Genomic DNA, 57671 nt, shown 5'->3' on the forward strand with positions numbered 1-57671 from the left:
GGCGTGGTTCGACCGGCTGGGTCTGCCTCGACTCTGCTGACCTCAACTTCTCGAACCGCCCGGTGCGGACCCGCATGCCGGGTGGTGTGGCAGGGGCGCGGCCAGATGGCCGCCTCCTATGCCGATTTTTTTCAAACGCCAAAAAAAAGTAAGCAAAAAAAGGCTCGCCCCAAGCGTCCGACCCCTCGCCTGGGCTCGGCGTTCCTTCGCTTCGGTATCCATCCGGGGACACTGCCCTCCGGTCAGGAGTGAGCCTGCTCGCGATGGCGGACTGACAGCCGACCTGCCTCTAGCAGGAATACACCAATTCCCTGTGGGAGCTGGCTTGTCGGGTCGCCGCATCGCTGCGATGGCGGACTGTCAGGCAGCCAAGATCTAAACCTTGGCACTCACCTCACTACGATTAACCAACGCCTCCAGCGCCCCACTCAAACTTGGCGCCTTGTCACCAATCAGCAGGTGCCAAACACCCCCTTCAAGCTGACTGACTCCCTGGCAACCCAGCGCCTTCAGATCAACCTCCGACAAGGCCTTGCCATCCGCCAGTTGCAGTCGAATCCGGGTCATGGCCACGCAATCCATCTGCAATACATTGTCCCCGCCGCCCAACGCCTTCAGCCATTGCTGTGCTTCTGAATTCGCCACAGCGGCAGGTTTCGGTGCATCGATAACAGCAGGAGGGGAGGAGACCAGCGCACGTCCCAACGCCGGCATCGCCAATCGAATCTCATCAGCAATACTGTCCGCCATCGGCCCGACCACCACCTGCAAACTCCCGCCCTTGCCCGGACGCACGACCGCCATCGCACCCAGGGCTTTCAACTCTGCGTCGTTTGCCTTGTTGCGATCCACCATGTCCAGGCGCAAGCGTGTGGTGCACGCCCCGACGGTGATCAAATTCTGCGCACCACCCAGTGCCTTGATGTAGGCCCCGGCACGCTCATTCTCGGCGACCACAACCTTGTCGCCCGTCGGCACCTCTTCACGCCCCGGCGTCTTGAGGTTGAAGCGGCGAATGCAGAAATCAAACACCACGTAATAGATCACCGCGTACGCCAACCCCACCGGCACCACCCGCCAGCCGTTGGTGGATTCGCCCCAGCCAAGCACCATGTCGATGAAGCCGCCGGAGAAGGTGAAACCAAGGTGGATGTTCAACGCATTGGTGATCGCCATCGACAGCCCCGTCAGCAGCGCATGGAGCAGAAAGAGAAACGGCGCGAGGAACATGAATGCAAATTCGATGGGCTCGGTGACGCCAGTCAGGAATGAGGTCAGCGCCATGGACAGGAAGATCCCGCCCATGACTTTGCGGCGTTCCGGCAGGGCGTTGCGGTACATCGCCAGGCAGGCGGCGGGCAGGCCGAAGATCATCACCGGGAACATGCCAGTCATGAACTGGCCGCCCTTCGGGTCTCCGGCGAAGTAGCGCGACAGGTCGCCGGTGACCATGGCGCCCGTGGTCGGATCGGTGAAGTTGCCGAAGACGAACCACGCCATGTTGTTAAGGATGTGGTGCAATCCGGTGACGATCAGCAGGCGGTTGAACACGCCGAAGACGAAGGCGCCGATGCTGCCGCTCTCCATCATCAATGTGCCGAAGCCGTTGATGCCATGCTGGATCGGCGGCCAGATCAAACCGAAGATCACGCCCAGGCCGACGGCAGCGAACCCGGTGACGATCGGCACGAAGCGCCTCCCGCCGAAGAACGCCAGGTACTCCGGCAGCTTGATGTCCTTGAAACGGTTGTACAGCGCGCCGGCCATCAAGCCGCTGACGATCCCGGCGAGCATGCCCATGTTGATGCTCGCATCGAGCACCTTGAGCGTGGAAATCATCACCAGGTAACCAATGACCCCGGCGAGGCCGGCGGTGCCGTTGTTGTCCTTGGCGAAACCGACCGCGATGCCGATGGCGAAGATCATTGCCAGGTTGGCGAAGATCACTTGGCCGGCGTCATGGATGATCGCGATGTTCAGCAGATCGGTGTCGCCCAGTCGCAGCAGCAACCCCGCAATCGGCAGGATTGCGATCGGCAGCATCAGCGCGCGGCCTAAGCGCTGCAGTCCCTCGATGAAATATTGGTACATGGCAGATCTCCCTGGATTCTTTTAGTTGTTGTTCAGCTCAGAGGCCATTGCTGGTGACAGGCGTGACGCACCGCACTGGCGCTGCTCAACTTGAGCAGGTCGTGGCTGATGCGTCGGCATTCGGTCGCGTCGAGGTGGCGCACGCGATCCTTGATTTCACCGATTTGCACCGGGCTGACTGACAGCTCGCTAATGCCCAGGCCGATCAGTACCGGCGTGGCCAGCGGGTCGGAAGCGAGTGCGCCGCAGACGCCAACCCAACGGTTATGCACCGCCGCCCCGGCGCAGGTCTGGGCGATCAATCGCAGCAATGCCGGGTGCAGGGCGTCGACCCGCGAGGCGAGGCCGGCGTGGTCGCGGTCCATGGCCAGGGTGTACTGGGACAAGTCGTTGGTGCCGATGGAGAGGAAGTCCGCATGTTCGGCCAGTTGCTCGGCCAGTAATGCGGCGGCGGGGACTTCGATCATCACGCCCAGCTCCGGGCGCTCATTCACACCGAGTTCAGTGCACAACGCGTCGAGGCGCTGGCGGATGTGCAGCAGCTCATCGACTTCGGTGACCATCGGCAACAGGATCCGACACCGGGAGAGCGGGCTGACGTGCAGCAGCGCGCGCAGTTGCTGATCGAGCAGTTCCGGACGCACCTGAGCCAGACGAATGCCACGCAAGCCCAGCACCGGATTGGCCTCAACCGGCAGCGGCAGGTAGTCGAGTTGCTTGTCGCCGCCGACGTCGATGGTGCGGATGATCACCGACTTGTCGCCGATGGCGTCGAGCACGGCCTGGTAGGCGAGGCGCTGTTCCTGTTCGTCCGGCGCGGTGTTGCGGTCGATGAAGAGGAACTCGGTGCGCAGCAGGCCGACGCCGTCGGCGCCATTGGCCAGGGCATCTGCCGCTTCAGCGCTGGAGGCCACGTTGGCGGCAACTTCAATCTGCAAACCGTCGAGCGTCAACGCCGGCGTGTGAGCCTGAGCCTGTTGCTCGGCGCGGCGCTGTTGATGATCGAGTCGCGCCTGATGCACTTCGGCCAACCGTTCGGCACTTGGTATCAGTTCGAGACGACCGCCATCGGCATCCAGTACAACCGCTTGGCCTTGCGGCTGATCCAGCAGCGTCGAACCCAGTGCAACCATGCACGGCAAGCCTTTGCCTCGCGCGAGAATGGCGACATGAGAAGTTGCGCCGCCCTCGGCCATGCACAACCCGGCGACACCTAGCTGGCTCAATTGCAGCAAGTCGGACGGCGTCAGTTCATGCGCGGCGACGATCGCGCCGGCCGGTACGTCGTAGTGCCAGGTTTCGCCGAGCAGGGCGCGCAGCACGCGTTGTTTGAGGTCGCGAAGATCGTTGGCGCGTTCGGCCAACAACGGGCTGCTGAGTTGCTGGAGAACCTCGCACTGCACGTCGATCGATTGACTCCAGGCGTGGGTCGCGGCCATGCCTTGGTCGATGGAAGTGTTGGCGGCGTCCAGCAGCGCCGGGTCTTCGAGCAAGGCGAGGTGCGCGGCGAAGATCGTCTCTTCGTCGGTGTTTTTATGTTTCCTGGCTTGGGCCAGCGTGTGGTCGATTTCGCTGCGCACGGCGGTCAGTGCGGTATCGAGGGCATGCAATTGCTGCTGGGGATCATGATCGCCGGCGTCCACCGGCAGGCAGATCAAGTTCAAGCGGAACAACGGCCCACCGACCAGACCGGGCGCCGCGCAGACACCGTGCAGCACGCCAGCTTCGGCAGCACGACCGCGCTGGGCTATCGGCGCGGGCGCGATGGCATGGCTGTTTTCCGCCAGGGCTGTGGATAACGCGATCAACAACGCTTGCAAAGCGGCTTCGGCGTCCGGGCCCTGGCAGCTGACTTGAACCTCGTCCTGTTCGCCGACGGCCAAACCCATCAGCCCGATCAAGCTGTCACAGGTCGCCGATTTGCCGGCGAAATGCAGCTGCGATTTGCTCTTGAACCCTTGCGCAGTCTGACGAATCAGCGCCGCCGGCCGGGCGTGCAGACCGCCACGATGGGCGATGCGAATGTGGCCGTAAATCTCTTCTCCCGACAACTGCATTTCAGCCAGCGCATCGGGTGCGTGCCGACGAATGATGTGCAGCAATGGCTCGCCGACCTTCACTGATTTCAGCGTAATAGGCCGCGCCTGAAAGTCCTGGCTGTTGGTCAGGATCATCAGGCTGACCAGGCTTTTGCACTGCTGCGCGACCTTGTCCAGGTCGTAGCGCAACAGCGGCTGGCCGTTGCTGACGCGCGCGCCTTCTTTGACCAGCATCGAGAAGCCTTCGCCCTGCAACTCGACGGTGTCGAGGCCCAGGTGCAGGAGCAATTCGGCACCGTTATCGGCACGCAAGGTGACGGCGTGACCGCTGCGGGCGACGTGCACCACCACGCCCGCACACGGCGCGTGCAGGGTGTCGTTCAGTGGGTCGATGGCGATCCCGTCACCCATGGCACCGCTGGCGAACACCGGGTCCGGGACTTTGGCGAGCGTGAGCACCGGGCCGCTGAGCGGGGCGCTGAGGGTCAGCTCTTTATTGTTGTTATGCATGGCTCGGTCTCATTAAAAATACAGTTCGGATCAACGCGGTCTCTGTAGGAGCGAGGCTTGCCCGCGAAGAACGATAACGCGGTCATTCAGATAGACCGCGGTGACTTCTTCGCGGGCAAGCCTCGCTCCTACATGAGGGATCGGGTTGCCATTCGACTAGTGCGTGCGTGTGACTTTGCTGAGGTGCCGCGGCTGATCCGGGTCCATGCCACGGGCCACGGCCAAACCGGCGGCCATGACATAGAAACTCTGGATCGCCAGAATCGGATCAAGGACGGGGTGCTCGGCGCGAGTCAGGGTGAGCTCGCGTTCGGCAACGTCATCCGGCGCTGCCAGCAGAACGCGAGCGCCACGCTGGCGCATGTCTGCTGCAAGGCTCAGCAGACCGGCCTGCTCGGCACCGCGTGGGGCGAAGATCAGCAGCGGATAATTTTCATCGATCAACGCCATCGGGCCGTGACGCACTTCGGCGCTGCTGAAGGCTTCGGCCTGAATCGCCGAGGTTTCCTTGAACTTGAGGGCCGCTTCCTGAGCGATGGCAAAACCGGCGCCACGACCGATCACCATCAAACGTTGGCAATCGCGCAGGGCGTCGATGGCCAGGCTCCAATCCTGTTTTGCCGCTTCGCGCAGACCTTGCGGCAGGGCGCTGCCGGCTTCCAGCAATTCCACGTCTTCTTTCCAATGGGCGATCAGACGGGCGCTGGCGCTGAGGGTAGCGATAAAACTCTTGGTCGCCGCGACGCTGCTTTCAGTGCCTGCGCACAGCGGCAGGCTGAATTCGCACGCCGCTTCCAGCGGCGAACTTTCGGCGTTGACCATGGAAATGCTCAAGGCGCCGCGTTTGCGCAACAGACGCAGGCTGTTCACCAGGTCCGGACTTTGCCCCGACTGCGAGAACGCAAACGCCACTTGGCCGCTGACCTTCAACGGCGCTTGCTGCATGGTCACCACCGACATCGGCAATGACGCCACCGGGATCCCCAGTTGCTGCATGGTCAGGTAGGCGAAGTAACTGGCGGCATGGTCGGAGCTGCCGCGAGCGACGGTCATCGCCACTTGCGGCGGCTGACGGCGCAGGCGCCCGGCGATCTCGATCATCTGCGGGTCGAGTTGCTGCAATTGCGTTTGCACGGCCTCGAACGAGGACAGCGCCTCTTCAAGCATTTTTGAAGTCAATGTCTTCTCCTTCGACCATGACGGCGGTGAGTGTGAGTGAGCGATCCAGCCGCACGCAGTCGGCCCAGCTGCCAGGTTGTAGGCGGCCGCGTTCTTGAAGGCCGAGGTAATCGGCAGGGAATTGCGAAAGACGTTGCGAAGCCTCGGCGATCGGCAAACCGATCTTCACCAGATTGCGCAGTGCCTGATCCATGGTCAGGGTGCTGCCGGCCAGGGTGCCGTCGGGCAAACGCACGCCGCCCAGGCACTTGGTCACGGTGTGGCTGCCGAGCTTGTATTCACCGTCGGGCATCCCGGCGGCGGCAGTGGAATCGGTGACGCAATACAGGCACGGGATAGCGCGCAGGGCCACCCGCATGGCGCCGGGATGCACGTGCAGCAAATCCGGAATCAATTCGGCATATTTGGCGTGGGCCAGCGCCGCACCGACGATGCCCGGTTCGCGATGATGCAGCGGGCTCATGGCGTTGTAGAGGTGAGTGAAACTGCTGGCACCGGCCGCCAGCGCGGCGACGCCTTCCTCGTAACTGCCAAGGGTGTGGCCGATTTGCATGCGGATGCCGCGAGCGCTGAGCGTGCGGATCAAGGCATCGTGGCCGGCGATTTCCGGGGCGATGGTGATCACCCGGATCGGTGCCAGCGCCAGGTATTCCTCGACTTCGGCCATCAACGCGGTGTGGGCGAAATTCGGCTGAGCGCCCAGTTTTCCAGGGTTGATGTACGGGCCTTCGAGGTGCACGCCGAGTACTCGGGCGCTGCCTGTTGGCCGCTGCTCGCAGAACTCGCCGACGGCTTTGAGCACGCTGGAAATCTCTGCCGGCGGCGCGGTCATGGTGGTCGCCAGCAATGACGTGGTGCCAAAACGCACGTGGGTCTTGGTGATGGTTTCGAAGGCAGGCGCGCCTTCCATGATGTCTTTGCCGCCGCCGCCGTGAACGTGCAGGTCGATGAAGCCGGGCAGCAGATAGGGCAAGTCGTTGTCGGCCGGATCGCACGGCACGCCTTCGATGGACACGACCTTGCCGTGTTGGTGAATCAGCCGGCCGCGAACCCAGCCGTGGGCGGTGAGGATGTTGTCTTCGGACATGATCGGTTCTCGGTTTTAGCAGCGAAGCTCTTTATCTACGCAGCTCTGCGACAAAATCGTAGTAGTCGTTGCGGCAGTAGGTGTCGGTGACTTCGATCGGTGTGTTGTCTTCCAGGTAGCCGACCCGAGTCATCAGCAGCATGGCGGTGCCGGGGGCGATGCCGACGAGGGCGGCGAATTCGTCCGAGGCGTTGATCGCCTGGATGTGCTGCAGCGCGCGGACAATCGGCTTGCCGATGCCGTCGAGGTATTCGTAGAGGGAGTCGCCCACCGCTTGCGGCTTGGGAATGATCGAGGCGGGCAGGGTGCTCATCTCGATCGCCATCACCGTGTCGTCGGCTTTGCGCAGGCGCTTGAGCCGCGCGACCTTGTCGTTGGGCGAGAGGCCGAGGCGGATCAGTTCTTCGTGGGTCGGCGGCGTGATCTCACGTTCCAGCCATTGCGAGCCGGGGACGAAGCCCTTGAGGCGCAACATTTCGCTGAAACCCGAGAGGCGCGACAGCGGTTGTTCGAGGCGCGGCGTGATGAATGTGCCGGAACCCTGGTTGCGGCGGATCAGGCCTTGCTCGAACAAGACTTCCAGCGCCTTGCGTGCCGTGACGCGTGAGATGCCCAGCAGCTCGCTGAGGTTGCGCTCCGAGGGCATCGCCTGCTCGGCTTTCCACTGGCCGGCATGAATCGCCGCTTCCAGATTGCGCGCCAGTTGCAGGTACAACGGCGTGGGCTGGGTGTCGTCAGGGCGTAGGGCCTGGAGGTCGTTCATGTAGGTTTGGTCCGATGCGGATATAGGATTGTTGTCGCTCGGTGGTGGGCGAAAATTAATACCACTTGAATACCATGTCAATGCCACCACTTTGCACTTGGCACGAGAAAGCCTGCCCTGTAGAGCGTAGTGAATGGGGTTTGGTTTTAAGTGGTATTAGAGGTGGGGATTTTGAGCGCAAAGATCGCCGCGTGCGGTAACGCATGTCGGGAGGATTGGTATCTTCACGTCAGGCGTTACCGCAGGCTGTGTTCTTTTGAAATTATTTTTGGAGGAGCGACCGAAGGTAGCGCTCAAAAGAAGAAGTTGCGGCTGGCGCGGTTCATTGTGGCGAGGGGCTTTAGCAAAGCGTCGCACCGCCCCGTTCGGCTGCGAAGCAGTCGTGAAACCAGCCGACGCGGTGAATCAGGGATAATGCAATGGGGGGGTTTAGCACTGCTGCGCAGCGCAACGGGGATAAATCCCCTCGCCACAAAAGCCCATCGCCAGTCTGGAAAGTCTTTCACCCGTCCGGGAAGCTTCAGGTTACGGGCGGATTTCGATCATCGTGCCATCCGGCACCAGGCCCCAAACCTCACGCATGTCCATGTTGCGCATGGCAATGCAGCCGTCGGTCCAGTCCAGGGTGTGGAACAGGTCTTCCGGGGTCTCTTCGGTGTCCGGTGTGCCGTGGATCATGATCATGCTGCCAGGCGGGACGCCTTCGCGCCGCGCGCGGGCAGAGTCGCTGACGTTCGGGTAGGAGATGTGCATCGCCAGGTTGAATTTATCGCTGACCTTGCGCCAGTCCAGCCAATAGAAACCTTCAGGCGTGCGCTTGTCGCCTTCCATCAGCTTTGGACCCTTCGGCCGTTTGCCCAGGGAAATGCGATAGGTCTTGAGCGGCTTGCCGTCATTGATCAATTGCAATTGGTGGGCGGATTTGAGCACCAGAACTTTTTCGATGACTTTGCCGTTCAGGGTTTCCGCAACGGAAGCCTGTGACATGGCGACGAACGACAAGCAAAACACGGCAAGCAACCAGCGCATTGAAACGATATCCCTGAAAGGTGTCGCGACTATTTAGTTAGTTATAGGTGATTTTGAAGCCAGGAGCTTTATGTGATGGCAGGCTGAGCAAGCGGCGGGATCGATTCGGACCGCACGGGGTAGACCTCGGTCCGCCGGTCAGCGAAGAAGTATTCTAAGGTACGGCCCACCGTGCGGAAAGCCAACTCGGACCACGGGATGTCGGCTTCGTCGAAAAGCTGCACTTCCAGGCTCTCGGGGCCGGCAGAAAAATCCAGGTCCACCAGCTCCGCGCGAAAGAACACATGCACCTGACTGATGTGCGGTACGTCGATCAACGTATAGATGCTCAGGTTGCGCACCCGTGCGCAGGCTTCCTCGGCCGTCTCGCGTATAGCCGCCTGTTCGATGGTTTCACCGTTTTCCATGAAGCCGGCGGGCAGGGTCCAGTAACCGCGCCGAGGCTCGATGGCGCGTCGGCACAGCAGCACTTTCGAGCCCCAGGTCGCCACGCAACCGGCGACGATATTGGGGTTCTGATAGTGAATCGCCTGACAGCTGTCACAGACAAAACGCAGGCGCGAATCACCTTCGGGAATGCGCTGGGTGACCGGGTTGCCGCACTGGCTGCAAAATTTCATGCTTGGGTTCCTGAATGCTGCGCCTATCTTGGCGTGCGACGGTGTCTGTCGGCAAGTTGTCGTTTAGCGACATGCAGTGGTTATGGGGTTGGGCGGCCGGTGTGATTGGTGCATGATGCAAAGTAGAGAATAAATCGAGAAGACTCATGCTGGACGAGCTACTTCACCGGGTAAGCAGCCACACGCCGCGTACCCTGGAAACCGATCGACGTTTCCCCGAGGCCGCGGTACTGGTGCCCATCACCCGCAGTGACGAACCGGAGCTGGTTCTGACCCTGCGCGCCAGTGGGCTCTCGACCCATGGCGGTGAAGTCGCCTTCCCCGGTGGGCGGCGTGACCCCGAAGACCCGGACCTGATTTTTACCGCGCTACGCGAAGCCGAAGAAGAAATCGGCTTGCCGCCGGGGCTGGTCGAAGTGATCGGCCCGCTGAGCCCGCTGATCTCCCTGCACGGCATCAAGGTCACCCCCTATGTCGGTGTGATTCCGGACTTTGTTGAGTACCGGGCCAACGACGCCGAGATCGCCGCAGTCTTCAGCGTACCGCTGGAGTTCTTCCGCGAGGATCCTCGGGAACATACCCATCGCATCGATTATCAGGGCCGTAGTTGGTACGTGCCGAGTTATCGTTATGGCGAGTACAAGATCTGGGGCCTGACGGCGATCATGATCGTCGAGTTGATCAACCTGCTCTATGACGCCGACATCAGCCTGCACCACCCACCCAAAAGCTTTATCAATATTTGAAGCCATCGTTCGTATGGCGTGAAACGCGGCTGCCTGAGCCTTGAGGACAAAAAGAAGATGAAATATCGCTTGGGCGACGCCCGCGTCGAAACCCATCCGCAGAGCTGGGTCGCACCCAATGCCGTGCTGGTGGGCAAGGTCAAGTTGGAAGAGGGCGCCAACGTCTGGTTCAACGCCGTGTTGCGTGGCGACAACGAACTGATCCTGATTGGCAAGAACAGCAACGTCCAGGACGGCACGGTGATGCACACCGACATGGGCTACCCGCTGACCATCGGCACCGGCGTGACCATCGGCCACAACGCCATGCTTCATGGCTGCACCGTGGGCGATTACAGCCTGATCGGCATTAATGCCGTGATTCTCAACGGTGCGAAAATCGGCAAGAACTGCATCATCGGCGCCAACTCGCTGATCGGTGAGGGCAAGGAGATTCCCGACGGCTCACTGGTCATGGGCTCGCCCGGTAAAGTGGTGCGCGAGTTGACTGAACAGCAGAAGAAAATGCTCGAAGCCAGCGCCGCCCACTATGTGCATAACTCCCAGCGTTACGCCCGTGACCTGGTTGAGCAGGAAGAATGAACACGCCCGAACGCCCGGTGCGATCGCCCTGTGTAAATATCTGTGCGCTGGACGAGGATGATGTTTGCACCGGGTGTCAGCGTACGGTGGAAGAGATCACTCGCTGGAGCCGGATGGACAACGAAGAGCGCCGCAAGGTGTTGGGGTTGTGTCATGAACGGGCCAAATCCAGTGGTTTGCTCTGGATGTTGCCTTCCAAATCCGACTCCTGAGGTGCGGCCTTCGCGGGCAAGCCTCGCTCCTACAGGTCTGGGGCGATTTGCATGATGCGTTCAAACTGTAGGAGCGAGGCTTGCCCGCGAAGGCGTCCCCACTGACGCTAACACCTCCATTGGCCGGACCCCACTACCTGAAGTACCCTGTGCGCCTTGAATTCTCAGGCCTTCCACACCCCCATGTTTTTCCTGATCGCCTACATCAGCAGCGTCGTACTGATCAACTACGCCTTCTCCACAGCCCCGCACCTGGACATCATCTGGTCCGCCTGGGGCGGGTTGGTGTTTGTCTTGCGTGACATGGTGCAAACGCGCTTTGGCCATGGCGCCATCGCGGCGATGCTCGCGGCGCTGGTCCTGTCCTATGTCACTTCTGATCCGTCCATCGCTATGGCCAGCGCCACAGCCTTCGCGGTGTCCGAATGCATCGATTGGCTGGTGTTCAGTATTACCAAGCGCCCGCTGCACGATCGCCTGTGGATAAGTTCGGCCCTGAGCATTCCCCTCGATACCTTCATCTTCTTCGGCATGATCGACGCCTTCACCCCGGCCGTGATCCTCACCGCCATGGGTTCGAAGTTCGCTGGCGTGACGGTCGTGTGGCTGATCATGGCCTGGCGCTTGCGCAAACAGGCCATCGCCAGCTGAAGCCAAACCCTTCGGTTCATGTAAAATGCCGCGCTTTCTCCCCATGGGAAGCGTGCCAGGCACCGCGACCCTCGATGATCCGCTTCTTGAGGACCTGAGATGACCCGTATCGGAACTCCATTGTCGCCAACCGCGACCCGCGTATTGCTGTGTGGCTGTGGCGAGTTGGGCAAGGAAGTGGTGATCGAGCTGCAACGCCTGGGCGTTGAAGTGATTGCCGTCGACCGGTACGCCAACGCGCCGGCCATGCAAGTTGCGCATCGCAGCCACGTGATCAACATGCTCGACGGCGCTGCCCTGCGCGCCGTGATCGAAGCCGAGAAGCCGCACTTCATCGTGCCGGAAATCGAAGCCATCGCCACCGCGACCCTGGTCGAACTGGAAGCCGAAGGCTTCACCGTGATCCCGACCGCGCGCGCTGCGCAGCTGACCATGAACCGCGAAGGCATCCGTCGCCTGGCCGCTGAAGAGCTGGACCTGCCGACCTCGCCGTACCACTTCGCCGACACCTTCGAGGACTACAGCAAGGCCGTCCAGGACCTGGGCTTCCCGTGCGTGGTCAAGCCAGTGATGAGTTCGTCAGGCAAAGGCCAGAGCCTGCTGCGCAGCGCCGATGATGTGAAAAGCGCGTGGGATTACGCTCAAGATGGCGGTCGCGCCGGTAAAGGTCGCGTGATCGTCGAAGGTTTCATCGACTTCGACTACGAAATCACTTTGCTGACCGTACGCCACGTGGGCGGCACGACCTTCTGCGCGCCAGTCGGTCACCGTCAGGAGAAGGGCGACTATCAGGAATCCTGGCAGCCACAAGCCATGAGCCCGATCGCCCTGGCGGAATCCGAGCGCGTTGCCAAAGCTGTTACCGAAGCCTTGGGTGGCCGTGGTCTGTTTGGTGTCGAGCTGTTCATCAAAGGTGATCAGGTATGGTTCAGTGAGGTCTCGCCGCGCCCGCATGACACCGGTCTGGTGACCCTGATTTCCCAGGACCTGTCGCAGTTCGCGCTGCACGCACGCGCGATTCTGGGCCTGCCGATTCCGTTGATCCGTCAGTTCGGGCCTTCGGCTTCGGCGGTGATTCTGGTGGAAGGGCAGTCGACCCAGACCGCTTTCGCCAATCTGGGGGCTGCGCTGAGCGAGCCGGACACGGCGTTGCGCCTGTTCGGTAAGCCAGAGGTGAATGGCCAGCGTCGGATGGGCGTGGCGTTGGCGCGGGATGAGTCGATTGAAGCGGCTCGTGCAAAAGCCACCCGCGCATCCCAAGCTGTCGTAGTCCAGCTGTAATCGAGGCGCGCCATTCGCGAGTTAGCCCGCTCCCACAGGATCACGCGGTCCCTGTAGGAGCGAGGCTTGCCCGCGAAGCTTTTTCTGTCAGGCCACCCGATTCAGATCGTTATGCCGCGTCTCTTTCAGGCACAGCACCGCAATCAAGCTCAGCACCGCCGCCCCCGACACATACCCGCCGACATAACTCAAACCACCCATCGCCACCAGCTTCTGTGCGAAGAACGGCGCCGCCGAGGCCCCGACAATGCCGCCCAGATTGTAGGCCGCCGACGCACCGGTATAACGCACGTGAGTTGGGAACAGCTCCGGCAGCAGCGCGCCCATCGGCGCAAACGTCACGCCCATCAGAAACAGCTCGATGCACAGGAACAGCGCCACGCCCCAGGTCGAGCCTTGGGTCAGCAGCGGTTCCATCAGAAATCCGGACAAAATCGCCAGCACGCCACCGATGATCAGCACCGGTTTGCGCCCGTAACGGTCGCTGGCCCAGGCCGACAACGGTGTTGCCGCCGCCATGAACAATACGGCGAAGCACAGCAGCCCGAGGAAGGTTTCGCGGCTGTAGCCAAGTGTCGCCACGCCATAACTCAACGAAAATACGGTCGAGATGTAGAACAGTGCGTAACACACCACCATCGACCCGGCACCCAGCAGCATCGGCACCCAGTACTGACTGAACAGCTCGACCAGGGGGATCTTCACTCGCTCCTGACGGGCCATGGCGTTGGCGAACACCGGAGTTTCGTGGAGTTTAAGTCGCACGTAGAGGCCCACCATCACCAGCGCGGCACTGAGCAGGAACGGAATCCGCCAGCCCCACGAGCGGAATTGCTCGTCATTCAGGGTCATGGCCAACGTCAGAAACAGGCCGTTAGCTGCCAGAAAACCAATCGAAGGGCCGAGCTGCGGGAACATGCCGAACCAGGCGCGCCTGCCCTTGGGCGCATTCTCCGTCGCCAGCAGTGCCGCACCACCCCATTCGCCGCCCAACCCAAGGCCTTGGCCGAAACGCAGCACGCAGAGCAGGATCGGCGCCCAGGCCCCGATGCTGTCGTAACCCGGCAATACGCCGATCAGCGTGGTGCATACACCCATCAATAGCAGCGAAGCGACCAGTGTCGATTTGCGCCCGATGCGGTCACCGAAGTGGCCAAACAGCGCCGAGCCCAAGGGTCTTGCAAGGAAAGCGATGCCGAAGGTGAGGAACGCCGACAGCATCTGGGCGGTGCCGGAGGTCTGCGGAAAGAACACCGGACCGATCACCAGCGCAGCGGCGGTGGCATAGACGTAGAAGTCGTAAAACTCGATGGCAGTGCCGATAAAACTCGCCGTGGCCACGCGGGTGGCGGAGTTCGTCGGTTGGGTAGGCGCGTCGATATAAGTCGTGCTGGTCGTCATGCGGTTATCCCTGACAGTCATGTGCCCCAGTGGAGCGAATTATTATGGTCGAACACTCAGGGATGTGGGAGTGAGGCGCGGCCGCTGTTCAAGGTAGGAACATTCGTCGGTGTAGTGCGGATATTGCCGATGGACTGGCCGGAACCTGCTGCGTGCGGGGTAAGCACGTGGTCCGGCGGGGCTTGGGTAAGCGGATTTGATTATAGGAAGGTGGCTAACGATCAAACAAGTGGCCAATCGCTGGCGACGACAACCAGCGACCAGTGACTAAGATTGGGAATCAAATTGTGGCGAGGGGATTTATCCCCGTTGGGCTGCGAAGCAGCCCCGAGAGGTTTGCCTGATTGCAGAGATTTTGGCGCTGCTTCGCAACGCAACGGGGATAAATCCCCACACCACAGATAAATCCCCCAATACAGAGGAGGTGTCACGGTTTAGACGACTGCCGGAACCGAGCTGGTATGCCAGATCAGCACGCGCGTGACGCGATTGTCTTCCGTCTCCAGAATCTCCAGGCGATAACGCCCGATCTTCAGGCAAACCGCACTGTCCGGAATCGTCTCCAGCGCCTCGGTCACCAACCCGTTAAGGGTTTTCGGGCCATCGCTGGGCAGGTGCCAACCCAGGCTCTTGTTCAATTCGCGAATCGACGCCGCACCCTCGATCACCAGACGCCCATCGGCCTGCGGATGGATATGCGGGTTGTCCAGGCTGTGCTGGCTTTCGAATTCGCCGACGATTTCTTCGAGAATGTCTTCCAGGGTCACGATGCCGAGCACTTCGCCGTATTCGTCGACCACCATGCCCAGGCGCCGCTGCTGCTTGTGGAAATTCAGAAGTTGCAGTTGCAGCGGAGTGCTTTCCGGCACGAAGTACGGTTCGTGACTGGCGGCCAGCAGCGCTTCGAGGGTCAGGCTTGAATCGGTCAGCAAGTGGCGGATCTGCCGGGTATTGAGCACCGCTTCGACCTGATTGATGTCGCTGTGGAACACCGGCAGGCGGGTGCGCTTGTTGTTGCGCAGTTGCTCGATGATCTCTGCGAGGGAGTCGTCGAGGTTGATCCCGTCGACGTCACTGCGCGGCACCAGAATGTCGTTGACCGTGATGTTGTCGAGCGCGTGGATGCCCGCCAGCGGGTGTGGGCGGCAGACGGCTTGATCGTAATCGTCATTCCGGTCGTTCGGGCTTTCGTCTTCGCTCTGTTGCACCACTTTGACTTTGCGGGCAAACGGTCGCATCAGCAGCTGGGTGAAGCCATTGAGCAGCCAGGCGGCCGGGTAGATGATTTTCAGTGGCGCGCCGAGCAACGTGTTGCCCAGGGCCAGGACCGCGTCGGGATAGCGCACGGCGAGGGTGCGGGGCAGGTAGTCGGCAAACACCAGAAGCGCGGCGCCTGCACCCAAGCAGGCAATCCACGGACCGTTTTCTGCCCAGATAAAGATCGCCAGCAGGGTGCTGATAACCACGGCCAGTGCGCGGCACAAGGTATTGCAGAAGATCAGGCTATTGAGCGGGAAGCTCAGCTTCGCTACCGGTTTGTCGCTGGAACGCGATGCGGTTCGCTGGGCCAACAAATATTGTTGCGCGGTTTCGATGGCGGTAAACAGCCCCGACCATAAAATCAGCAGAACCAGTACCGCGAGCATCGGCCCTATGGGCAAGTCGTCCATTAATGCCGCCCGTCAGATATGCAGGATGTATTCACGGACCAGCTTGCTGCCGAAGTACGCCAGCATCAGCAGGCAGAAACCGGCGAGGGTCCAGCGAATAGCCTTGTGTCCGCGCCAGCCGAGGCGGTTACGGCCCCAAAGCAGCACGCTAAAGACGATCCAGGCCAGGCAAGCCAGTAGAGTTTTGTGCACCAGGTGCTGGGCGAACAGGTTGTCGACGAACAACCAGCCGGACAGCAGCGACAGCGAAAGCAGGGTCCAGCCGGCCCAGAGGAAGCCGAACAACAGGCTTTCCATGGTTTGCAGCGGCGGGAAGTTCTTGATCAACCCCGACGGGTGTTTGTGCTTGAGCTGATGGTCCTGGACCAGCAGCAACAAGGCCTGAAACATCGCGATGGTGAACATGCCGTAAGCGAGGATCGACAGCAGGATGTGGGCGAGAATGCCCGGCTCTTCGTCGATGATCTGCACCGTGCCGGCGGGGGCGAACTGCGCCAGCAGCACCGTGGCGGCACCGAGCGGGAACAGCAATATAAGCAGGTTTTCCACCGGGATCCGCGAACAGGCCAGCAGGGTCAGGGCGATGACCGCCGCGGCAATCAGGCTGGCGGCACTGAAAAAGTCCAGGCCGAGGCCGATCGGTGTCAGCAGGTGGGTAAACAGGCTGGCGCTGTGAGCCAGCACGGCAAGTACGCCGAGCGTGACCAGCAGGCGTTTGTTCGCCTTGGCTCCGGTGGCCAGACGAGTGCCTTGATAGAGGGTCGCAGCGGCATATAAGCAGGCGGCGGCGAGGGTAGTCAGCAAACTGGGTGACAAGGGGAGCATAAATCCTGTTAGGCAAGCCCGAAAGGCGCTGAGTTTGGCATAGAACCCCCGCAGCACGAAAGACCATGCAACCTGACGATGAGGTGTCCGCCAGACGCAGTCTTCGCTATAATCCGCGACCTGCCCACGCCGCAGGCTCGCCGAGCACATGTTTATTCCGGTCTGGGCCGCCATTATCCCGGTCTACACAGGGCCTGAAAGGATCGCGCAATGTTTGAAAACTTAACCGACCGTCTCTCGCAAACGCTGCGCCATGTCACCGGCAAGGCCAAGCTGACCGAGGACAACATCAAAGACACCCTGCGCGAAGTGCGCATGGCGTTGCTCGAAGCCGACGTCGCCTTGCCGGTGGTGAAAGACTTCGTCAATTCGGTCAAGGAGCGCGCCGTCGGCACCGAGGTGTCGCGCAGCCTGACGCCGGGCCAGGCCTTCGTGAAGATCGTCCAGGCCGAACTCGAAAGCCTGATGGGCGCCGCCAACGAAGATTTGAACCTGAGCGCCGTTCCGCCTGCCGTGGTGTTGATGGCCGGTTTGCAGGGTGCGGGTAAAACCACCACCGCCGGCAAACTCGCGCGCTTCCTTAAAGAGCGCAAGAAGAAGTCGGTCATGGTCGTGTCTGCGGACGTTTACCGTCCGGCGGCGATCAAGCAGCTGGAAATGCTCGCCGGTGAAGTCGGCGTAACCTTCTTCCCGTCCGATCTGAGCCAGAAGCCGGTCGACATCGCGCAAGCGGCTATAAAAGAAGCAAAGCTTAAGTTTATTGATGTGGTCATCGTCGATACCGCCGGTCGTCTGCACATCGACGAAGAGATGATGGGCGAGATCAAGGCGCTGCACGCCGCGATCAACCCGGTCGAAACCTTGTTCGTGGTCGACGCCATGACCGGCCAGGACGCCGCCAACACGGCCAAGGCCTTCGGCGACGCATTGCCGCTGACCGGTGTGATCCTGACCAAGGTCGACGGTGACGCTCGTGGCGGTGCCGCACTTTCTGTCCGTGCCATCACTGGCAAGCCGATCAAATTCATCGGTATGGGCGAGAAGAGCGAAGCGCTCGAGCCGTTCCACCCCGAGCGTATTGCTTCGCGCATCCTCGGCATGGGCGACGTGCTCAGCCTGATCGAACAGGCCGAAGCGACCCTCGACAAGGACAAGGCCGACAAACTGGCCAAGAAGCTGAAGAAGGGCAAGGGCTTCGACCTCGAAGACTTCCGCGATCAGCTGCAACAGATGAAGAACATGGGCGGTCTCGGCGGCCTCATGGACAAACTGCCGAACATCGGCGGCGTGAACCTGGCGCAGATGGGCAATGCCCAGGGCGCGGCAGAGAAACAATTCAAGCAGATGGAAGCCATCATCAATTCCATGACCCCGGCCGAGCGCCGCGACCCTGACCTGATCAGCGGTTCGCGCAAACGTCGGATTTCGTTGGGTTCCGGCACTCAGGTGCAGGACATCGGTCGCTTGATCAAGCAGCACAAGCAGATGCAGAAGATGATGAAGAAATTCTCCGCAAAAGGCGGAATGGCCAAAATGATGCGCGGCATGGGCGGTATGTTGCCCGGCGGCGGCATGCCGAAAATGTAAAGAATTCGCGCAAGGGCTTGCTCTTGCGCAGCCCACACGGAAGTGGGATCTCCAGCAAACCCGCACTTGGCGGGAGCTGACTGGCCGTTTTCAACGACGGCTCTATAGCAAATCTGGATGGCGTCCGATAGGCCGCCGGAAAAAGACATTTGCAAAAGTCCGGATATTCCTTAGAATATGCGGCCTTTCGGGCACCTATGCCCGCTGTGCCTTTAGATTTGCAGCACCGACTACAGGAACGATGTTCACATGCTAACAATCCGTCTTGCCCTTGGCGGCTCCAAAAAGCGCCCGTTTTACCACTTGACCGTAACCGACAGCCGCAACCCGCGCGACGGTTCGCACAAGGAACAGGTTGGTTTCTTCAACCCTGTTGCTCGTGGTCAAGAAGTCCGTCTGTCCGTGAACCAAGAGCGCGTAGCCTACTGGCTGAGCGTTGGTGCACAACCTTCTGAGCGTGTTGCTCAGTTGTTGAAGGACGCTGCTAAGGCTGCGGCCTGAGCAATATGAGCGCGACGCCTGCTGTTGCTGATGATTTGATCGTTATCGGCAAGATTTATTCTGTTCATGGCGTTCGCGGCGAAGTGAAGGTGTATTCCTTTACTGATCCGACTGAAAACCTGTTGCAGTACAAAACCTGGACGCTCAAGCGCGAAGGCAATGTGAAACAGGTCGAGCTGGTCAGCGGACGTGGGAACGACAAGTTCCTGGTCGCAAAGCTCAAGGGTCTTGATGATCGTGAAGAAGCTCGTCTTCTTGCGGGTTATGAGATCTGCGTGCCGCGCAACCTGTTCCCTGAATTGACCGACGGCGAGTACTACTGGTACCAGCTGGAAGGTCTGAAGGTCATTGATCAACTTGGGCAATTGCTCGGGAAAATCGATCATCTTCTGGAAACCGGCGCCAATGATGTAATGGTGGTCAAGCCTTGCGCTGGCAGCCTGGATGATCGCGAACGCCTGTTGCCCTATACGGAGCAATGCGTGTTGGCCGTCGACCTCGCCGCGGGCGAGATGAAGGTGGAATGGGATGCGGACTTCTAAGCGTGGCTAACTTGCGCGTAGAAGTGATCAGTTTGTTTCCCGAGATGTTCTCCGCCATCAGCGAGTACGGCATCACCAGTCGTGCGGTGAAACAGGGGCTGTTGCAGCTCACCTGTTGGAATCCGCGAGACTACACGACGGATCGACATCACACTGTAGACGATCGCCCATTTGGCGGTGGTCCGGGCATGGTGATGAAGATCAAACCCCTGGAAGATGCACTGGTTCAGGCCAAGGCAGCAGCCGGGGAGGCGGCGAAGGTAATTTACCTGTCCCCCCAAGGCCGTCAACTGACTCAGTCGGCGGTACGCGAGTTGGCGAATCTGGATGCATTGATCCTGATTGCCGGCCGCTATGAAGGCATTGACGAGCGTTTTATAGAGGCTCATGTCGATGAAGAGTGGTCGATTGGCGACTATGTACTGTCTGGCGGCGAGCTGCCGGCGATGGTCCTGATCGATGCGGTTACACGACTGCTGCCTGGAGCTTTAGGGCATGCGGACTCCGCCGAGGAAGATTCCTTTACGGATGGTTTGCTGGATTGCCCGCACTACACCCGACCTGAGGTGTATGCGGATCAGCGTGTTCCCGACGTGTTGCTAAGTGGCAATCACGCGCATATCCGGCGTTGGCGTTTACAGCAGTCCCTTGGTAGGACCTTTGAACGACGCGCCGATCTTCTGGAAAGCCGCTCGCTTTCTGGAGAAGAGAAGAAGCTGCTCGAGGAATACATCCGCGAGCGGGACGATAGTTAACAACGTATCGATGGTAAGTCCGTTGATTTACCTTAGGAGCACAGCATGACTAACAAAATCATCCTTGCACTCGAAGCAGAGCAGATGACCAAAGAGATCCCTACCTTTGCCCCGGGCGACACCATTGTCGTTCAGGTGAAAGTGAAGGAAGGCGACCGTTCGCGTCTGCAAGCGTTCGAAGGTGTTGTTATCGCCAAGCGTAACCGCGGCGTAAACAGTGCTTTCACCGTTCGTAAAATCTCCAACGGTGTTGGCGTAGAGCGTACTTTCCAGACCTACAGCCCGCAAATCGACAGCATGGCCGTTAAACGTCGCGGTGACGTACGTAAAGCCAAGCTGTACTACCTGCGTGACCTGTCCGGTAAAGCAGCTCGCATCAAGGAAAAACTGGCTTAAGTCCAGCTTCCGATGCAGAAAAAAGCAGCCTACGGGCTGCTTTTTTGTTGCCTGCGATTTATCGGTGCTGCCGGGGTATGCGTGCCTGGTCCGGGACCGAGTTGCGGCGTTCGCGGGCAAGCCTCGCTCCTACAGGATTGAATCGTTTTTCAATCCTGTAGGAGCGAGGCTTGCCCGCGAATCGATCTACCAACACCGCGTTTACATCAGGCTCTATAAAGCCTCAGCAGGCTATGAAAGACTTGCCGTCAGTTTTCCAGTGACCTGAGCCTCTATGCCTGCCATCGATCATCCCCTGATAGACCAATTCCTCGACGCTCTCTGGCTGGAGAAAGGCCTCTCCGACAACACCCGCGATGCCTACCGCAGTGACCTGGCCTTGTTCAACGGCTGGCTGCAGGACACGGGCCTGGAACTGATCAACGCCGGCCGCGAGTTGATCCTCGATCACCTGGCCTGGCGCCTGGAGCAAAACTACAAACCCCGTTCCACAGCGCGATTTCTCTCCGGTGTGCGTGGGTTTTATCGCTATCTGCTGCGTGAAAAGCTGATCGCCGTCGATCCGACCTTGCGCGTCGATATGCCCCAGCTGGGTAGGCCGTTGCCCAAATCTCTGTCGGAAGCAGACGTGGAAGCGCTGCTGAAGGCACCGGACTTGAGTGAGGCTATCGGTCAGCGTGACCGCGCCATGCTCGAAGTGCTTTACGCGTGCGGCTTACGGGTGACGGAGTTGATCAGCCTGACGCTGGAGCAGGTCAATCTGCGCCAGGGTGTGCTGAGGGTGATGGGCAAGGGCAGCAAGGAGCGGCTGGTGCCGATGGGCGAGGAGGCGATTGTCTGGGTCGAGCGTTATATGCGTGATGGCCGCCAAGAGCTGCTCGGCGGGCGTCCCAGCGATGTCATGTTTCCCAGTCAGCGCGGCGAGCAGATGACCCGTCAGACCTTCTGGCACCGCATCAAGCACCAGGCCAAGGTCGCCGGGATCGGCAAGTCGCTGTCGCCGCATACCTTGCGTCATGCCTTCGCCACGCACTTGCTCAACCATGGCGCTGACTTGCGTGTGGTGCAAATGCTGCTGGGTCACAGCGATCTGTCGACTACCCAGATCTACACCCACGTCGCCCGCGCACGCCTGCAAGACCTGCACGCCAAACACCACCCGCGCGGATAGCGCAATTCCTGACGCGGAATGCTCACCTGTGGCGAGGGGACTTATCGGAACGCCGCACCGCCCCGTTGGGTTGCGTAGCAGCCCCAAAAAATGGGACTGCAGCGCAGTCCAGCGGGGATAAATCCCCTCGCCACAATAATGGGTGTCAGCAGTGCGGTGTCTTTGTCACCCGCATTCGGCCACACAGCCCTTATGTGGTAGGCTTTGCCGGTTTGCACGATGGGCGGTTATGACCCGGTGTTTCGGCACGGGCGTTCTGATCGTCCCATTTGTCCGTCTTCAGGAGTTCTCATGCGTCTGACCCAGATTTTCGCCGCCGCAGCCATTGCGTTGGTCAGCACCTTTGCCGTCGCCGATGACGCGGCCGACAAAGCGATTCGTAAAAGTCTGGAAAACCTCCAGCTCGAAGTACCGGTAGAAAGCATCTCCGCCAGCCCTCTGCCCGGCCTGTACGAAGTCAAACTTCAAGGCAGCCGCGTGCTCTACGCCAGCGCCGATGGCCAATACGTGGTTCAGGGCTACATGTTCCAGCTCAAGGACGGCAAACCGATCAACCTGACCGAGAAGACCGAACGCCTGGGCGTGTCCAAACTGGTCAACGCCATTCCAGTCGCGGAAACCGTGGTCTACCCGGCGATCGGCGAAACCAAATCGCACATCACCGTATTCACCGACACCACTTGCCCGTACTGCCACAAACTGCACGCCGAAGTGCCTGAGTTGAACAAGCGCGGCATTGAAGTGCGTTACGTCGCGTTCCCGCGCCAGGGCCTGGGCTCGCCGGGTGACGAACAGCTGCAAGCGGTGTGGTGCTCGAAAGACAAGAAAGCGGCCATGGACAAAATGGTCGACGGCAAGGAAATCAAGGCCGCCAAGTGCGATAACCCGGTTTCCAAACAGTTCGCCCTGGGTCAGTCGATCGGCGTGAACGGCACACCGGCCATCGTTTTGGCGGACGGCCAGGTCATTCCGGGCTACCAGCCTGCGCCACAAGTCGCCAAACTGGCGCTGGACGCGAAATAAATTTGCATCGTCACGGTCAGCCATTGACGATCATGGTCCGGCGGTAACATTTGCTGGGCCATCAATAGAGAACCGCGAGCATGCGGTTGTTTTCACGGCCGGCCTTGAGTCGGCCGTTTTATGGGGAGTTCACAGTGAAACCGGTCAAAGTAGGCATCTGTGGGTTAGGGACCGTCGGTGGCGGTACCTTCAACGTACTTCAGCGCAACGCCGAGGAAATTGCTCGTCGTGCCGGGCGTGGAATCGAAGTGGCACAAATTGCCATGCGCACGCCAAAGCCTCAGTTCCAGACGACCGGTATTGCGATTACCAACGATGTCTTCGAAGTGGCCACGAACCCTGAGATCGACATCGTCATAGAGCTGGTGGGCGGCTACACCGTTGCCCGTGAGCTGGTACTCAAAGCGATCGAGAACGGAAAACATGTGGTAACCGCGAACAAGGCGTTGATCGCCGTTCACGGTAACGAAATTTTCGCCAAGGCCCGTGAGAAGGGCGTGATCGTTGCGTTCGAAGCCGCCGTGGCCGGTGGTATTCCGGTGATCAAGGCGATCCGTGAAGGCTTGTCCGCCAACCGCATCAACTGGGTGGCCGGGATCATCAACGGCACCGGCAACTTCATCCTCACCGAAATGCGCGAAAAGGGCCGGACCTTCGAAGACGTACTCGCCGAGGCGCAAGCCCTGGGTTACGCCGAAGCCGATCCGACCTTCGACGTTGAAGGCATCGACGCAGCCCACAAGCTGACGATCCTGGCCTCCATCGCGTTCGGTATCCCGCTGCAATTCGACAAGGCTTACACCGAAGGCATCACCAAGCTGACCACCGCTGACGTGAACTACGCCGAAGCGCTGGGCTATCGCATCAAGCACCTAGGCGTAGCGCGCAGCACCGCGGCCGGTATCGAACTGCGCGTGCACCCGACGCTGATCCCGGCCGATCGCCTGATCGCCAACGTCAACGGCGTGATGAACGCGGTGATGGTCAACGGCGACGCTGCTGGTTCGACCCTGTTCTACGGCGCCGGCGCCGGTATGGAGCCAACCGCTTCGTCGGTGATCGCCGACCTGGTGGACGTGGTTCGCGCCATGACGTCCGATCCGGAAAATCGCGTGCCGCACCTGGCCTTCCAGCCGGATTCGCTGTCGGCGCACCCGATCCTGCCGATCGAAGCCTGCGAAAGCGCCTACTACCTGCGCATCCAGGCCAAGGACCATCCGGGCGTGTTGGCCCAGGTCGCGAGCATCCTGTCGGAGCGCGGCATCAACATCGAATCGATCATGCAGAAAGAAGTCGAAGAGCATGACGGTCTGGTGCCGATGATCCTGCTGACCCACCGCGTGCTGGAACAGCACATGAACGACGCGATCGCCGCTCTGGAAGCCCTGACAGGTGTGGTCGGTCCGGTCGTACGGATCCGCGTCGAGCACCTGAACTAAGCCGTTATCGTTCACCGGGCCTGCGTGCGGGCCCGGGTTTGCGAACACTGTCTATTGGAGCCAGTCATGCGTTATATCAGTACCCGCGGCCAGGCACCGGCCCTGAATTTCGAAGATGTCCTGCTGGCCGGTCTCGCCACCGATGGCGGTCTGTACGTCCCGGAAAACCTGCCACGTTTCACCCAGGAAGAAATCGCTTCCTGGGCCGGTCTGCCGTACCACGAACTGGCCTTCCGGGTGATGCGCCCGTTCGTCACCGGCAGCATCCCGGATGCCGATTTCAAAAAGATCCTTGAAGAGACTTACGGCGTGTTCTCGCACAACGCCGTCGCGCCGCTGCGTCAACTGAACGGCAACGAATGGGTGCTGGAACTGTTCCACGGCCCGACCCTGGCGTTCAAGGATTTCGCCCTGCAACTGCTCGGTCGCTTGCTCGACTACGTGCTGGAAAAACGCGGCGAGCGCGTGGTGATTGTCGGCGCCACTTCCGGTGATACCGGTTCGGCTGCCATCGAAGGCTGCAAGCATTGCGAAAACGTCGACATCTTCATCCTGCACCCGCACAACCGCGTGTCTGAAGTGCAGCGTCGGCAGATGACCACCATTTTTGGCGAGAACATCCACAACATTGCCATCGATGGCAACTTCGATGACTGCCAGGAAATGGTCAAGGCAAGCTTCGCCGACCAAAGCTTCCTCAAAGGCACGCGTCTGGTGGCGGTGAATTCGATCAACTGGGCGCGGATCATGGCCCAGATCGTTTACTACTTCCACGCAGCCCTGCAGTTGGGCGGCCCGGCGCGTTCGGTGTCGTTCTCGGTGCCGACCGGCAACTTCGGCGACATCTTCGCCGGTTACCTGGCACGCAACATGGGTCTGCCGGTCAACCAGTTGATCGTCGCCACCAACCGCAACGACATCCTGCACCGCTTCATGAGCGGCAATCAGTACGTCAAGGAAACCCTGCACGCCACGCTGTCGCCGTCGATGGACATCATGGTCTCGTCGAACTTCGAACGCCTGCTGTTCGACCTGCACGGTCGCAACGGCGCCGCGATTGCCGGTTTGATGGACACCTTCAAGCAGGGTGGCGGTTTCAGCGTCGAAGAGGAACGCTGGACCGAAGCCCGCAAGTTGTTCGATTCCCTGGCCGTGGATGACGCTCAAACCTGCGAAACCATCGCCGAAGTCTACGAGCAAACCGGCGAGTTGCTGGATCCGCACACCGCCATCGGTGTGAAGGCTGCGCGCGAATGCCGTCGTAGCCTGGATATTCCAATGGTGATTCTCGGCACCGCCCATCCGGTCAAATTCCCGGATGCAGTGGAGAAAGCCAGCGTAGGAAAAGCGCTCGAACTACCTGCACATCTTTCTGATTTGTTTGAGCGAGATGAGCGTTGCACCGTGTTGCCGAATGATTTGAAAGCCGTGCAGGCCTTTGTCAGTCAGCATGGCAACCGCGGCAAGCCTCTGTAAGCGGTAAAAGCTGTCACATTTTGAAGCCCGTCTCCTGACGGGCTTTCTCATTTCTGCATGCCACACTTGTCGCGTTTTCGCCCCAGGAAGGACGGGCGAGTTGATCGCGAAGGAAGTGGTAATGCTGTTTTTCAGAGGGTTAAAGCCGGCCGTGTGCTGGATGTTTTTGATCGGCGTCCTGGGCATTGCTCAAGGAGGGGCGGCGGCTCAATTGGCGATTCCAGAATCCAGGGGATCGGGCGCCGGCGCCACCATCGAGCTGGATGCTCAGGAATCGAGATGGATTGCCGAGCACCCGCAAGTCATCGTCGCATCGGTGCAATACCCGCTTTATCTGTTCAAGGATGAGCACGGTCAATGGAGCGGTTTGAACAACGATCTGCTCAATCGCATCAGTGCCATGACGGGTTTGCAGTTTGTTCACGAAGAGTCGTTTTCTACCGATCAGTTGCTCGGGCGTCTGGAAAGTGGCGAGGCGGACATGAGCACCACCCTGGCAATGAATGACGAGCGTAAGGCGTTCCTGGATTTCAGTCATGCGTTCGGTGGCGCTGGGTGGGTGGTTGTCGGGCGGGCAGGTGCACCTGTCATGCACTCCCTGGAGCAGTTGGCAAAAAGAGTGCTGGTGCTGCCAGCCCGGCATGCACTCGAGGGCACGATTCGCCGCGACTACCCGGCGATCGAGTTGCGCACGGTCAAGACTTACGCCGAAGCCCGGGCGCTGGTTGAAAGTGGTGAAGCCTTTGCCACCATCGAAAATGAAATCGGAGCGCAGCTCTATCCGTTGGGACAACTCAAGGTCGGGCGGGCAGTGGAGGGCAAATGGGAGGCTGATCACCTTGCGGTTCGCAAAGGCCAGTCGCCATTGCTGAGCATTTTGAACAAGGCGCTTGAGGCCTTTCCTGCAGCTGAACTGCGCGCCATTCGCCTGAAATGGCTCAATGGGATCGCTCCCGCTCAACCTCCCTCTCCCTGGCGGCAGATGACGCACTGGGTTTGCTGGGGCATGTTTGTCGTCAGCCTGTTCGGTCTGCTTTCCCTGCTCTGGAACCGCAGGCTGGCAGCGCTGATCAAGCAGCGTATAGACGCTGAGAAAGGTCTGGGCGATCAGCTTGCGTTCCAGCAAGCGTTGATGGACGCCATGCCCGATCCGATGTTTGTTCGTGATCTGCAAGGGCGTTTGATCATGTGCAACAAAAGTTATGAGGAAAGCCTCGGCACCCGATTTGATCAGGTTCAGGGCCGACAGCTGATTGAACTCGATGTGTTGCCCAAAGAGACCGCAGCGCTGCTGCATGCCGAATTCATGGCTCAGATGGAGACTCGAAAGCCACGCTTCAGTGAACGTCAATTGATGTTCAAAAACGGTGCCAGGGACATCTACCAGTGGACGGTGCCGTTCTACAGTGTCGACGGTCAATTGCGAGGGTTGCTGGGCGGATGGACCGATATCGGTCACCGTACAAGGCAAATGTGAGTCGGCTGTTTTTTCCCTGTCATCTTTGCCGTGCATGCTCTATCGACCAGGGACGCAGACGCGTCTGCACCTGGAATCCAGAACTTTTTTCTCGGGCCAGTGGTCACTTACTGTGAATACGCCCCAGGCACTTTGTTTTCGGACTATTGAGTGGTGATCGAGATGGAAAGTATCAGTCTATTGCTCGGTGAGGCTCTGAGCCCGTATCAGGTCACGCTGACCCCGTCGGGCGCCCATGGCGAATGCCTGGTGACACTGAAGAATGCGACCGGCGCGATCGTGGTCGAACGGGCGTTCAATCAAGCCCAGTTAACCGATTACCGTCTGCTGACGGATGTCGTCGACGGCTTGCACCGCGACGTGCTGATTGCCGAAGGACGGCTGGAGCCCTGCGTCATCGCGGCTTTGCGTCACGCTGCCCAGGACAAGATCCTGGCCCGCCGAAATTGAATTTTTTTTTGTGGGAACCTTCCGGCTCTCAGGTCAGTCAGAGCATGTAACAGCAGGATCAAGCATTGTGCTCCGGTGCTTGTAGCTTGCTGTTACTGGTCTTTATGTAGGCCACGTTTAACCCCGAGTCGTCTCCCCACTTCTCGGGGTTTCTTTTGCCTGCGATTTGTCATTGCTGCGCCTGATGCTCGAAAAACACTCGGGCTTCTTCGAGGTAAGCGCTGCGACTTTCCGGGTCGAGCCACTCGGCATAGGCCTCGCTCAAGTGGTCGCGTGGAAGTTTGCGTAGCAGCTGGTTGATCTCGACGATCGCCTGCCGACCCATGGGCGTGTCGGTACAGCCGATGTAACCGGACAGGAATTTCTCCGCGCCACGAATCGGGTAAAACTGCAAATCATCCTCCGCGATCCCCTGCTGCTGAGCCTGGTAGCGGATTTCCGGACGATAGCCCAGCAACAGGCGCAAGCGCCCCAGGCGTTGCATTTGCAGGAGACTGCCCAGGGCGTCGTTGCCGTAGTGCAGCGTCAGCGCGCCGGGCGGCGCTTGCTTGAGCAGCGCGTCGAGGTACTCGCCGTAGTTGCGCTCGGCAATGATGCCCAGCTTCTCACGGCCACTGGCGAGCAGGGCGGCCAAGTCCAGTTCACCGTTCTGGATAAAGGGCGTCAGCGTCTCACGATCCACGCGCCGTACCGCAACACCGTTACTCATTGCTCGAAAAACCGGAACTGAAAACGCGATCCAGCGCTCGCGCTCCTTGCTCTTGTTCAGCGCCGCGTCGCAAGTGAGGGAGGGCTCGTGGAGCATTTGCAAGCCGCGAGCTCGATTGACCCGCATCAGCGTGTGTTCATACTGCGGCATGCCGGCGATCAACAGCGGCAACAGTTGATCGATAACCCCTTGGCCTTTTTTCGGTCCCTCGAAAATCGTCAGTGGCGGCAAATCGCGCATCAGCCAGACCAGCGTTTCCTTGGGTTGCGCCATCGCTGACGGGGACAGTCCGACGAACAGAAGCGTAACCAGCAACGCGCGCCCCGCCCCCCCGCCATGCGTCAGGCAGATTCTGATGGAGTGCACTAGCCGGCGCCTCAGCTTAGATGGCTCCGTCTTTGCGCAGCTGTGCAATCTGCGACACGTTATAGCCAAGTTCGTTGAGTACCTGTGCGTTGTGCTCACCCAGTTGGGGCCCGACCCATTCGCAATCGCCGGGTGTCTCAGAGAGTTTCGGCACAATTCCCGGCATCTTGAAGTCTTTACCGTCCGGCAGCTTGGCCTGCAGGAACATTTCCCGGGCCAGGTATTGCGGATCGCTGAACATGTCTTCGGCGCTGAAGATCCGGCTGACGGGCACATCGGCCTGATTCAGCAGCGCGAGCACGGTGTCCAGCGGCAGCGAATTGACCCAGCGATCGATTACTCCGTAAATCTCGTCGCGGCGGCTGTCGCGTCCGTCGTTACTGGCCAGCACCGGGTCGTTGGCCAGGTCTTCGCGACCGATGACCAGCATGAAGCGTTTGAAAATCGCATCGCCATTGGCGCCGATCTGCACATGCTTGCCGTCGGCGCTGGTGTGGATCGAGGAGGGCGTGATGCCCGGCATGATGTTGCCGGTGCGTTCGCGGATGAAGCCGAACACGTCGAACTCCGGCACCATGCTTTCCATCATGGCGAAGATCGCTTCATACAGCGCCACATCCACCACCTGGCCCTGGCCGCCGTTGACCTCGCGATGACGCAACGCCATCAGCGCGCCAATCACGCCCCACAGCGCGGCAATCGAGTCACCGATGGAAATCCCGGTGCGCACCGGTGGCCGGTCTTCGAAACCGGTGATGTAGCGCAGGCCACCCATGGATTCACCGACGGCGCCAAAACCTGGCTGATCTTTCATCGGCCCGGTCTGGCCAAACCCCGACAGCCGCACCATCACCAGTTTCGGGTTGAGGGCGTGCAAGACTTCCCAGCCCAGGCCGAGCTTTTCCAACACGCCAGGGCGAAAATTCTCGATCAGAATGTCCGCTTCACTCAGCAGTTTTTTCAGAATCGCCAAGCCGTCCGGGTGTTTCAGGTTCAGGGTCAGGGACTTTTTGTTGCGAGCCTGGACGAACCACCACAGCGAGGTGCCTTCGTACAGTTTTCGCCATTTGCGCAGCGGATCACCGCCATCGGGAGACTCGATCTTGATCACTTCGGCACCGAACTCACCGCAAATGCGCGAGGCAAACGGCCCGGCGATCAAGGTGCCCAATTCGATGACTTTCAGACCTGAGAGCGGTTTGGCGGTGAACGGCATGCTGGATCCTGTAGTACAAAGGCTGAGCGGATATAGCCTTTTAACATAGCCGAATGTCTGACGACCAAGGTTGATCGCCTTCAATTCGTTGATTGCCTACTGCATCGGTTAGACTTGCCGCCTTTCCTCGTATCAAGAAGCCCGTTCATGGCCCAGCCGTCCACGACCTACAAGTTTGAACTGAACCTCACCGACCTCGACCGCAGCGTCTACGAGAGCGTAAAGCAGACCATCGCCCGCCACCCTTCGGAAACCGAAGAGCGCATGACCGTGCGGCTGCTGGCCTACGCCTTCTGGTACAACGAGCAGCTGTCGTTCGGCCGCGGTCTGTCAGACGTGGATGAACCTGCCTTGTGGGAAAAAAGCCTGGACGACCGTGTCCTGCACTGGATTGAAGTGGGCCAGCCAGACGCTGATCGTCTGACCTGGTGCTCGCGCCGTACCGAGCGCACCAGCCTGTTGGCCTACGGCAGCCTTCGCGTCTGGGAAACCAAAGTGATCCCGGCGATCAAAAACCTGAAAAACGTGCACATCGCGGCGGTTCCGCAGGACATCCTGGAAACCCTGGCCAAAGACATGCCCCGCGTGATCAAGTGGGACGTGATGATCAGCGAAGGGACGATTTTCGTCACCGACGACCGTGGTCAGCATGAAGTGCAGTTGCAGTGGCTGAGCGGCGAACGCGGCTGATTATTCGCCGTTCGTTCGCGTTATCCGGTTTTATCCTACGTATTCAAGAGAAGCACCTGTCACCCCATGCGCATTGAACCTCGCCTGTTGCCCGACACCCTGCCATTCCTCGGTGATCTGCCGCCGCTGCTGACGCGTCTTTACGCGGCGCGGGGCGTGCAATCGGAGGCGGAACTGGACAAGAGCCTGGCGCGGCTGATTCCGTTCCAGCAACTCAAAGGCATCGATGCGGCGGTGGATCTGCTGGTCACGGCGCTGGAACAGCGTCAGCGAATTCTGATTGTCGGCGACTTCGACGCCGATGGCGCGACGGCCAGTACTGTGGGTGTGCTGGGGTTGCGGCTGCTGGGGGCGGCGCATGTCGATTACCTGGTGCCGAACCGATTCGAGTATGGCTATGGCCTGACCCCGGAAATCGTTGAAGTGGCGCTGACGCGCACGCCTCAGTTGCTGATCACCGTGGACAACGGCATTTCCAGTGTCGAAGGCGTCGCGGCGGCGAAAAAGGCTGGCCTGAATGTGCTGGTCACCGACCACCACTTGCCCGGCGACGAACTGCCGATGGCCGATGCCATCGTCAATCCGAACCAGCCGGGTTGCGAATTTTCGAGCAAGGCATTGGCCGGCGTCGGGGTGATTTTTTATGTGTTGATGGCTCTGCGCGCGCGTTTGCGCAGCCTCGGCTGGTACGCGAGCACGCCACAGCCGAACATCGGCGAATTGCTGGACCTGGTGGCGCTGGGCAGCGTTGCCGACGTGGTACCGCTGGATGCCAACAACCGGATTCTGGTGCACCAAGGCCTGGAGCGGATTCGCGCCGGGCGAGCCCGTCCGGGGATCAAGGCGATTCTCGAAGTGGCCAAGCGTGAACCGGCGCGCATCACCTCGACCGACCTGGGCTTCATTGTCGGCCCGCGCCTGAATGCGGCGGGGCGCCTGGATGACATGAGCCTGGGCATCGAATGCTTGATCACCGACGACGCAGGTCTGGCGCGGGAAATGGCCGTGCAGCTCGACGGCATGAACCAGGACCGTAAATCCATCGAGCAGGGCATGCAGCGTGAAGCGCTGGCTCAGCTCAAGGATCTACCGGTCGAATCGATGCCGTTTGGCTTGTGCCTGTTTGATCCCGAGTGGCACCAGGGTGTCATCGGAATCCTCGCCTCGCGCATGAAAGAGCGTTATTTCCGTCCGACCATTGCCTTTGCCGATGCCGGCGATGGCTTGCTCAAGGGCTCGGGGCGTTCGGTTCAGGGCTTCCACATTCGCGATGCCTTGAGCGTAGTGGCCGCGCAGCATCCGAACCTGATCAGCAAGTACGGCGGCCACGCCATGGCGGCCGGTTTGACCTTGCCGGAAGCGAACTTTCCGTTGTTCGCCGAGGCCTTTGACGCTGAAGTGCGCAGGCAATTGCGCGAAGAAGACCTGACTGGGCGTCTGCTGTCGGACGGCCCGCTGGCGGTCGAGGAATTCCACCTGGAACTGGCCCGCGCGCTGCGGCATGCCGGACCTTGGGGGCAGCACTTCCCGGAGCCGCTGTTCCATGGCGTGTTTCAGTTGGTTGAACAGCGGGTCGTTGGTGAGCGACATCTCAAAGTGGTGCTGAAAAGCGAATGCGGCTCGGTGAAACTTGATGGCATTGCCTTCGGCATTGATCGCGACATCTGGCCGAACCCGACCATCAAATGGGTGGAACTGGCCTACAAACTCGACCTCAACGAGTTTCGCGGCAACGAGACTGTGCAGCTGATGATTGCCCACATCGAACCGCGTTGAGCCATTCGCGGGCAAGCCTCGCTCCTACAGGTGTCGGTATCCGTAGGAGCGAGGCTTGCCCGCGAAAGCGATTTCCCTTACGCCGAATTTCTTGGAACCCTCCCTCATCCCCCGATGTCGACTAGGCTCTAAGCACTGCTTGATTATCCTTGTGACGTCTTGTCCAATTTTTGCCCGCGGGGGCGGGTGCCGCGCCTTTTTCCTGTCACTCGTCGACTTTTCAAACAGAACCCTGGAGCCTGCCCACTGATTCGAGAGGTGCCCCATGAGTCTGCTGCTTGAACCCTATACCCTTCGTCAATTGACCCTGCTCAACCGCATTGCCGTGTCACCGATGTGCCAGTACTCCAGCGTCGATGGGCTGGCCAATGACTGGCATCTGGTCCATCTCGGCAGCCGCGCCGTTGGCGGCGCCGGTCTGATTTTTACTGAAGCCACAGCGGTCACGGCCGACGGGCGCATCACCGCCGAGGATCTCGGCTTGTGGAATGACGAACAGATCGAACCCCTGCAACGCATCACGCGCTTCATCGCCGCTCAGGGGGCGGTGGCCGGCATTCAACTGGCGCACGCCGGGCGCAAGGCCAGCACTCATCGGCCGTGGATCGGCAGGCATGGCAGCATCAAACCCGAAGACGGTGGCTGGGTGCCGGTAGGCCCTTCACCGATTGCTTTTGACCCGCAACACACCCACCCTAAACAGCTTGATGAAGGCGAGATCGCCGAAGTCATTCAGGCCTTTGTCGCCGCAGCCAAGCGGGCACTGACCGCCGGTTTCAAAGTGGTCGAAGTACACGCCGCTCACGGTTACCTGTTGCATCAGTTTCTTTCGCCCCTGAGCAATCAGCGACGCGATCAATATGGCGGTTCGTTCGAGAACCGGATCCGGCTGGTGCTGCAGGTTACCGAAGCGGTACGTGCGGTATGGCCTGAAGAACTGCCGTTGTTTGTGCGAGTGTCGGCCACCGACTGGGTGGAAGACGGCTGGAACCCGGATGAAACGGTAGAGTTGGCACGACGCCTGAAAGACCTGGGCGTGGACCTGATAGACGTTTCGTCGGGCGGTACGGCAGCCAACGCGGAAATTCCTACAGGACCGGGTTATCAGACCCGTTTCGCCGAACGTGTGCGCAAGGAGTCAGGCATCGCCACCGGTACGGTAGGCATGATTACCGAGCCAGCCCAGGCCGAGCACATATTGCGCACCTGCCAGGCGGACATCATCTTCCTCGCGCGGGAACTGTTGCGTGATCCGTATTGGCCGCTGCACGCGGATGATGATTTGGGTGGCCGCAAGGCGATCTGGCCGGCGCAGTATCAGCGGGCGACCCATCGCGAACAGCCGATTCATGAGTCGGATTTGCGCGACTGAATGCGGCTGTAAAAACAAAAAGCCCCGATCGATGTGATCGGGGCTTTTGTGTTTCTGGGCCGGATTATTTGTCATCTGTCAGGCCGTCTTCGCGGGCAAGTCGGATCGCCGCACCGCTCGCTCCTACAGGGGCAAAAGCAATCCTCTCCGAACCCGTAGGAGCGAGCTGTGCGGCGATCCGACTTGCCCGCGAAGAGGCCGGCCCAGACAACCTGTAGCTATCAGGTGTACTTACGCTTATCCGGCGCCGGCGGGAAATACTGGTACAACCAGGTCTCACTCAACGTCCGGTCATTGGTGCGAATGAACAGCCGCAGCTCAACCGGCGCCACGCTGTCATTGGTCGGGTACCAATCGAAGGTAATCCGATAACCCTTGATGTCATCCAGCACCAACACGTTGAAATCCTTCACCTGCCCGTTCGAGCACGTCACCACCGGCTCGATCCCCGCGCCTTCCGGCAAGCGGTCCAGACCGCCACCAGTGAAGTCCACGGCAAACCGTCGTGCCCAGACCTCAGGGTAATGCTCGCCCGGTGCCCAGCCTTCGATAAAGCCGCCCATGCCCGAACGGGTCGCGTTGACCCGCGCCAGCGGCGTGCCCACCGGTGGCAGGGCGCTCCAGTAAAGCTTGTAGCCGTAGTTCAGGGAATCACCGGCCGCGACCGGTTTTTTCGGGGTCCAGAACGCGACGATGTTATCGAGGGTTTCGCCGGTCGTAGGAATTTCCAACAGATCGATAGAGCCTTCGCCCCACGCCGTTGTAGGTTCTACCCACAGGCTCGGGCGCTTGCTGTACCAGTCGACGGTGTCCTGATAATTGGCAAACTCGTGATCGGTCTGCACCAGGCCGAAACCTTTCGGATCGGTGTCGGCGAAGGCGTTGAATTGCAGGGTCGCCGGGTTGTTCAGCGGCCGGCAGATCCACTCGCCGTTGCCGCGCCACATCGCCAGGCGATCCGAGTCGTGGATTTGCGGGTGAATGGTGTCGCACATGCGGCGCTCGTGGGTGCCGCAGCTGAACATGCTGGTCATCGGTGCGATGCCCAGTTGTTCGATGGCGGTGCGCGCATTGATGTGGGCATCCACTTCCATCACCACGCGTTCGGCCTGGCAATCGATGTCAAAGCGGTACGCGCCAGTGGCGCTCGGCGAATCCAGCAGGGCATAGACCACGAAGCGGGTACTGTCCTTGCCCGGGGTCTCGAACCAGAACTTGGTGAAGTCCGGGAACTCCTCACGCTTCTTGGCGTAGGTATCGACCGCCAGCCCGCGCGCCGACAGACCGTACTGGCCGGTGGCATCTACCGCACGGAAATAACTGGCGCCGAGGAAGGACAGCACGTCATGCCTGTCCAGTTCCGGTGCTTTGAACAGCTTGAACCCGGAAAACCCCAGGTCGCCGGTCAGCTGTTTGGTGTCGACCGTGGTTTTTTCGTAGTTGAACAGGGAAGGGCGGAAATGCACTTCACGTGCCTGGCGCGTCTTCGGATCGACGCTGTACATGCGCACCGGCTGCTTGAAGCCCATGCCGACGTGGAAAAACTGCACGTCCAGCTGACCGTTCAGGTCTTTCCACAGCGAGTGGTTGCCGTCGTAGCGGATCGCGTTGAAATTCTGCGGCGTCATGGTCGCCAGCGTCGGCGGCAGCACCTGCTTGGTGTCCTGATAGCGATTGCCGGCGAGTTGCTTGGCCTGAATCTTCAGGGCCTCGAAATCGAACGCCTGGGCCTCGCCATCAGCGGCGCCGTTGCCCGCCCAGGCATGAGCGGCCAGCAAGCCGGTGGCTGACAAGCCGGTGTAGGCAGCGATGGCCATGGACGCTTTGAGCAAATTCCTGCGATGCATAAGTACAACCTGTCGTTAACAATCCCGCGCCGTTCCTGGCACGTGCTGGATCAAAAATATCGGTTCGGACATGCCTTCGGCCAAACGCAACGGACTTTAAACAGATAACAAATAGCTTAAACCGTTCGGTTGCACAGAAAAAATGATTGGTAGCACTTTGATGGTGCGGCAATGAAACAAGAAATGTCGGTTAAGTTTTCCGACAGCACTTTCTGATTTATAGGGCATTTCTGCTTTTTTTGACTAATTACTCTAAAAACCGCTTTTCAGCGCCGCGATAGTTCCTATCCTGTGTTCATGACCGGTTTCTGCCCTTCAGGCCGGCGGCTAATGAAAAGGATAGGGCGATGCGGTTTTTGAAGTTTTCTCGGTCTTATAGAAGGACATCGTCCATGACGAAGGTACAAGGCATCACTGAAATGTTAGGAATCTTTCCCTGCCTGGCGACCGGGCGGCGAAGGCATCGCCTCAGTTCGGACGAAATGAAGCTGTTGGAGCGGTATCGCGAGTTATCGGAAAGCGACCGGATCGCGATGCGGTATCTGGTGGATGCGATGCGGAGTGTTTCTAGGTTTTGAGCGATAAACCAGGGGGCGGACTGTGAAGTCTGCCCCTTTTTCATTTTTCACCCTTCCTTCAACTGCAAGTGCCCACGATCGTGAACGGTCGTTGTGACTGCATCAGATCGGGCATGTCCCGCCACTTGATCCACGCTTGATGCTGCCAATGCAGCAGCGGCACCGAGATGCCTGCCCACTGCAACGAACTCAGGCTTGGAATGTTATCCACAGATGGCTCACTCGAATTGCGCAGCATGGGGATGACTTCGTTGCTCAACCATTGGCGCAGGTTTCGGTTTTCCGGGATGAAATGATGGACTAGCAGGGCATACATTCCCGATTCGCTGACCATCAGCGATTCGACGGTTTTGCCGTCCTTCAGCAACCAGACGTATCGGCGTTGATCGGGATCGAGTTTAAGAGTGAGGCGTTGGTCCATCGGACGGCCCATCAAGCGACCGAGGTCCTGGACGCAGAACCAGGCTTGGTTGTCCTGCATGAATGCATGAAGGAAGCGGTTGTGGCGGGTGAAGATGGAAGGGATGAAATGAGGATGGGTGTCAGACGGATTTAGCGTGTGCTTAAGCATTTTTTCGACTCCAAGTTGAAAAAGGGAGCCGCCACTCGGAGGAGCGCGGTTGCGCCATATTGATTTTGTTCCGGCTTCGACACCGGGTCGCTGATTTGGCAGCGACCCGGTGAAGCCTATCGTCCAGGCACTCGCGGCGCCAAGTCTACTCTGGCGCCGCGTGTTGTAGGAATTGGTGCTTTTACCGGAAGGTTCGGTCTGTAGGAATTTCCTGTTTTTGCATAAGAGTCAGCGCCACGCGGCGTTCGACTGGAATCTCTATTTTTCATTGCCTATGGTCAAAAAGCGCCAAGGAAATTTCGGTGCTTAACGGACAGGCTTAAAAATGGAGAACGCCTTGAAAGTATCCCTCAAACAGATAAACGGTCCTTGGGACCTGGGATGGGTGCTGGACAAGCACATGATAAGTAGTACCTTTCTAGGGGACGACGAGCACGGAAACCCGCGCTTCGATAACCACCGTACCGAGGTAGGACAGGCAACCTACCAGCTCAAATACCAGAAGGATTGGAGTCAGGTGGGCCCTCTGGCTCAAGCTGTAGCTGCGAATGTTTTACCTAAGCTTGCTCAAGTAGGATTCGTAGTTCCTATGCCGGCTTCGAATGTTCGTGCCCGACAACCCGTTACTGAGGTGGCCATGGAGTCAGGTCGAATAATTGGAAAGCCTGTATTCTCGGATTTACTCCGAAAGGCCGCTACGGGGCAATCGCTTAAAGATTTGCATTCCAAGGCTGAAAAGGTTGCTGCTATTGGGGCTAGCTTCAGTGTGAATGATCAAATTACCAGTACAGGCTGCTGGAATGTTTTGGTCGTTGATGATTTGTTTGACAGTGGGGCGTCAATGGATGCCGCCTGTGCTGCTTTGCGTAAGTATCCCAAGGTGGGCAAAATTTACGTCGCGGCATTAACTTGGAAATGAGATAGATGACAACTGTATTTATTGCGGGCTCTATTAATATCAAGCACCTTGATCCGAAGGTTAAAGAGCGTATCAATAATATCGTTGATTCAGAGTTTGATGTCGTGGTTGGCGATGCAGGCGGAGCCGACACATACATCCAAGAGTATTTGTTGAGCCTGGCCCGATCCAAAACTACTATTTATTGCAGTGGTGTCGTCCCGCGAAACAATCTTGGAGAGTGGCCGGCTAGAACAGTGGAAACCAAGCACTCCAAAGGGTCGCGAGCTTTTTTTACGGCGAAGGATGTTGTCATGGCCGAGGCTGCGGATTACGGCTTGATGATATGGGATGCTAAAAGTACTGGAACACTGAGTAACGTAATTGAGCTGTTGTCTCGAAAGAAAAAGTCGCTCGTTTTCGTTAATAAAGAAAAAGCCTTTAAAGTGGTCGGGAACGTGAGTCAGCTAGAGGAACTCGTTGCGTTTATGTCGGATCACGCTAGACAAAAGGCAGATGAAAAAATCAAGCTTTTCGATCGCATATCTTTACTGAAACACGACCAGGCAGAGCTGTTGCTTTGATGGTTTTATCTTCAGTCTATGGCTGTAAATAACTCCCCTTTCTCTAGGAATGTGAGAAAGGGGATATTTCAGCGCAGGCCCCAATAACGGTGCCGAGAAACCTTACCGACTAACCTTCCAGGCATCCCCCGCAGGCGCAGTCCCGTGGTCATACGGCTTGGCAATCCACATGTACAACAACCCCAACCCAATAACGATCGCCGTACTGAGCACCATCGCATAGTTGATGTACCACGCCGCATCCGGTGTGCGCGGCCAGGCCATGTTGATGATCGCGCCGACGCCATAAACCAGCGCACCGATGTTCACCGCCCAACCCCAAGCGCCGAGGGTGAATTTGCCGCTCGGTTTCCAGCCTTTCATGCGCGCATAAAGCGCTGCGAGCACGATCATCTGGAACGCCAGGTAGATGCCGATCGCGGCGAAGCTGACGATGGTTGCCACGGCATCTTGCAGGAAGAAGCCGAGGATGATGATCAGCGCCGGCAGGACGCCGGATACGAACAGCGCAGCAACTGGCACCTGCGTCGTAGGAGAGATTTTCTTCAGCAGCGAGCTGCCGATGACCATTTCATCCCGGGCGTAGGAATACAGCAGGCGACTCGCCGCCGCTTGCAGACTGATGACGCAGGAGATGAAGGAAATCATCACCACGCCCATGACCACTTTCGAACCGACCGGGCCGAAGGCGTTGTTGAGGATGGTGGTGACCGGGTCTTTGTCGGTGCCGTTGATCACGGCTTGCATGTCCGGCACGGCGAGGATCAGCGCCAGGCAGGCGAACATCGCCGCGATGCCGCCGATGTAGATGGTCATGCGCATCGCCACCGGGATTTGTTTGCTCGGGTTCGGGGTTTCTTCGGCGACATCGCCGCAGGCCTCGAAGCCGTAGTACAGGAACATCCCCGCCAGCGAGGCGGTGAGGAAGGCCGGCAGGTACGAGCCATCGATGCTGATATCGAAGGTGTTGAACAAGACGCTGATCGACTGGTGACGCTCGAAGATCAGCAGGTAAACGCCAACGATCACTGCGCCGACCAGCTCGCAGAGGAAGCCGAACATGGCGATCCGCGCCAGCACTTTGGTGCCACTCAGGTTGACCAGGGTGGCGAACAGTGTCAGGAACAGTGCGATGACGATGTTGGTGCTGTTGCTCGGTTCAAAGCCCATCATCGCGGCCAGGTACGGGCCGGCACCGACGGCAACGGCAGCGATGGTGACGCACAGGGCGATGGAGTAGATCCAGCCGACCATCCACGCCCAGCGCTTGCCCACCAAGCGACGGGCCCACGGGTAGACGCCGCCGGAAATCGGGAACTGCGAGACCACTTCACCGAAGATCAGGCACACCAGCAACTGGCCGCAACCGACCAGCAAATAGGCCCAGAACATCGGTGGCCCACCGGCGGCCAGGCACAGGCCGAACAGGGTATAAACCCCTACGACCGGAGAGAGATAAGTGAAGCCCAGGGCGAAGTTTTCCCACAGGCTCATGCTGCGATTGAAGTTCGAGGTGTAACCCAGTTTGCGTAGCTGCTCGGCATCGCTGTCGGCAACGAATGGGGAGAGTTCGGGTGTACTCATGGTGTGTCAGCTCCGGAAAATCGGCAGATTTCGGATGTCCGAAACCGTGGCGGGGCCTTGAAGGCGCTGCCCGGATCGGTGGTTATTGTTTTGGTTTTCTGGCTTTGAAACCTGGTGGTGCGTGATGCCGGTTTCTTCCTTGAAGCCGAGGTGACGCCTTCGCGGGCAAGCCTCGCTCCTACAGGGGCATGCGATCAACTGTGGGAGCGGGCTTGCTCCGGGCGGCGATCCGACGAAGCTTTTAATGCTTGAACATCACATGCCGAACGACGGTGTAGTCCTCCAGCCCGTACATGGACATGTCCTTCCCGTAGCCGGACAGTTTCTGACCGCCATGAGGCATTTCGCTGACCAGCATGAAGTGCGTATTGACCCACGTGCAGCCGTACTGCAAGCGTGCTGCCAAGCGATGCGCACGGCCGACGTCCGAGGTCCAGACCGACGACGCCAGTCCGTAGTTCGAATCGTTGGCCCAACCCAGCACTTGTGCCTCATCGGTGAATTTGGTCACCGACACCACCGGCCCGAACACTTCGCGACGCACGATCTCGTCGTCCTGCTGAGCATCAGCCAACACGGTGGGCTCGAAGAAGAAACCATTGCCCTCCACAGCCTTGCCGCCGGTGACCAAACGGATATGCGGTTGCGCCACGGCACGCTCGACAAACCCGGCCACGCGGTCACGGTGCTGCGCAGTGATCAACGGACCCAACTCGGTCGATGGATCATCCTGCAAACCGTACTTGATGCTGCTGACCGCTTCGCCGAGTTTCTCGACGAATTTGTCGTAGATGCCTTCCTGCGCGTAGATGCGGCAAGCCGCGGTGCAGTCCTGGCCGGCATTGTAGAAGCCGAAGGTGCGAATGCCTTCCACGGCGGCGTCGATATCGGCGTCGTCGAAGATGATCACCGGGGCCTTGCCGCCCAGTTCCATGTGCATGCGTTTGACGCTGTCGGCGGTGCTGGAAATGATGTTCGAACCGGTGGCGATCGAACCGGTCAGCGAGACCATGCGCACTTTCGGGTGGGTGACCAGTGGGCTGCCCACCGTAGGACCCCGACCAAACACCAGGTTGAGCACACCGGCCGGGAAGATTTTCGACGCCAGTTCAGCCAGACGCAGGGCGGTCAACGGGGTTTGTTCCGACGGCTTGAGCACCACGGTATTACCCGCGGCGAGGGCCGGGGCGATTTTCCAGGCGACCATCATCAGCGGGTAGTTCCACGGCGCGATGGAGGCGATTACACCGACCGGGTCGCGGCGGATCATCGAGGTGTGGCCGGGCAAGTATTCGCCGCCCGCCGAACCGCTCATGCAACGGCTGGCACCGGCGAAGAAACGGAACACGTCGGCAATCGCCGGGATCTCGTCGTTCAGCGCGGCGGTGTACGGTTTGCCGCAGTTGTCCGATTCCAGTTTGGCCAGCTCTTCGCCGTGGGCCTCGATGGCGTCGGCGAGTTTGAGCAGCAGTAATGAGCGTTCTTTGGGTGTGGTTTGCGACCAGCCTTCGAAGGCGCTGTCGGCGGCACGCACGGCGGCATCGACCTGGGCTTCGCTGGCTTCGTTGATTTCCACCAGCACACGACCGAGGGCCGGGTTGAACACCGGTTGGGCGGGGCCTTCGCCGTCGATCAGTTGGCCGTTGATCAATAGTTTGGTTTGCATGACGTTGTCCTCATCGAAACTGTTATTTTTCTGCCGAAACCGAATCCCTTGTAGGAGCGAGGCTTGCCCGCGAAGAGGCCATTACATCCAACATTGATGTTGACTGGCACACCGCCTTCGCGGGCAAGTCGAATCGTCGCACCGCTCGCTCCTACGAGATTCGGTTCACCTATTGAGTTGTCAGTTATTTCCCGCCACTGCCCGCCACGCTTTCACCGCCCCGGGTCAGGTAATACGCGCCGAGAATCGGCAGCATGGTCACCATCATCACCAGCATCGCGACCACGTTGGTCACCGGCACGTCCCGTGGGCGGCTGAGCTGGTTGAGCAGCCACAGCGGCAGGGTGCGTTCATGGCCGGCGGTGAAAGTGGTGACGATGATTTCGTCGAACGACAGCGCAAACGCCAACATGCCGCCGGCCAACAACGCCGAGCCGAGGTTCGGCAGGACGATGTAGCGGAAGGTCTGCCAGCCATCGGCGCCAAGGTCCATCGACGCTTCGATCAAACTGTGAGAAGTGCGACGCAACCGGGCGATGACGTTGTTGTAGACGATCACCACACAGAAGGTCGCGTGGCCGACGATGATGGTGAACATCCCCGGCTCGATCCCCAGCGTCTTGAACGTCGCCAGCAGCGCGATACCGGTAATGATCCCGGGCAGCGCAATCGGCAGGATCAGCATCAGCGAGATGCCTTGCTTGCCGAAGAACTCGCGCCGGTACAACGCCGCCGAGGCGAGGGTGCCGAGGACCATCGCGATCAGCGTTGCGATGGCGGCAATTTCAGCCGACAGCTTGATCGCCTCCAGGACGTCGGGCCGCGAGAACGCCACGCCGATCCACTTCAGGGTGAAACCCTTGGGTGGAAAGCTGAAGGCCGCATCTTCGGTGTTGAAGGCGTACATGAAGATAATCAGAATCGGGAAGTGCAGAAACACCAACCCGCCCCAGGCCGCGATGCGCAGACCGATAGAGGCTTTGTCAGAGTGCATCGAAGGCCCCCAGTCGTTTGACAATGGACAGGTAAATGGCGATCAGCACAATCGGCACCAACGTGAAGGCGGCCGCCATCGGCATGTTGCCGATCGCGCCTTGCTGGGCGTAGACCATGCTGCCGATGAAGTAGCCCGGTGGGCCCACCAGTTGCGGCACGATGAAGTCGCCCAAAGTCAGCGAAAAGGTGAAGATCGAACCGGCCGCGATGCCTGGAATCGACAGCGGCAGAATCACCTGCATAAAGGTCTGACGTGGCTTGGCACCGAGGTCGGCGGAAGCCTGCAGCAGAGACGGCGGCAGGCGTTCCAGCGAAGCCTGGATCGGCAGGATCATGAAGGGCAGCCAGATGTAGACGAACACCATGAAACGGCCCAGATGCGAGGTCGACAGCGTGCTGCCGCCCACCCCCGGAATGCCCAACACAAATTGCAAAAGCGGCTCCAGCCCCAAGTGTTGAACGAACCACTGCGCCACACCACCCTTGGCCAGCAGCAAGGTCCAGGCGTAGGCCTTGACGATGTAACTGGCCCACATCGGCATCATCACCGCGATGTAGAAAAACGCCTTGGTCTTTCCGGTGGTGTAACGCGCCATGTAATAGGCAATCGGAAACGCGACGATGGCGCTGGCGATCGACACGGCAACGGCCATGCCCAGAGTGCGCAGGATGATGTCGAAGTTCGACGGCTGGAACAGCGCTGCGAAGTTCGCCAGGGTCAGGTCGGGGGTGACCGCCATGGTGAAGTCATCGAAGGTGTAGAAGCCTTGCCACAGCAGGACCAGCAGCGAACCGAGATAGATCGCGCCGAACCACAGCAGCGGCGGCACCAGCAGCAGCGACAGGTAAAAATTCGGTCGGCGATACAACAGGTTGGAAAACCTGCGTAACGGCGAACCTCCCGCCGGGGTTTGAGGGATAGCCACGGAGGTCATCTCACACCCCACCGACGACGGTGTCGTGGAGCGGGATCATCGCCTCGCGCGCCCAGCGTGCGCTGATGCGTTGTCCGGTCTGATGCTGGGCGCTGACGTCCAGCCACTGCACGTTGGCCTGGCTGATATTGAGGGTCTGGCCGTTTTCCAGTTTCAGTTCATAGCGCGTGGCGCTGCCCTGGTACTGAATGTCGTGGAGCAAGCCGCTGACTTCAATCTCGTGACTGGCCAGCGGGCCTTCGGCGAAGCGCACGTGTTCCGGGCGAATCGAAAACGGCTGTGGATTGCCGCTCAATTGCTTCGCCAGATCACCGCGAATCACGTTGGACGTGCCCACGAATTCCGCGACGAATGTGGTGGCCGGTTTCATGTACAGGTTGCGCGGTGTGTCGACCTGCTCGATGCGGCCCTTGTTGAATACGGCTACACGATCAGACATCGACAGCGCTTCGGTCTGGTCGTGGGTGACGAAGATGAAGGTGATGCCGAGTTGGCGTTGCAGCTTCTTCAACTCGCTCTGCATTTGTTCGCGCAGCTTCAGATCGAGGGCGCCCAACGGTTCATCGAGCAGCAGCACGCGAGGGCGATTCACCAGGGCGCGGGCCAGGGCCACACGCTGGCGCTGACCGCCGGACAGTTGCACCGGTTTACGCTCGCCGTAGCCGCCGAGGGCAACCATGTCGAGGGCTTCTTCGGCGCGTTTCTGCCTTTCGGCTTTACCGACGCCTTTGACTTTCAAGCCGTAGGCGACGTTGTCGAGCACGTTCATGTGCGGGAACAACGCGTAATCCTGAAACACCGTGTTGACGTCTCGCTCATATGGCGGCAGCCCGGCGGCTTCTTCGCCATGAATACGGATGGAGCCTGCGCTCGGTTGTTCAAAACCGGCGATCAGGCGCAAACACGTGGTTTTGCCCGAGCCGGAAGGGCCCAGCATGGAAAAGAACTCGCCGTCCTGGATATCGATGGAAACCCGGTCAACGGCCTTCACTTCGCCGAACTGACGGGAAACGTTGGTGAACTGGACTGCAAGCGTCATGGTGCGGTGCTCCGAAAAGGCGAGGGCCATCACAGCGGCCCCTGCCTGGACTTCTGAAAAATCTGAATCGTGATCAATGTGCTTGTTGGGCTGGAATGCTCACTGTGGCGCCCCCGTTGAACTGCGCAGCAGCCATGAAACGGAGAACGCGGTTTATCTGCTAGACCGAGGTGGCTGGTTCTGGGGCGGCTTCGCCACCCAACGGGGGCAAACCCCCTCGCCACAAATGCTCATTCGCCATAGATGGGCAGTGTTAACGACCGCCCATAATCGCGATGTAATCCTGGGTCCAGCGGCTGTACGGCACGAACTTGCCGCCTTCAGCCTGCGGGGTTTTCCAGAAGGCGATCTTCTCGAACTGGTCGAAGCCGTTGGTTTTGCAACCCTCGGCTCCGAGCAGCTCGCTCGCTTTGCAACCCTCAGGAACCGCCGGCAACGAACCGAACCATGCCGCCAGGTCACCCTGGACTTTCGGTTGCAGCGACCAGTCCATCCACTTGTAAGCGCAGTTCGGGTGCTTGGCCTCGGTGTGCAGCATGGTGGTGTCGGCCCAACCGGTGGCGCCTTCTTTGGGGATGGTCGATGCGATCGGCTGTTTCTCGTTCATCAGGCTGTTGACCTGATACGGCCAGGCGCTGGACGCAACTACACCTTCGTTTTTGAAGTCACTCATCTGCACCGTGGTGTCGTGCCAGTAGCGGTGAATCAATGGCTGCTGGGCGCGCAACAGATCGAGTACAGCCTTGTACTGAGCTTCGGTGAGTTGATACGGGTCCTTGATGCCCAGTTCCGGCTTGGTGGTTTTCAGGTACAGCGCCGCGTCGGCGATATAGATCGGGCCGTCATAGGCCTGCACGCGACCCTTGTTGGGCTTGCCATCGGGCAGGTTCTGCGCATCGAACACCACGCCCCAACTGGTCGGCGCGGTTTTGAATACGTTGGTGTTGTACATCAGCACGTTAGGGCCCCACTGGTACGGGGTGCCATAGGTTTGCTTGTTGACCACGTACCACGGCGCATCTTTCAGGCGCGGGTCGAGGCTTTTCCAGTTCGAAATCAACGCCGTGTTGATCGGCTGCACACGCTTGCCGACGATCAACCGCAAGGAGGCATCGCCCGACGCTGTCACCAGGTCATAACCGCCCTTGGCCATCAGGCTGACCATTTCATCGGAAGTCGCCGCGGTCTTCACATTGACCTTGCAGCCGGTTTCCTTTTCGAAACCGGTCACCCAGTCGTACGCCTTGTCGCTTTCGCCACGTTCGATGTAGCCGGGCCACGCCACGATATCCAGCTGACCTTCGCCGGCACCGACGGCTTTCAGCGGTTCGGCGGCCTGGAGGCTGGCGCTGGCCAACAGCGCGGTGGTGATTGCACTGAGCAGTGCGGTCTTGTGCACGAACATGGGAATTCCCTCTTCTTTAATTATGGTCGGGGCAGTTGTGAACGTGGTGAAGCATGCCGTTAGCGGCTTGTTGTTAGCGTAGTCAGAGATGCTGTCCGTGGCGCGCCATGATGTGCCTCACCACGCTGTAGTCCTGGAGCGAATCGCTGGATAAGTCTTTGCCGTAGCCCGAACGTTTCAGGCCGCCGTGGGGCATTTCGCTGACCAGCATGAAATGGCTGTTGATCCAGGTGCAGCCGTACTGCAACCGCGCCGCGACCTGCATGGCCTTGTCGAGGTTCTGGGTCCAGACCGACGAGGCGAGGCCATATTCCGAGTCGTTGGCCCAGTCCACCGCTTGTTCGAGTTGATTGAAACGGGTCACGGTGACCACCGGCCCGAACACTTCGCGCTGGACGATTTCATCGCTCTGTTTGCAACCGGCGAGCAGGGTTGGCTGGTAATAGAAGCCGGCGCCGGAATGCACCGCCGCGCCGGTCACCCGTTCGATGTGCGGCTGGCCGAGGGCGCGTTCGACAAAACTGGCCACGCGGTCGCGCTGGCGGGTGCTGATCAGCGGGCCGATTTCGTTGTCGGTGTCGCGTTTACCGGCAAAGCGCAGGCTGCTGACCGCCGCGCCGAGTTCGGCCACCAAGCGATCGTGAATCCCGGCCTGTGCATAAATCCGGCAAGCGGCGGTGCAATCCTGGCCGGCGTTGTAATAGCCGTAAGTGCGCACGCCTTCGACCACGGCTTGAATGTCCGCATCGTTACAAACGATCACCGGCGCTTTGCCTCCGAGCTCAAGGTGGGTGCGCTTCAGGGTTTTCGCGGCGGCCTGGAGGATTTTTTGCCCGGTGACGATATCGCCGGTCAGCGACACCATGCGTACTTTAGGATGGCTGACCAAATGGCTGCCAACGCCTTCACCACCGCCGCAAACGATGTTGATCACGCCGCGCGGCAGGATCTCGGCCAGCGCTGGCGCCAGTGCCAGAATCGACAGCGGCGTGTGTTCGGATGGCTTGAACACCAGCGTGTTGCCAGCGGCGAGGGCCGGAGCGATTTTCCACGCGGCCATCATGATCGGGTAGTTCCACGGCGCAATCGACGCGACCACGCCAATCGGATCGCGACGAACCATGCTGGTGTAGCCCGGCAGGTACTCGCCGCTGAGCTGACCGGTCTGGCAGCGCACGGCGCCGGCGAAGAAGCGGAACACATCGACTGTGGCGCTCAAGTCATCCTGACGGGCCAGGTGCAAGGGCTTGCCGCAGTTAAGGGATTCGAGGCGGGCGAGGAGGTCGGCTTGTTTTTCGATGGCGTTGGCGATGTCCAGCAACAGGTTCGAGCGTTGCTGCGGTGTGGTCCGCGACCAACCGGCAAAGGCGCGGTGGGCGGCGAGGATGGCGGCTTCGACTTGCTCGGTGCTGGCTTCCGCGATGTGGGTAAGCACTTCCCCGGTGGCCGGGTTGAGGATCGGCTCGACAACACCCTGGCCCGCGACCAATTCGCCATCGATCAACAACGCGGTGAACAACGGGGTCTGCGCGCCAGCCATTTTTCGGGTTCTCTTTTCTTGTGTGGCCATGGTGCTCCCTGTGACTGGGCCCCGACCGTCTTATAGATGCAGCAAGACTAGTGCTCAGGCCCGAGGTCGACAAATTCTAAATACTGAAGGTGGCATTCGATTAAATAGATGGCTTGCGCCCGCCGCGGGGTTGCTCACGGGCGACGGTCAGGAACGGGTCCACCAGCGCTGGGCGCGCGGTGCCGCGACGCCAGGCCAGGCCGACGTCGAGGGTCTGGCTCAAATCGGCAATCGGTCGCGCTTCGATGATGTCGCCCTCCAGTGACCACGGGCGGTAAGTCATGTCAGGCTGGATCGAAACGCCTAATCCTGCGGCGACCAGGCTTCGCACGGCTTCCGTTGAGGCGGTTCTTAATGTGATGCGCGGCTGCAGCGAGGCCGCCGACCACATGCGTTGCGCATTGCGATCCATTTCATCGACGTTCAGCTGAATCAACGGTTCGCGGGCCACATCGGCAAGGTTGATGCTGTCGTGTTCCAGCAGCGGATGCTGGGCCGGCAGCCATAACCGATGGGGTGAGTGGGTCAACACTTCCGTCTGCAAGGCGTGGCGGTCTTCGAGGTTGGAGAGGATCAGCACGCCAACATCGATTTCACCGCTGACCAGCAAATGCTCGATATAAGGGCGCTCGTCCTCCATCACCCGGATCTCGACGTTGGGGTAAGCGCGCTGGAAACGGGTGAGCAAATCTGCCAGGTAGTAACCGGCCACCAGGCTGGTCACACCGATGATCAACTGACCGGCGACCTGGTCGGTGCTTTGTTGCAGGCTGCGTTTGGCGTTGTCCACCGTGGCCAGAATCAGGTGCGCCTGGCGCAGGAATTGATGGCCCTGGTGCGTCAGGCTCATGCCCTTGGCGTGTCGGTTGAACAGGCCAACCCCAATCTCCTCCTCCAGTTGCTGGATCGCCAGGGTCAATGTCGATTGGGAAATGAACGCGGTTTGTGCGGCGGCGGAGATCGATCCGGTCTCGGCCACGGCGATGAAGTGACGAATCTGACGCAAGGTCATCATGGAAATTACCCGGTGGGCGGTTTTTATAGATTCGCTTGAGTGTATATCGCTTTAATCGATGGCCATTTTTTTCCAGGCAACATCCAGAAGCACTCTCGTCCCCGGTCGCCGGGCACTTTCGTTCTAGGCTGGTGGCCTTAGTGTCCGGTTAACCCCTTTCGTGGAGGCGGCAAAATGAATACGCGTGGATTGCTCGATCAACTACTCAAGTCCGGTCAGGACCTGATGGAAAACAAAGCCGGCGGCGCTCAAAACAAAGCGTCCAGCGGAGGATTGGGCGGATTGCTCGGCGGCAGCGGTGGTTCGGGCGGCCTCGGCGGCTTGCTCTCGGGCGCGGGTGGTGGTGCATTGGCGGCGGGTGCCATGGGCCTGTTGCTCGGCAGCAAAAAGGCCCGCAACGTCGGCGGCAAAGTCGCTATCTACGGCGGCCTCGCGGCCCTCGGCGTCATTGCCTACAAGGCGTATGGCAACTGGCAGGCTCAGCAGGGCACTGCGCCGAAAACCGAGCCGCAAACACTCGATCGTTTGCCCCCGGCGCAAGTAGAACTGCACAGCCAGGCGATTCTCAAGGCGTTGGTTGCCGCGGCCAAAGCCGATGGCCACGTTGATGAACGCGAGCGTGCATTGATAGAAGGCGAATTCACCAAACTCGACAACGATCAGGAATTGCAGCAGTGGCTGCATGCCGAACTCAGCAAGCCGCTCGACCCGACAGAAGTGGCCCGCGCGGCCAGCACCCCGGAAATGGCTGCCGAGATGTACATCGCCAGCGTGATGCTGGTGGATGAGGAGAGCTTCATGGAGAAGTCCTACCTGGATGAGCTGGCGCGGCAATTGAAGCTGGAGCCGGGGTTGAAGGCGGAGCTGGAGAAGCAGGTGCGTCAGGCTGCGATGTAGGACGATCCAGGCGCCTGGTTCATGTCGAAAATCAGATATCACCTCTCATCGGAATTCGACGGCTACTGTCAGATCTGACAGTAGCCGGGGAGCTGGTTTCGGGTTCTCAATTGTCCTGTCAAACCCATTGGCAGGAGCCATTACCATGACCAAAAACCCAGTCAACAGCACCTCGGCACTAACAAATAATAGATTCGATATTCCGGTCAGCGACAGGCCAATCGGCATTGCTTGTAGTCGTGATGGAAAACTTGCCATTGTTACTCACGATCATCCTGATGGCGAAGTCACGATAATCGAACTTGCGACACTGAAGGTCATCAAGATCATAAAAGTTGGCGTGGCGGTTCGCGCAATTGCCGTGAGCCCAGATAATAAATATATTGTAGTGTGTTGGCAGAATGGTGCATTTATTATTAGTGTCAATACTCTGGAGGTCGTGTCTGCTATCGAAAAAACTGGCTCCGATGTTTCAGTGGAGTTTAGTCCCGACGGGAAACGCCTCTATTTTTGTAAGCTGAGCGCGCCCCAGTTATTGATTATGGATTTTGAAACGAAGGAAGTGCTGCACTCAATATGGGATGCCAAATCACCACAAGCGATTGCAATAAGTCCCACCAGGACCAAAGCTTATTTTTCAAGTGACAATGGTATGGTCAATGTGCTGGATGTAATCACTGGAGAGGTGATCAATAGTATTGAAGTCGGAAAAAACCCAATCGACGTTGCCATAAACAGTGATGGTAGTCTCCTTTGTGTATGTGATATTCAAAATAAAACTATTTCACTTGTCGATCTGGAAGATGAACGAGTGGTTTCGACAACTCCTGTTGAGAGTTCACCTTGGGCTGTCGCGATAAGCCATGATGATCAGCATGCGTATGTTGCTCTTGATGAAGGTGGTGTCAGCGTCATTGATCTCAATACATTCAAAGAGGTTGGGCGTTTGGGTGTTGGACGCGACCCTGTGGATATTGCAGTTGATCGCACCGGTTCTTTTGTGTGTACGGCAAACCTGACTGAAAATTCCGTCTCGGTTATCAGTCTCAGATCTGCTCCATCTGAAGAAACAGAAGATTTTGAGTCCGTAGAACTGCAAAAAATTACAGAGGTCAAGGAGGTGATGTCGACCGGTATTTTTAATGTGACGTTACTCGAAAAGTCAGACCCGGGACAATCGTTGGAATTTGCCAATATCGGTTGGAATGGTGAACAGGTAAAAGGAAACTTGCTATATAATTTTGATGTTTTTGCCGACCGTAGGATGGTGTATTCTCTAGAGCTAGTTGTGGGTGTCGCAACTTCGGTGGTTTTTTGGGTGGCTGGCGGTAATATCGGATCAAGTATCCCTTATGTGGATGTGTGGTTTTTTGACGAGTTCGATAATGAACTCAATGCTCAGCATTTTGTTGGAACACCCTATACTTTTCTCGAAAGAATGGTTGATTCCGGTCGTCTCGAAGGTATCAGGAAGATAAAAATCAGGACGAATGGCCAATTTCTCATTGATAACATTACGGTTAAACGTGGTTAACGAGGAAAATACAGCGGTTGTTCGGGGGGGGCGGGTTTTAAATCTGGCTCTCCACATCACAAGCGCAGTCTATAAACCACGTCTACGTTCTTCGCGAGCAAGCTCGTTGCCACAGTTGACCGGGTTGTCGAAACAAACGCGGTCCAAGTGGGAGCGAGCCTGCTCGCGAAGGCGTCTCAGCCCCAACAAATCCTACTGAGCAATCCACAGCCCATTTTGTTCTTCGGCAGTTTTGGTGCAGCCCTTCTTTCTGGAGTAGGTGGCGCACACAACAGACCTCTCGGCCGACAGATAAACCACAGAACGGGTTATCGCCACATGCAGCAGTGGCATGACACCTGTCTTATAAATGGAACACCCTCAGCTATACTCCGCAACATTTGAACCGCACCCCGAGGACTGACTGTGAAGAACTGGACATTGCGCCAACGCATTTTGGCGAGCTTTGCGGTGATTATCGCCATCATGTTGCTGATGGTCGTCGTCTCGTATTCGCGGCTGTTGAAGATCGAGGTCAGCGAAGACAGCGTACGTGAAGACGCGCTTCCCGGGGTCTATTACAGTTCGATGATTCGTGGCGCTTGGGTCGACAGCTTCCTCCACATCGAGGAGATGCTGGGTCTGAAGGAAGGGCAGGGTATCAGTACCAAAGATGTCGCTGACCTCAAGCGCTATGAAGCGCAAGTGCAGGAAGCGATCAACAACTATCGCGGCACTGTGACTACCGAAGAAGACAGAGCTGAGTTCGCGGTTTTCCAAAAAATCCATCAGGATTACGGCAAGATGCTGGCCGCGGTGTTCGACTTGCATCAGCGCAACCAGCGAGCCGACGCCATCAAGTTGTTCAACGAACAGCTGACCCCGACGTGGACTGCGGGGCGTCTGAAACTAAATAACATTCTTATGTACAACAAAGTCAGGGCAGATCAGGCCATGGCGGACATCCATGACGCCGTGCTCACCGCTCAAGTCATCATGGGCATTTCCCTGCTGGTGGCGGTTTTGGCCGCTGGCCTCTGCGGCCTGTTGCTGATGCGCGCGATCATGGCGCCCATGAACCGCATCGTGCAGATCCTCGAAATCATGCGCACGGGTGATTTGAGCGGCCGCTTGAACCTTGCTCGCAAGGACGAATTTGGCGCCGTGGAAACCGGCTTCAACGACATGATGGCCGAGCTCACCTCGCTGGTGTCCCAGGCCCAACGCTCCTCGGTGCAGGTCACCACGTCGGTGACCGAGATCGCCGCCACCTCCAAGCAACAGCAGGCGACCGCCACCGAAACCGCCGCCACCACCACCGAAATCGGCGCAACGTCCCGTGAGATTGCGGCCACTTCCCGAGATCTGGTGCGCACGATGACTGAAGTGTCCACCGCTGCCGATCAGGCCTCGGTGCTCGCCGGCTCCGGGCAGCAAGGCTTGGCGCGTATGGAAGAGACCATGCATTCGGTGATGGGCGCGGCCGATCTGGTCAACGCCAAACTGGCGATCCTCAATGAGAAGGCCGGCAACATCAACCAGGTGGTGGTGACCATCGTCAAGGTCGCCGACCAGACCAATCTCCTGTCTCTCAACGCTGCCATCGAGGCCGAAAAAGCCGGTGAATACGGCCGCGGTTTTGCCGTGGTCGCCACCGAAGTGCGGCGTCTGGCGGACCAGACCGCCGTCGCCACGTACGACATCGAGCAGATGGTGCGCGAGATCCAGTCGGCGGTATCGGCCGGGGTCATGGGCATGGACAAGTTCTCCGAAGAGGTGCGCCGCGGCATGTCCGAAGTGCAGCAGGTTGGCGAGCAACTGTCGCAGATCATTCATCAGGTTCAGGCGCTGGCGCCACGGGTGTTGATGGTCAACGAAGGCATGCAGGCGCAGGCTACCGGCGCCGAACAGATCAACCATGCGTTGGTGCAGTTGGGCGATGCCAGCAGCCAGACCGTCGAGTCCCTGCGTCAGGCCAGTTTCGCTATCGATGAACTGAGCCAGGTAGCTGTAGGGCTACGCAGCGGCGTTTCGCGATTCAAAGTCTGATGAGCGAACTCACGGCTAAACGCACCGCCGTGAAGCCGGCGCTGCAATCATTGTTTCTGGTGTTCCGCATCGGCAACGAGCGCTTTGCCTTGCAGGCCATCGAGGTGGCGGAAGTGCTGCCGCGGCTGCCGTTGAAGCCGATTCCCCGCGCTCCGGACTGGGTCGCCGGGGTGTTCGCCTATCGCGGCGCGGTGGTGCCGGTGATCGACCTCAGTGCGCTGACCTTCGGCCAACCGGCCCAGGCCCGCACCAGCACACGCTTGGTGCTGGTCAATTACCGCCCGGGTGAAACCGCTGAGGCGCAATTGCTCGGGCTGATTCTGGAGCAGGCCACCGATACCTTGCGCTGCAACCCGGCGGATTTTCAGCCTTATGGCCTGGACAATCGCCAGGCGCCGTACCTCGGGCCGGTGCGCGAAGATGCTCAGGGTTTGCTGCAATGGGTGCGGGTCGCCGACTTGCTCGATGAGCAGGTTCGCGCGCTGCTGTTTCCGTCGACGCCACTGGACCTGGCGCTGTTTGAGGAGCGGCCATGAGCAGCGATCAGCGGTTTTTCGATTTCCTCAAAGAGTGCATCGGTCTCGACGTGACCTCGGTGGGGCCGGCGATCATCGAGCGTGCGGTGCGCCAGCGCAGCACGGCGTCCAGCGCGCTGACGGCCGATGAGTACTGGCACACCTTGCAGGGTTCGCGGGACGAGCAACAGGCGCTGATCGAAGCGGTGATCGTCCCCGAAACCTGGTTTTTCCGTTACCCGGAATCTTTCGCCACCTTGGCGAAACTGGCTGCCAAACGTCTGAGCGACATCAACAACATGCGCGCGCTGCGGATTCTCAGCCTGCCGTGTTCCACCGGTGAAGAACCGTATTCCATCGCCATGGCGTTGCTTGATGCCGGGTTCCAGCCGCACCAGTTCAAGGTCGAAGGCATGGACGTCAGCCTGTTGTCGGTGGAAAAAGCCCGGTGCGCACTGTACTGCAAGAATTCGTTCCGTGGTCAGGACATCGCGTTTCGCGAGCGGCATTTCACCGCCGAAGACGAGGGCTATCGCCTCAGTGGGCGAGTGCTTGAACAAGTGCGTTTGCAGGTCGGCAATCTGCTGGATCCGACGTTGCTGGCCAACGAGCCGCCTTATGACTTTGTGTTTTGCCGCAACCTGCTGATCTATTTCGATCAACCGACCCAGCAGCAAGTGTTCGAAGTGCTCAAGCGCCTGACCCATGTCGACGGCGTGCTGTTTATCGGTCCGGCCGAGGGCAGTTTGCTCGGCCGTTTCGGCATGTGTTCGATCGGCATCCCACAGTCCTTTGCGTTCAGTCGTCAGAGCACACCAGAGCCTGCGCCCATTGCGGCTTTCGTTCCGACGCCTCTGCCCGTGCGCCAACCGGCGCGCAGCGTGATCCCGCCGCCCGTTCGCAGCCGGCCCTTCGCAACGGTGACGCCGTTACCTGCCGCAACGAAAACCGCCAACCCGGACGCCGCCGCGCTGCTGGCGAACATTGCCGCGCTGGCCAACGAAGGCAAAAGCGCCGAAGCCCGCGCCGCGTGCGAGAGCTATTTGCGCAGTCACGAGCCAGTAGCCCAGGTCTTTTACTGGCTGGGCTTGCTCAGCGATGTCGCCGGCAGAGTTCTGGAGGCCCAGGGTTTTTATCGCAAGGCGTTGTACCTCGACCCGCAACATTCCGACGCGTTGATGCACCTGGCGGCGTTGCTGCAATCGTTGGGCGACACGACGGGTGCCAGACGATTGCAGGACCGCGCCGCCCGCAGCGAGCGCGCCGCCGACAGTGAGCGTAAACGATGAAGGCCTCCGCCACCTTGAGCCTCACCCATGAAGATGCCCAGGCCATCGACGACTGCTGGAACCGCATCGGTATCCACGGCGACAAGTCCTGCCCGTTGCTGATCGAGCACATTCACTGCCGCAACTGCGCGGTGTATTCCGCCGCTGCCACGCGCTTGCTCGACCGCTACGCCTTGCAACAGGACGATCGCGAGCAGGTCTCGACGACGGCCGAAATCGACGTGAAAACCCGCTCGCTGCTGATGTTTCGTCTCGGCGAAGAATGGCTGGGCCTGGCCACCCGCAGCCTGGTGGAAGTGGCGCCGCTGCAAGCGATTCACTCCTTGCCGCACCAGCGCTCCGGGGCCTTGCTCGGCGTGGCGAATGTGCGCGGCGCTCTGGTGGCGTGCCTGTCGCTCGTGGAGCTGCTGGGGCTCGACGGCGCCAGCAGCGTGGCGTCCGGCGCGCGGGTCATGCCGCGGATGCTGATCATCGCCGCCCACGGCGGGCCGGTGGTGGTGCCGGTGGATGAAGTGGACGGGATTCACGCCATCGACGAACACCTCCTCGAGGCGGCGTCCCGCTCCGGCACTCAGGCCAGCGCCAAATACACCCGTGGCGTGTTGCAATTCAAAGGTCGCAGCCTGCGTTGGCTGGATGAAGAACAGTTGCTGTCCGCCGTGACCCGGAGCCTCACATGACCCCCGAGCAAATGCGCGACGCCTCGCTGCTGGAGCTGTTCAGCCTCGAAGCCGAAGCCCAGACCCAGGTGCTGAGCGCAGGGCTTTTGGCGCTTGAGCGCGATCCGACCCAGGCCGATCACCTTGAATCGTGCATGCGCGCTGCCCACTCGCTCAAAGGCGCGGCGCGGATTGTCGGGGTCGATGCCGGCGTCAGCGTTGCGCATGTGATGGAAGATTGCCTGGTCAGCGCGCAGGAAGGGCGCCTGTACCTGCGGCCCGAGCACATTGACGCCTTGCTGCAAGGCACCGATTTGCTGATGCGCATCGCGACGCCGAATAACAATCCCGGGGCGGCGGACATCGAGGCCTATGTGGCGCTGATGGCGCGGTTGCTGGATCCGCTGGCGTTGGCCATGCCGATCAGCACGCCGATAGCGCCCTTTATGGCCGAGTCAGAGCCCGAAGCGCTCGCGCCAAAGGTCGAAGAGCTGGTTCCGGTCGCCGAACCGTCACCCGTAGAACCAGCGAAAAGAACCCGGCGCACCACAGATACTGGCGAACGGGTGCTGCGCGTCACGGCCGAACGCCTGAACAGCCTGCTCGACTTGTCGAGCAAATCCCTGGTGGAAACCCAGCGACTCAAGCCGCACCTGGCCACGATGCAGCGCCTCAAGCGTATGCAGAACAATGGCCTGCGGGCGCTGGAAAACCTCAACGTCCACCTCAAGGAACATGCCTTGAGCCTCGAAGCCCAGGAAGCCCTGGGCGATGCCCGGCGGCTGTTGGCTGAGGCGCAGCAATTGCTGGTGGAAAAAAACGCCGAACTGGATGAGTTCGCCTGGCAGGCCAGTCAACGGGCGCAGGTGTTGTACGACACCGCGCTGGCCTGTCGCATGCGGCCGTTTGCCGACGTGTTGGGTGGACAAGTGCGCATGGTCCGCGACCTCGGTCGCAGCCTCGGTAAACAGGTGCGGCTGGAGATCGAGGGCGAGAAAACCCAGGTTGATCGCGACGTCCTGGAAAAGCTCGAAGCGCCGCTGACGCACTTGCTGCGCAACGCCGTCGATCACGGTATCGAGTCCCCCGAACAACGCTTGCTGGCCGGCAAGCCTGAAGAAGGTCTGATTCGTCTGCGCGCCTCCCATCAGGCGGGCCTGCTGGTGCTGGAGTTGAGCGATGACGGTCACGGCGTCGATCTGGAAAAGGTCCGCCGCAGCATCATCGAGCGGCAGTTATCCCCGGCGGAAACCGCCGCCCAGTTGAGCGAAGAAGAGCTGCTGACGTTCCTGTTCCTGCCGGGTTTCAGCCTGCGCGACAAGGTCACCGAAGTGTCCGGGCGCGGCGTCGGCCTGGACGCGGTTCAGCACATGGTCCGTCAGTTGCGCGGCGCAGTGGTGCTGGAGCAGACGGCGGGCGAGGGCAGTCGTTTTCACCTCGAAGTGCCGCTGACGCTGTCTGTAGTGCGCAGTCTGGTGGTGGAAGTCGGTGATGAGGCGTACGCCTTTCCGCTGGCGCACATCGAACGCATGTGTGATCTGGAACCGGCGGACATCGTTCAGGTCGAAGGGCGTCAGCACTTCTGGCACGAAGGCCGGCATGTCGGGCTGGTCGCCGCCAGTCAGTTGTTGCAGCGGCCGGCGAGCCCGGGTGGGCAACAAACCCTGAAAGTCGTGGTGATCCGCGAGCGCGAGGCGATTTACGGCGTGGCAGTGGAGCGGTTTGTTGGCGAGCGGACATTGGTCGTATTGCCGCTGGACGAACGTCTGGGCAAGGTGCAGGACATTTCCGCCGGGGCTTTGCTCGACGACGGGTCGGTGGTGCTGATCGTCGACGTCGAAGACATGCTGCGCTCGGTGGACAAACTGCTCAATACCGGGCGTCTGGAGCGGATTACCCGTCAAGGCAGCCAGGCCGTCGAGGCGGCTCGTAAACGGATTCTGGTGGTCGACGATTCGTTGACCGTTCGCGAGTTACAGCGCAAGTTGCTGCTCAATCGCGGTTACGACGTGGCCGTGGCGGTCGACGGTATGGATGGCTGGAACGCCCTGCGTTCGGAGGATTTCGATCTGCTGATTACTGACATTGATATGCCGCGCATGGACGGCATCGAACTGGTGTCTTTGTTGCGCCAGGACAATCGCCTGCAATCACTGCCGGTTATGGTGGTGTCCTATAAAGATCGCGAAGAAGACCGTCGTCGCGGACTGGACGCCGGAGCCGACTATTATCTAGCCAAAGCCAGTTTTCATGACGACGCCCTGCTTGATGCAGTGGTTGAGCTCATCGGAGGAGCGCGGGCATGAAAATAGCCATCGTCAACGACATGCCCATGGCGGTGGAGGCCCTGCGCCGCGCATTGGCATTCGAACCGGCGCATCAAGTGGTCTGGGTCGCCGGCAATGGCGCCGAGGCGGTGCAACGTTGCG

The 57671-nt window shown here is 59.6% G+C and carries 52 protein-coding genes (1 of these 52 running past the window's edge); 30 read left to right on the plus strand and 22 right to left on the minus strand.

Features of this window, described 5'->3' with window-relative positions; all coding sequences use genetic code 11:
* Positions 1-375: 375 nt before the first annotated feature.
* The 7 genes from nagE to EYC95_RS24265 all read right to left on the minus strand — a co-directional run bounded on the left by nagE (position 376) and on the right by EYC95_RS24265 (position 9318).
* Positions 376-2091 (minus strand): N-acetylglucosamine-specific PTS transporter subunit IIBC, encoded by a 1716-nt coding sequence (gene nagE, locus EYC95_RS24230; RefSeq protein WP_131062565.1) that lies wholly within the window; start codon positions 2089-2091, stop codon positions 376-378.
* A gap of 32 nt (positions 2092-2123) precedes the next feature.
* Positions 2124-4640 carry a phosphoenolpyruvate--protein phosphotransferase gene (ptsP, locus tag EYC95_RS24235; RefSeq protein WP_131062566.1) on the minus strand — a complete coding sequence of 839 codons (2517 nt, stop codon included), beginning with the start codon at positions 4638-4640 and terminating at the stop codon, positions 2124-2126.
* Between the two features lie 156 nt (positions 4641-4796).
* Positions 4797-5819: an SIS domain-containing protein gene (locus EYC95_RS24245; RefSeq protein ID WP_131062567.1), complete on the minus strand. Its 1023-nt coding sequence runs from the start codon at positions 5817-5819 to the stop codon at positions 4797-4799.
* The gene (nagA, locus tag EYC95_RS24250) at positions 5800-6906 is read right to left on the minus strand and encodes an N-acetylglucosamine-6-phosphate deacetylase (protein WP_131062568.1); all 1107 of its coding nucleotides are present in this window, start codon (positions 6904-6906) and stop codon (positions 5800-5802) included. Before nagA ends, EYC95_RS24245 begins: the two co-directional genes overlap by 20 nt.
* A gap of 31 nt (positions 6907-6937) precedes the next feature.
* On the minus strand, positions 6938-7669 hold the full coding sequence (locus tag EYC95_RS24255; protein WP_010463034.1) for a GntR family transcriptional regulator: 732 nt from the start codon (positions 7667-7669) through the stop codon (positions 6938-6940).
* Positions 7670-8194: 525 nt separating this feature from the next.
* A complete protein-coding gene (locus EYC95_RS24260) occupies positions 8195-8698 on the minus strand; it encodes a murein L,D-transpeptidase family protein (RefSeq protein WP_131062569.1) in 504 nt (167 codons plus the stop codon).
* 68 nt (positions 8699-8766) lie between these two features.
* A complete protein-coding gene (locus tag EYC95_RS24265) occupies positions 8767-9318 on the minus strand; it encodes an NUDIX hydrolase (RefSeq protein WP_131062570.1) in 552 nt (183 codons plus the stop codon).
* Between the two features lie 146 nt (positions 9319-9464).
* Between EYC95_RS24265 and EYC95_RS24270 the strand changes: the two genes are divergently transcribed.
* From EYC95_RS24270 to purT, 5 genes are all read left to right on the plus strand, one after another.
* Entirely contained in the window at positions 9465-10064 is a 600-nt protein-coding gene (locus EYC95_RS24270; RefSeq protein ID WP_131062571.1) for a CoA pyrophosphatase, read from the plus strand.
* 57 nt (positions 10065-10121) lie between these two features.
* Positions 10122-10646 carry a gamma carbonic anhydrase family protein gene (locus EYC95_RS24275; protein WP_007944857.1) on the plus strand — a complete coding sequence of 175 codons (525 nt, stop codon included), beginning with the start codon at positions 10122-10124 and terminating at the stop codon, positions 10644-10646.
* Positions 10643-10858: a DUF1289 domain-containing protein gene (locus EYC95_RS24280; protein WP_131062572.1), complete on the plus strand. Its 216-nt coding sequence runs from the start codon at positions 10643-10645 to the stop codon at positions 10856-10858. Before EYC95_RS24275 ends, EYC95_RS24280 begins: the two co-directional genes overlap by 4 nt.
* Positions 10859-11041: 183 nt before the next feature.
* Complete coding sequence (locus EYC95_RS24285; protein WP_131062573.1) at positions 11042-11509, plus strand: preQ0 transporter; 468 nt, start codon at positions 11042-11044, stop codon at positions 11507-11509.
* Between the two features lie 99 nt (positions 11510-11608).
* Positions 11609-12790: a formate-dependent phosphoribosylglycinamide formyltransferase gene (gene purT / locus EYC95_RS24290; RefSeq protein ID WP_131062574.1), complete on the plus strand. Its 1182-nt coding sequence runs from the start codon at positions 11609-11611 to the stop codon at positions 12788-12790.
* An 87-nt stretch (positions 12791-12877) separates the two neighbouring features.
* On the opposite strand, the gene EYC95_RS24295 is transcribed toward purT, so the two are convergent.
* The 3 genes from EYC95_RS24295 to EYC95_RS24305 form a co-directional block, all read right to left on the minus strand.
* A complete protein-coding gene (locus tag EYC95_RS24295) occupies positions 12878-14191 on the minus strand; it encodes an MFS transporter (protein WP_131062575.1) in 1314 nt (437 codons plus the stop codon).
* Positions 14192-14625: 434 nt separating this feature from the next.
* Positions 14626-15861 (minus strand): transporter associated domain-containing protein, encoded by a 1236-nt coding sequence (locus EYC95_RS24300; RefSeq protein ID WP_131062576.1) that lies wholly within the window; start codon positions 15859-15861, stop codon positions 14626-14628.
* Positions 15862-15873: 12 nt separating this feature from the next.
* A complete protein-coding gene (locus EYC95_RS24305; RefSeq protein ID WP_131062577.1) occupies positions 15874-16686 on the minus strand; it encodes an inner membrane protein YpjD in 813 nt (270 codons plus the stop codon).
* 210 nt (positions 16687-16896) lie between these two features.
* Here EYC95_RS24305 and ffh point away from each other — a divergent pair, with 210 nt between their 5' ends.
* The 11 genes from ffh (at position 16897) to EYC95_RS24360 (ending at position 27503) form a co-directional block, all read left to right on the plus strand.
* The gene (gene ffh, locus EYC95_RS24310) at positions 16897-18273 is read left to right on the plus strand and encodes a signal recognition particle protein (protein ID WP_131062578.1); all 1377 of its coding nucleotides are present in this window, start codon (positions 16897-16899) and stop codon (positions 18271-18273) included.
* 249 nt (positions 18274-18522) lie between these two features.
* A complete protein-coding gene (gene rpsP / locus EYC95_RS24315) occupies positions 18523-18774 on the plus strand; it encodes a 30S ribosomal protein S16 (protein WP_007944872.1) in 252 nt (83 codons plus the stop codon).
* Between the two features lie 5 nt (positions 18775-18779).
* A complete protein-coding gene (rimM, locus tag EYC95_RS24320; protein ID WP_007897576.1) occupies positions 18780-19316 on the plus strand; it encodes a ribosome maturation factor RimM in 537 nt (178 codons plus the stop codon).
* The gene (gene trmD, locus EYC95_RS24325; protein WP_154503229.1) at positions 19298-20071 is read left to right on the plus strand and encodes a tRNA (guanosine(37)-N1)-methyltransferase TrmD; all 774 of its coding nucleotides are present in this window, start codon (positions 19298-19300) and stop codon (positions 20069-20071) included. The genes rimM and trmD overlap by 19 nt, the downstream gene beginning before the upstream one ends.
* Positions 20072-20116: 45 nt before the next feature.
* Positions 20117-20467, plus strand: a complete 351-nt coding sequence (gene rplS / locus EYC95_RS24330; RefSeq protein ID WP_003175895.1) for a 50S ribosomal protein L19 — start codon at positions 20117-20119, stop codon at positions 20465-20467.
* A 274-nt stretch (positions 20468-20741) separates the two neighbouring features.
* Positions 20742-21638 carry a site-specific tyrosine recombinase XerD gene (gene xerD / locus EYC95_RS24335; RefSeq protein WP_131062579.1) on the plus strand — a complete coding sequence of 299 codons (897 nt, stop codon included), beginning with the start codon at positions 20742-20744 and terminating at the stop codon, positions 21636-21638.
* Between the two features lie 291 nt (positions 21639-21929).
* Positions 21930-22661: a bifunctional protein-disulfide isomerase/oxidoreductase DsbC gene (gene dsbC / locus EYC95_RS24340; RefSeq protein WP_131062580.1), complete on the plus strand. Its 732-nt coding sequence runs from the start codon at positions 21930-21932 to the stop codon at positions 22659-22661.
* 134 nt (positions 22662-22795) lie between these two features.
* Positions 22796-24100 (plus strand): homoserine dehydrogenase, encoded by a 1305-nt coding sequence (locus tag EYC95_RS24345; protein WP_131062581.1) that lies wholly within the window; start codon positions 22796-22798, stop codon positions 24098-24100.
* A gap of 66 nt (positions 24101-24166) precedes the next feature.
* The gene (thrC, locus tag EYC95_RS24350) at positions 24167-25576 is read left to right on the plus strand and encodes a threonine synthase (RefSeq protein WP_131062582.1); all 1410 of its coding nucleotides are present in this window, start codon (positions 24167-24169) and stop codon (positions 25574-25576) included.
* A gap of 121 nt (positions 25577-25697) precedes the next feature.
* The gene (locus EYC95_RS24355) at positions 25698-27053 is read left to right on the plus strand and encodes a transporter substrate-binding domain-containing protein (RefSeq protein ID WP_131062583.1); all 1356 of its coding nucleotides are present in this window, start codon (positions 25698-25700) and stop codon (positions 27051-27053) included.
* A gap of 162 nt (positions 27054-27215) precedes the next feature.
* On the plus strand, positions 27216-27503 hold the full coding sequence (locus tag EYC95_RS24360) for a DUF3509 domain-containing protein (RefSeq protein ID WP_131062584.1): 288 nt from the start codon (positions 27216-27218) through the stop codon (positions 27501-27503).
* Between the two features lie 169 nt (positions 27504-27672).
* On the opposite strand, the gene EYC95_RS24365 is transcribed toward EYC95_RS24360, so the two are convergent.
* Both EYC95_RS24365 and EYC95_RS24370 read right to left on the minus strand, forming a co-directional pair.
* Complete coding sequence (locus tag EYC95_RS24365) at positions 27673-28485, minus strand: TIGR02285 family protein (protein ID WP_371928434.1); 813 nt, start codon at positions 28483-28485, stop codon at positions 27673-27675.
* Between the two features lie 109 nt (positions 28486-28594).
* Complete coding sequence (locus tag EYC95_RS24370; RefSeq protein WP_131062585.1) at positions 28595-29794, minus strand: CaiB/BaiF CoA-transferase family protein; 1200 nt, start codon at positions 29792-29794, stop codon at positions 28595-28597.
* A 147-nt stretch (positions 29795-29941) separates the two neighbouring features.
* On the opposite strand from EYC95_RS24370, the gene EYC95_RS24375 reads away from it, so the two are divergent.
* The 3 genes from EYC95_RS24375 (at position 29942) to EYC95_RS24385 (ending at position 33632) form a co-directional block, all read left to right on the plus strand.
* On the plus strand, positions 29942-30484 hold the full coding sequence (locus EYC95_RS24375) for a YaeQ family protein (protein ID WP_010462971.1): 543 nt from the start codon (positions 29942-29944) through the stop codon (positions 30482-30484).
* A 66-nt stretch (positions 30485-30550) separates the two neighbouring features.
* Positions 30551-32260 carry a single-stranded-DNA-specific exonuclease RecJ gene (recJ, locus tag EYC95_RS24380; RefSeq protein ID WP_131062586.1) on the plus strand — a complete coding sequence of 570 codons (1710 nt, stop codon included), beginning with the start codon at positions 30551-30553 and terminating at the stop codon, positions 32258-32260.
* A 265-nt stretch (positions 32261-32525) separates the two neighbouring features.
* Complete coding sequence (locus EYC95_RS24385) at positions 32526-33632, plus strand: NADH:flavin oxidoreductase/NADH oxidase (RefSeq protein ID WP_131062587.1); 1107 nt, start codon at positions 32526-32528, stop codon at positions 33630-33632.
* Positions 33633-33853: 221 nt separating this feature from the next.
* Here the strand turns inward: EYC95_RS24385 and EYC95_RS24390 are convergent, their stop codons facing one another.
* On the minus strand, positions 33854-35479 hold the full coding sequence (locus tag EYC95_RS24390; RefSeq protein ID WP_131062588.1) for a glucan biosynthesis protein D: 1626 nt from the start codon (positions 35477-35479) through the stop codon (positions 33854-33856).
* A 392-nt stretch (positions 35480-35871) separates the two neighbouring features.
* On the opposite strand from EYC95_RS24390, the gene EYC95_RS24395 reads away from it, so the two are divergent.
* A complete protein-coding gene (locus EYC95_RS24395; protein ID WP_131062589.1) occupies positions 35872-36057 on the plus strand; it encodes a hypothetical protein in 186 nt (61 codons plus the stop codon).
* A gap of 58 nt (positions 36058-36115) precedes the next feature.
* Here EYC95_RS24395 and EYC95_RS24400 read toward each other — a convergent pair whose 3' ends face one another.
* Positions 36116-36628: a Bro-N domain-containing protein gene (locus EYC95_RS24400; protein ID WP_131062590.1), complete on the minus strand. Its 513-nt coding sequence runs from the start codon at positions 36626-36628 to the stop codon at positions 36116-36118.
* A gap of 337 nt (positions 36629-36965) precedes the next feature.
* Here EYC95_RS24400 and EYC95_RS24405 point away from each other — a divergent pair, with 337 nt between their 5' ends.
* Positions 36966-37547 (plus strand): ComF family protein, encoded by a 582-nt coding sequence (locus EYC95_RS24405; RefSeq protein WP_131062591.1) that lies wholly within the window; start codon positions 36966-36968, stop codon positions 37545-37547.
* Positions 37548-37552: 5 nt separating this feature from the next.
* Positions 37553-38110: a hypothetical protein gene (locus EYC95_RS24410; RefSeq protein ID WP_131062592.1), complete on the plus strand. Its 558-nt coding sequence runs from the start codon at positions 37553-37555 to the stop codon at positions 38108-38110.
* Between the two features lie 102 nt (positions 38111-38212).
* Here EYC95_RS24410 and EYC95_RS24415 read toward each other — a convergent pair whose 3' ends face one another.
* From EYC95_RS24415 to EYC95_RS24450, 8 genes are all read right to left on the minus strand, one after another.
* A complete protein-coding gene (locus EYC95_RS24415) occupies positions 38213-39694 on the minus strand; it encodes an APC family permease (RefSeq protein WP_131062593.1) in 1482 nt (493 codons plus the stop codon).
* Between the two features lie 241 nt (positions 39695-39935).
* On the minus strand, positions 39936-41360 hold the full coding sequence (locus EYC95_RS24420; protein WP_131062594.1) for a gamma-aminobutyraldehyde dehydrogenase: 1425 nt from the start codon (positions 41358-41360) through the stop codon (positions 39936-39938).
* A gap of 184 nt (positions 41361-41544) precedes the next feature.
* Positions 41545-42354: an ABC transporter permease gene (locus tag EYC95_RS24425; RefSeq protein ID WP_131062595.1), complete on the minus strand. Its 810-nt coding sequence runs from the start codon at positions 42352-42354 to the stop codon at positions 41545-41547.
* A complete protein-coding gene (locus EYC95_RS24430; protein ID WP_131062596.1) occupies positions 42344-43291 on the minus strand; it encodes an ABC transporter permease in 948 nt (315 codons plus the stop codon). The genes EYC95_RS24425 and EYC95_RS24430 overlap by 11 nt, the downstream gene beginning before the upstream one ends.
* Before the next feature lies 1 nt (position 43292).
* Positions 43293-44330: an ABC transporter ATP-binding protein gene (locus tag EYC95_RS24435; RefSeq protein ID WP_131062597.1), complete on the minus strand. Its 1038-nt coding sequence runs from the start codon at positions 44328-44330 to the stop codon at positions 43293-43295.
* 253 nt (positions 44331-44583) lie between these two features.
* Complete coding sequence (gene ydcS, locus EYC95_RS24440; protein WP_131062598.1) at positions 44584-45735, minus strand: putative ABC transporter substrate-binding protein YdcS; 1152 nt, start codon at positions 45733-45735, stop codon at positions 44584-44586.
* Positions 45736-45817: 82 nt separating this feature from the next.
* Positions 45818-47305 (minus strand): gamma-aminobutyraldehyde dehydrogenase, encoded by a 1488-nt coding sequence (locus EYC95_RS24445; protein ID WP_131062599.1) that lies wholly within the window; start codon positions 47303-47305, stop codon positions 45818-45820.
* 100 nt (positions 47306-47405) lie between these two features.
* The gene (locus EYC95_RS24450) at positions 47406-48320 is read right to left on the minus strand and encodes a LysR family transcriptional regulator (protein WP_131062600.1); all 915 of its coding nucleotides are present in this window, start codon (positions 48318-48320) and stop codon (positions 47406-47408) included.
* Positions 48321-48494: 174 nt separating this feature from the next.
* Between EYC95_RS24450 and EYC95_RS24455 the strand changes: the two genes are divergently transcribed.
* The 8 genes from EYC95_RS24455 to EYC95_RS24490 form a co-directional block, all read left to right on the plus strand.
* On the plus strand, positions 48495-49217 hold the full coding sequence (locus EYC95_RS24455; RefSeq protein WP_131062601.1) for a tellurite resistance TerB family protein: 723 nt from the start codon (positions 48495-48497) through the stop codon (positions 49215-49217).
* A 145-nt stretch (positions 49218-49362) separates the two neighbouring features.
* Positions 49363-50751, plus strand: coding sequence for a WD40 repeat domain-containing protein (locus tag EYC95_RS24460; RefSeq protein ID WP_131062602.1), 1389 nt, complete (start codon positions 49363-49365; stop codon positions 50749-50751).
* 405 nt (positions 50752-51156) lie between these two features.
* Positions 51157-52779, plus strand: coding sequence for a methyl-accepting chemotaxis protein (locus EYC95_RS24465; protein ID WP_131062603.1), 1623 nt, complete (start codon positions 51157-51159; stop codon positions 52777-52779).
* Positions 52779-53315 carry a chemotaxis protein CheW gene (locus tag EYC95_RS24470; protein WP_131062604.1) on the plus strand — a complete coding sequence of 179 codons (537 nt, stop codon included), beginning with the start codon at positions 52779-52781 and terminating at the stop codon, positions 53313-53315. The genes EYC95_RS24465 and EYC95_RS24470 overlap by 1 nt, the downstream gene beginning before the upstream one ends.
* Positions 53312-54583 carry a CheR family methyltransferase gene (locus EYC95_RS24475; protein ID WP_131062605.1) on the plus strand — a complete coding sequence of 424 codons (1272 nt, stop codon included), beginning with the start codon at positions 53312-53314 and terminating at the stop codon, positions 54581-54583. Before EYC95_RS24470 ends, EYC95_RS24475 begins: the two co-directional genes overlap by 4 nt.
* The gene (locus EYC95_RS24480) at positions 54580-55263 is read left to right on the plus strand and encodes a chemotaxis protein CheW (RefSeq protein ID WP_131062606.1); all 684 of its coding nucleotides are present in this window, start codon (positions 54580-54582) and stop codon (positions 55261-55263) included. Before EYC95_RS24475 ends, EYC95_RS24480 begins: the two co-directional genes overlap by 4 nt.
* Complete coding sequence (locus tag EYC95_RS24485; RefSeq protein WP_131062607.1) at positions 55260-57548, plus strand: hybrid sensor histidine kinase/response regulator; 2289 nt, start codon at positions 55260-55262, stop codon at positions 57546-57548. Before EYC95_RS24480 ends, EYC95_RS24485 begins: the two co-directional genes overlap by 4 nt.
* Positions 57545-57671, plus strand: partial view of a chemotaxis response regulator protein-glutamate methylesterase gene (locus tag EYC95_RS24490; protein WP_131062608.1) — the start only. 884 nt of this gene lie beyond the right edge of the window; 127 of the gene's 1011 nt are visible here — the first part of the coding sequence; the start codon lies at positions 57545-57547; its stop codon lies off the right edge, out of view. Before EYC95_RS24485 ends, EYC95_RS24490 begins: the two co-directional genes overlap by 4 nt.

The sequence above is a fragment of the Pseudomonas sp. BGI-2 genome (assembly GCF_004310295.1).
In the GTDB taxonomy this organism is placed as follows: domain Bacteria; phylum Pseudomonadota; class Gammaproteobacteria; order Pseudomonadales; family Pseudomonadaceae; genus Aquipseudomonas.

Excerpts from the sequence above, each read along its gene's own strand:
- nagE (WP_131062565.1), bottom strand. The coding sequence starts at position 2,091 with ATGTACCAATATTTCATCGAGGGACTGCAGCGCTTAGGCCGCGCGCTG.
- ptsP (WP_131062566.1), bottom strand. The coding sequence starts at position 4,640 with ATGCATAACAACAATAAAGAGCTGACCCTCAGCGCCCCGCTCAGCGGC.
- nagA (WP_131062568.1), bottom strand. The coding sequence starts at position 6,906 with ATGTCCGAAGACAACATCCTCACCGCCCACGGCTGGGTTCGCGGCCGG.
- EYC95_RS24255 (WP_010463034.1), bottom strand. The coding sequence starts at position 7,669 with ATGAACGACCTCCAGGCCCTACGCCCTGACGACACCCAGCCCACGCCG.
- EYC95_RS24260 (WP_131062569.1), bottom strand. The coding sequence starts at position 8,698 with ATGCGCTGGTTGCTTGCCGTGTTTTGCTTGTCGTTCGTCGCCATGTCA.
- EYC95_RS24265 (WP_131062570.1), bottom strand. The coding sequence starts at position 9,318 with ATGAAATTTTGCAGCCAGTGCGGCAACCCGGTCACCCAGCGCATTCCC.
- EYC95_RS24270 (WP_131062571.1), top strand. The coding sequence starts at position 9,465 with ATGCTGGACGAGCTACTTCACCGGGTAAGCAGCCACACGCCGCGTACC.
- EYC95_RS24275 (WP_007944857.1), top strand. The coding sequence starts at position 10,122 with ATGAAATATCGCTTGGGCGACGCCCGCGTCGAAACCCATCCGCAGAGC.
- EYC95_RS24280 (WP_131062572.1), top strand. The coding sequence starts at position 10,643 with ATGAACACGCCCGAACGCCCGGTGCGATCGCCCTGTGTAAATATCTGT.
- EYC95_RS24285 (WP_131062573.1), top strand. The coding sequence starts at position 11,042 with ATGTTTTTCCTGATCGCCTACATCAGCAGCGTCGTACTGATCAACTAC.
- purT (WP_131062574.1), top strand. The coding sequence starts at position 11,609 with ATGACCCGTATCGGAACTCCATTGTCGCCAACCGCGACCCGCGTATTG.
- EYC95_RS24295 (WP_131062575.1), bottom strand. The coding sequence starts at position 14,191 with ATGACGACCAGCACGACTTATATCGACGCGCCTACCCAACCGACGAAC.
- EYC95_RS24300 (WP_131062576.1), bottom strand. The coding sequence starts at position 15,861 with ATGGACGACTTGCCCATAGGGCCGATGCTCGCGGTACTGGTTCTGCTG.
- EYC95_RS24305 (WP_131062577.1), bottom strand. The coding sequence starts at position 16,686 with ATGCTCCCCTTGTCACCCAGTTTGCTGACTACCCTCGCCGCCGCCTGC.
- ffh (WP_131062578.1), top strand. The coding sequence starts at position 16,897 with ATGTTTGAAAACTTAACCGACCGTCTCTCGCAAACGCTGCGCCATGTC.
- rpsP (WP_007944872.1), top strand. The coding sequence starts at position 18,523 with ATGCTAACAATCCGTCTTGCCCTTGGCGGCTCCAAAAAGCGCCCGTTT.
- rimM (WP_007897576.1), top strand. The coding sequence starts at position 18,780 with ATGAGCGCGACGCCTGCTGTTGCTGATGATTTGATCGTTATCGGCAAG.
- trmD (WP_154503229.1), top strand. The coding sequence starts at position 19,298 with ATGGGATGCGGACTTCTAAGCGTGGCTAACTTGCGCGTAGAAGTGATC.
- rplS (WP_003175895.1), top strand. The coding sequence starts at position 20,117 with ATGACTAACAAAATCATCCTTGCACTCGAAGCAGAGCAGATGACCAAA.
- xerD (WP_131062579.1), top strand. The coding sequence starts at position 20,742 with ATGCCTGCCATCGATCATCCCCTGATAGACCAATTCCTCGACGCTCTC.
- dsbC (WP_131062580.1), top strand. The coding sequence starts at position 21,930 with ATGCGTCTGACCCAGATTTTCGCCGCCGCAGCCATTGCGTTGGTCAGC.
- thrC (WP_131062582.1), top strand. The coding sequence starts at position 24,167 with ATGCGTTATATCAGTACCCGCGGCCAGGCACCGGCCCTGAATTTCGAA.
- EYC95_RS24355 (WP_131062583.1), top strand. The coding sequence starts at position 25,698 with ATGCTGTTTTTCAGAGGGTTAAAGCCGGCCGTGTGCTGGATGTTTTTG.
- EYC95_RS24360 (WP_131062584.1), top strand. The coding sequence starts at position 27,216 with ATGGAAAGTATCAGTCTATTGCTCGGTGAGGCTCTGAGCCCGTATCAG.
- EYC95_RS24365 (WP_371928434.1), bottom strand. The coding sequence starts at position 28,485 with ATGGCGCAACCCAAGGAAACGCTGGTCTGGCTGATGCGCGATTTGCCG.
- EYC95_RS24370 (WP_131062585.1), bottom strand. The coding sequence starts at position 29,794 with ATGCCGTTCACCGCCAAACCGCTCTCAGGTCTGAAAGTCATCGAATTG.
- EYC95_RS24375 (WP_010462971.1), top strand. The coding sequence starts at position 29,942 with ATGGCCCAGCCGTCCACGACCTACAAGTTTGAACTGAACCTCACCGAC.
- recJ (WP_131062586.1), top strand. The coding sequence starts at position 30,551 with ATGCGCATTGAACCTCGCCTGTTGCCCGACACCCTGCCATTCCTCGGT.
- EYC95_RS24385 (WP_131062587.1), top strand. The coding sequence starts at position 32,526 with ATGAGTCTGCTGCTTGAACCCTATACCCTTCGTCAATTGACCCTGCTC.
- EYC95_RS24390 (WP_131062588.1), bottom strand. The coding sequence starts at position 35,479 with ATGCATCGCAGGAATTTGCTCAAAGCGTCCATGGCCATCGCTGCCTAC.
- EYC95_RS24395 (WP_131062589.1), top strand. The coding sequence starts at position 35,872 with ATGACGAAGGTACAAGGCATCACTGAAATGTTAGGAATCTTTCCCTGC.
- EYC95_RS24400 (WP_131062590.1), bottom strand. The coding sequence starts at position 36,628 with ATGCTTAAGCACACGCTAAATCCGTCTGACACCCATCCTCATTTCATC.
- EYC95_RS24410 (WP_131062592.1), top strand. The coding sequence starts at position 37,553 with ATGACAACTGTATTTATTGCGGGCTCTATTAATATCAAGCACCTTGAT.
- EYC95_RS24415 (WP_131062593.1), bottom strand. The coding sequence starts at position 39,694 with ATGAGTACACCCGAACTCTCCCCATTCGTTGCCGACAGCGATGCCGAG.
- EYC95_RS24420 (WP_131062594.1), bottom strand. The coding sequence starts at position 41,360 with ATGCAAACCAAACTATTGATCAACGGCCAACTGATCGACGGCGAAGGC.
- EYC95_RS24425 (WP_131062595.1), bottom strand. The coding sequence starts at position 42,354 with ATGCACTCTGACAAAGCCTCTATCGGTCTGCGCATCGCGGCCTGGGGC.
- EYC95_RS24430 (WP_131062596.1), bottom strand. The coding sequence starts at position 43,291 with ATGACCTCCGTGGCTATCCCTCAAACCCCGGCGGGAGGTTCGCCGTTA.
- EYC95_RS24435 (WP_131062597.1), bottom strand. The coding sequence starts at position 44,330 with ATGACGCTTGCAGTCCAGTTCACCAACGTTTCCCGTCAGTTCGGCGAA.
- ydcS (WP_131062598.1), bottom strand. The coding sequence starts at position 45,735 with ATGTTCGTGCACAAGACCGCACTGCTCAGTGCAATCACCACCGCGCTG.
- EYC95_RS24445 (WP_131062599.1), bottom strand. The coding sequence starts at position 47,305 with ATGGCCACACAAGAAAAGAGAACCCGAAAAATGGCTGGCGCGCAGACC.
- EYC95_RS24450 (WP_131062600.1), bottom strand. The coding sequence starts at position 48,320 with ATGATGACCTTGCGTCAGATTCGTCACTTCATCGCCGTGGCCGAGACC.
- EYC95_RS24455 (WP_131062601.1), top strand. The coding sequence starts at position 48,495 with ATGAATACGCGTGGATTGCTCGATCAACTACTCAAGTCCGGTCAGGAC.
- EYC95_RS24460 (WP_131062602.1), top strand. The coding sequence starts at position 49,363 with ATGACCAAAAACCCAGTCAACAGCACCTCGGCACTAACAAATAATAGA.
- EYC95_RS24470 (WP_131062604.1), top strand. The coding sequence starts at position 52,779 with ATGAGCGAACTCACGGCTAAACGCACCGCCGTGAAGCCGGCGCTGCAA.
- EYC95_RS24475 (WP_131062605.1), top strand. The coding sequence starts at position 53,312 with ATGAGCAGCGATCAGCGGTTTTTCGATTTCCTCAAAGAGTGCATCGGT.
- EYC95_RS24480 (WP_131062606.1), top strand. The coding sequence starts at position 54,580 with ATGAAGGCCTCCGCCACCTTGAGCCTCACCCATGAAGATGCCCAGGCC.
- EYC95_RS24485 (WP_131062607.1), top strand. The coding sequence starts at position 55,260 with ATGACCCCCGAGCAAATGCGCGACGCCTCGCTGCTGGAGCTGTTCAGC.